Annotated in this window: 61 protein-coding genes (1 of these 61 cut by a window edge); 41 read left to right on the top strand and 20 right to left on the bottom strand. The window is 44.7% G+C overall.

All coding sequences use genetic code 11. The features are described 5' to 3' along the window. Both HGO97_RS13395 and HGO97_RS13390 read right to left on the bottom strand, forming a co-directional pair. Positions 1-644 carry the 5' portion of an FUSC family protein gene (locus HGO97_RS13395; RefSeq protein ID WP_216242532.1) on the bottom strand. 415 nt of this gene lie to the left of the window's left edge, so the window shows 644 of its 1,059 coding nt (coding positions 1-644); the start codon lies at positions 642-644; its stop codon lies off the left edge, out of view. 12 nt (positions 645-656) lie between these two features. Then, positions 657-1,106, bottom strand: coding sequence for a MarR family winged helix-turn-helix transcriptional regulator (locus tag HGO97_RS13390; protein WP_216242530.1), 450 nt, complete (start codon positions 1,104-1,106; stop codon positions 657-659). 387 nt (positions 1,107-1,493) lie between these two features. On the opposite strand from HGO97_RS13390, the gene HGO97_RS13385 reads away from it, so the two are divergent. The 33 genes from HGO97_RS13385 to HGO97_RS13225 all read left to right on the top strand — a co-directional run bounded on the left by HGO97_RS13385 (position 1,494) and on the right by HGO97_RS13225 (position 35,717). Beyond that, entirely contained in the window at positions 1,494-2,168 is a 675-nt protein-coding gene (locus HGO97_RS13385; protein WP_216242528.1) for a response regulator transcription factor, read from the top strand. Then, entirely contained in the window at positions 2,156-3,418 is a 1,263-nt protein-coding gene (locus tag HGO97_RS13380; protein WP_216242526.1) for a HAMP domain-containing sensor histidine kinase, read from the top strand. Before HGO97_RS13385 ends, HGO97_RS13380 begins: the two co-directional genes overlap by 13 nt. A 153-nt stretch (positions 3,419-3,571) precedes the next feature. Next, positions 3,572-4,450, top strand: coding sequence for an ABC transporter ATP-binding protein (locus HGO97_RS13375; RefSeq protein WP_216242524.1), 879 nt, complete (start codon positions 3,572-3,574; stop codon positions 4,448-4,450). Further along, positions 4,450-5,718, top strand: a complete 1,269-nt coding sequence (locus tag HGO97_RS13370; protein ID WP_216242522.1) for an ABC transporter permease — start codon at positions 4,450-4,452, stop codon at positions 5,716-5,718. Before HGO97_RS13375 ends, HGO97_RS13370 begins: the two co-directional genes overlap by 1 nt. Continuing rightward, a complete protein-coding gene (locus HGO97_RS13365) occupies positions 5,675-6,292 on the top strand; it encodes a hypothetical protein (protein ID WP_216242519.1) in 618 nt (205 codons plus the stop codon). The genes HGO97_RS13370 and HGO97_RS13365 overlap by 44 nt, the downstream gene beginning before the upstream one ends. Positions 6,293-6,409: 117 nt before the next feature. Next, positions 6,410-6,694, top strand: a complete 285-nt coding sequence (locus tag HGO97_RS13360; protein ID WP_216242518.1) for a YabP/YqfC family sporulation protein — start codon at positions 6,410-6,412, stop codon at positions 6,692-6,694. 13 nt (positions 6,695-6,707) lie between these two features. Next, complete coding sequence (locus HGO97_RS13355) at positions 6,708-8,012, top strand: sporulation protein YqfD (protein ID WP_216242516.1); 1,305 nt, start codon at positions 6,708-6,710, stop codon at positions 8,010-8,012. 103 nt (positions 8,013-8,115) lie between these two features. Beyond that, a complete protein-coding gene (locus HGO97_RS13350) occupies positions 8,116-9,126 on the top strand; it encodes a PhoH family protein (protein ID WP_246597439.1) in 1,011 nt (336 codons plus the stop codon). A gap of 193 nt (positions 9,127-9,319) precedes the next feature. After that, positions 9,320-9,817 carry an rRNA maturation RNase YbeY gene (ybeY, locus tag HGO97_RS13345; RefSeq protein ID WP_216242512.1) on the top strand — a complete coding sequence of 166 codons (498 nt, stop codon included), beginning with the start codon at positions 9,320-9,322 and terminating at the stop codon, positions 9,815-9,817. A 19-nt stretch (positions 9,818-9,836) separates the two neighbouring features. Then, entirely contained in the window at positions 9,837-11,513 is a 1,677-nt protein-coding gene (locus tag HGO97_RS13340) for a putative polysaccharide biosynthesis protein (protein ID WP_216242503.1), read from the top strand. Between the two features lie 77 nt (positions 11,514-11,590). Continuing rightward, entirely contained in the window at positions 11,591-11,953 is a 363-nt protein-coding gene (locus HGO97_RS13335) for a hypothetical protein (protein WP_216242496.1), read from the top strand. A 64-nt stretch (positions 11,954-12,017) separates the two neighbouring features. After that, a complete protein-coding gene (locus tag HGO97_RS13330; RefSeq protein WP_216242495.1) occupies positions 12,018-12,239 on the top strand; it encodes a DUF896 domain-containing protein in 222 nt (73 codons plus the stop codon). Beyond that, positions 12,217-12,789 carry a 5-formyltetrahydrofolate cyclo-ligase gene (locus HGO97_RS13325; protein ID WP_216242493.1) on the top strand — a complete coding sequence of 191 codons (573 nt, stop codon included), beginning with the start codon at positions 12,217-12,219 and terminating at the stop codon, positions 12,787-12,789. Before HGO97_RS13330 ends, HGO97_RS13325 begins: the two co-directional genes overlap by 23 nt. Further along, on the top strand, positions 12,783-12,965 hold the full coding sequence (locus HGO97_RS13320; RefSeq protein ID WP_216242491.1) for a DUF4250 domain-containing protein: 183 nt from the start codon (positions 12,783-12,785) through the stop codon (positions 12,963-12,965). Before HGO97_RS13325 ends, HGO97_RS13320 begins: the two co-directional genes overlap by 7 nt. Positions 12,966-13,028: 63 nt before the next feature. Continuing rightward, on the top strand, positions 13,029-14,486 hold the full coding sequence (gene miaB, locus HGO97_RS13315) for a tRNA (N6-isopentenyl adenosine(37)-C2)-methylthiotransferase MiaB (RefSeq protein ID WP_216242489.1): 1,458 nt from the start codon (positions 13,029-13,031) through the stop codon (positions 14,484-14,486). Between the two features lie 99 nt (positions 14,487-14,585). Next, positions 14,586-15,002, top strand: coding sequence for a putative ABC transporter permease (locus HGO97_RS13310; protein ID WP_216242487.1), 417 nt, complete (start codon positions 14,586-14,588; stop codon positions 15,000-15,002). Between the two features lie 133 nt (positions 15,003-15,135). Then, entirely contained in the window at positions 15,136-17,787 is a 2,652-nt protein-coding gene (mutS, locus tag HGO97_RS13305) for a DNA mismatch repair protein MutS (protein ID WP_330654256.1), read from the top strand. A gap of 92 nt (positions 17,788-17,879) precedes the next feature. Then, entirely contained in the window at positions 17,880-20,012 is a 2,133-nt protein-coding gene (mutL, locus tag HGO97_RS13300) for a DNA mismatch repair endonuclease MutL (RefSeq protein ID WP_216242485.1), read from the top strand. Positions 20,013-20,027: 15 nt separating this feature from the next. After that, positions 20,028-20,972, top strand: coding sequence for a tRNA (adenosine(37)-N6)-dimethylallyltransferase MiaA (gene miaA / locus HGO97_RS13295; RefSeq protein ID WP_216242483.1), 945 nt, complete (start codon positions 20,028-20,030; stop codon positions 20,970-20,972). Positions 20,973-21,012: 40 nt separating this feature from the next. Beyond that, the gene (locus HGO97_RS13290; protein ID WP_216242480.1) at positions 21,013-22,320 is read left to right on the top strand and encodes a methionine gamma-lyase family protein; all 1,308 of its coding nucleotides are present in this window, start codon (positions 21,013-21,015) and stop codon (positions 22,318-22,320) included. 17 nt (positions 22,321-22,337) lie between these two features. Beyond that, positions 22,338-23,558: a BaiN/RdsA family NAD(P)/FAD-dependent oxidoreductase gene (locus HGO97_RS13285; RefSeq protein WP_216242478.1), complete on the top strand. Its 1,221-nt coding sequence runs from the start codon at positions 22,338-22,340 to the stop codon at positions 23,556-23,558. Further along, complete coding sequence (locus HGO97_RS13280; protein WP_216242475.1) at positions 23,551-25,176, top strand: NAD(P)/FAD-dependent oxidoreductase; 1,626 nt, start codon at positions 23,551-23,553, stop codon at positions 25,174-25,176. Before HGO97_RS13285 ends, HGO97_RS13280 begins: the two co-directional genes overlap by 8 nt. A gap of 79 nt (positions 25,177-25,255) precedes the next feature. After that, the gene (gene radC / locus HGO97_RS13275; RefSeq protein WP_216242472.1) at positions 25,256-25,954 is read left to right on the top strand and encodes a RadC family protein; all 699 of its coding nucleotides are present in this window, start codon (positions 25,256-25,258) and stop codon (positions 25,952-25,954) included. 80 nt (positions 25,955-26,034) lie between these two features. Then, complete coding sequence (locus HGO97_RS13270) at positions 26,035-27,057, top strand: rod shape-determining protein (RefSeq protein ID WP_216242471.1); 1,023 nt, start codon at positions 26,035-26,037, stop codon at positions 27,055-27,057. A 1-nt stretch (position 27,058) separates the two neighbouring features. Further along, positions 27,059-27,925, top strand: a complete 867-nt coding sequence (mreC, locus tag HGO97_RS13265) for a rod shape-determining protein MreC (protein WP_216242469.1) — start codon at positions 27,059-27,061, stop codon at positions 27,923-27,925. Positions 27,926-27,956: 31 nt separating this feature from the next. Then, positions 27,957-28,490: a rod shape-determining protein MreD gene (mreD, locus tag HGO97_RS13260; protein WP_216242467.1), complete on the top strand. Its 534-nt coding sequence runs from the start codon at positions 27,957-27,959 to the stop codon at positions 28,488-28,490. After that, positions 28,483-31,338 (top strand): penicillin-binding transpeptidase domain-containing protein, encoded by a 2,856-nt coding sequence (locus HGO97_RS13255; protein WP_216242465.1) that lies wholly within the window; start codon positions 28,483-28,485, stop codon positions 31,336-31,338. The genes mreD and HGO97_RS13255 overlap by 8 nt, the downstream gene beginning before the upstream one ends. 39 nt (positions 31,339-31,377) lie before the next feature. Next, complete coding sequence (locus HGO97_RS13250; RefSeq protein WP_216242463.1) at positions 31,378-32,022, top strand: septum site-determining protein MinC; 645 nt, start codon at positions 31,378-31,380, stop codon at positions 32,020-32,022. Positions 32,023-32,056: 34 nt separating this feature from the next. Beyond that, a complete protein-coding gene (gene minD, locus HGO97_RS13245) occupies positions 32,057-32,848 on the top strand; it encodes a septum site-determining protein MinD (protein WP_216242461.1) in 792 nt (263 codons plus the stop codon). A gap of 12 nt (positions 32,849-32,860) precedes the next feature. Further along, entirely contained in the window at positions 32,861-33,070 is a 210-nt protein-coding gene (locus tag HGO97_RS13240) for a cell division topological specificity factor MinE (protein WP_216242459.1), read from the top strand. Next, positions 33,067-34,209, top strand: coding sequence for an FtsW/RodA/SpoVE family cell cycle protein (locus HGO97_RS13235; RefSeq protein ID WP_246597438.1), 1,143 nt, complete (start codon positions 33,067-33,069; stop codon positions 34,207-34,209). Before HGO97_RS13240 ends, HGO97_RS13235 begins: the two co-directional genes overlap by 4 nt. 14 nt (positions 34,210-34,223) lie before the next feature. Then, positions 34,224-34,619: a methylglyoxal synthase gene (locus HGO97_RS13230; RefSeq protein WP_216242458.1), complete on the top strand. Its 396-nt coding sequence runs from the start codon at positions 34,224-34,226 to the stop codon at positions 34,617-34,619. A gap of 42 nt (positions 34,620-34,661) precedes the next feature. Beyond that, positions 34,662-35,717: a D-alanyl-D-alanine carboxypeptidase family protein gene (locus HGO97_RS13225; protein WP_216242456.1), complete on the top strand. Its 1,056-nt coding sequence runs from the start codon at positions 34,662-34,664 to the stop codon at positions 35,715-35,717. A 263-nt stretch (positions 35,718-35,980) separates the two neighbouring features. Here the strand turns inward: HGO97_RS13225 and HGO97_RS13220 are convergent, their stop codons facing one another. After that, on the bottom strand, positions 35,981-36,184 hold the full coding sequence (locus HGO97_RS13220) for a DUF378 domain-containing protein (protein WP_216242454.1): 204 nt from the start codon (positions 36,182-36,184) through the stop codon (positions 35,981-35,983). Between the two features lie 139 nt (positions 36,185-36,323). Here HGO97_RS13220 and HGO97_RS13215 point away from each other — a divergent pair, with 139 nt between their 5' ends. From HGO97_RS13215 to HGO97_RS13185, 7 genes are all read left to right on the top strand, one after another. Then, entirely contained in the window at positions 36,324-37,706 is a 1,383-nt protein-coding gene (locus tag HGO97_RS13215) for an HlyD family efflux transporter periplasmic adaptor subunit (protein ID WP_216242452.1), read from the top strand. 74 nt (positions 37,707-37,780) lie between these two features. Beyond that, the gene (locus HGO97_RS13210; protein WP_216242450.1) at positions 37,781-38,473 is read left to right on the top strand and encodes a YggS family pyridoxal phosphate-dependent enzyme; all 693 of its coding nucleotides are present in this window, start codon (positions 37,781-37,783) and stop codon (positions 38,471-38,473) included. Positions 38,474-38,543: 70 nt separating this feature from the next. Next, positions 38,544-39,074 carry a cell division protein SepF gene (locus HGO97_RS13205; RefSeq protein WP_216242448.1) on the top strand — a complete coding sequence of 177 codons (531 nt, stop codon included), beginning with the start codon at positions 38,544-38,546 and terminating at the stop codon, positions 39,072-39,074. Between the two features lie 24 nt (positions 39,075-39,098). Beyond that, positions 39,099-39,902 (top strand): YlmH/Sll1252 family protein, encoded by an 804-nt coding sequence (locus HGO97_RS13200; RefSeq protein WP_216242446.1) that lies wholly within the window; start codon positions 39,099-39,101, stop codon positions 39,900-39,902. 60 nt (positions 39,903-39,962) lie between these two features. Continuing rightward, entirely contained in the window at positions 39,963-40,487 is a 525-nt protein-coding gene (gene lspA, locus HGO97_RS13195; protein ID WP_216242445.1) for a signal peptidase II, read from the top strand. A 1-nt stretch (position 40,488) separates the two neighbouring features. Then, on the top strand, positions 40,489-41,409 hold the full coding sequence (locus tag HGO97_RS13190) for an RluA family pseudouridine synthase (RefSeq protein ID WP_216242437.1): 921 nt from the start codon (positions 40,489-40,491) through the stop codon (positions 41,407-41,409). 148 nt (positions 41,410-41,557) lie between these two features. Beyond that, the gene (locus tag HGO97_RS13185; protein ID WP_216242435.1) at positions 41,558-42,205 is read left to right on the top strand and encodes a cytidylate kinase-like family protein; all 648 of its coding nucleotides are present in this window, start codon (positions 41,558-41,560) and stop codon (positions 42,203-42,205) included. 106 nt (positions 42,206-42,311) lie between these two features. On the opposite strand, the gene HGO97_RS13180 is transcribed toward HGO97_RS13185, so the two are convergent. The 3 genes from HGO97_RS13180 to HGO97_RS13170 form a co-directional block, all read right to left on the bottom strand. Continuing rightward, positions 42,312-43,046: a tRNA lysidine(34) synthetase gene (locus HGO97_RS13180; protein WP_216242433.1), complete on the bottom strand. Its 735-nt coding sequence runs from the start codon at positions 43,044-43,046 to the stop codon at positions 42,312-42,314. 106 nt (positions 43,047-43,152) lie between these two features. Beyond that, entirely contained in the window at positions 43,153-44,220 is a 1,068-nt protein-coding gene (locus tag HGO97_RS13175) for a tyrosine-type recombinase/integrase (RefSeq protein ID WP_216242432.1), read from the bottom strand. A gap of 345 nt (positions 44,221-44,565) precedes the next feature. Next, positions 44,566-44,961 (bottom strand): LysM peptidoglycan-binding domain-containing protein, encoded by a 396-nt coding sequence (locus HGO97_RS13170; RefSeq protein WP_216242430.1) that lies wholly within the window; start codon positions 44,959-44,961, stop codon positions 44,566-44,568. Between the two features lie 323 nt (positions 44,962-45,284). Here HGO97_RS13170 and lexA point away from each other — a divergent pair, with 323 nt between their 5' ends. Then, positions 45,285-45,899: a transcriptional repressor LexA gene (lexA, locus tag HGO97_RS13165; protein WP_216242428.1), complete on the top strand. Its 615-nt coding sequence runs from the start codon at positions 45,285-45,287 to the stop codon at positions 45,897-45,899. Between the two features lie 63 nt (positions 45,900-45,962). Here the strand turns inward: lexA and HGO97_RS13160 are convergent, their stop codons facing one another. From HGO97_RS13160 to HGO97_RS13095, 14 genes are all read right to left on the bottom strand, one after another. Beyond that, positions 45,963-48,983 carry a bifunctional diguanylate cyclase/phosphodiesterase gene (locus HGO97_RS13160; protein ID WP_216242419.1) on the bottom strand — a complete coding sequence of 1,007 codons (3,021 nt, stop codon included), beginning with the start codon at positions 48,981-48,983 and terminating at the stop codon, positions 45,963-45,965. Positions 48,984-49,021: 38 nt separating this feature from the next. Then, positions 49,022-50,497 carry an extracellular solute-binding protein gene (locus HGO97_RS13155; RefSeq protein WP_216242417.1) on the bottom strand — a complete coding sequence of 492 codons (1,476 nt, stop codon included), beginning with the start codon at positions 50,495-50,497 and terminating at the stop codon, positions 49,022-49,024. A 22-nt stretch (positions 50,498-50,519) separates the two neighbouring features. After that, the gene (rsfS, locus tag HGO97_RS13150; RefSeq protein ID WP_216242415.1) at positions 50,520-50,870 is read right to left on the bottom strand and encodes a ribosome silencing factor; all 351 of its coding nucleotides are present in this window, start codon (positions 50,868-50,870) and stop codon (positions 50,520-50,522) included. Positions 50,871-50,890: 20 nt separating this feature from the next. Next, on the bottom strand, positions 50,891-51,457 hold the full coding sequence (yqeK, locus tag HGO97_RS13145; protein ID WP_216242408.1) for a bis(5'-nucleosyl)-tetraphosphatase (symmetrical) YqeK: 567 nt from the start codon (positions 51,455-51,457) through the stop codon (positions 50,891-50,893). Positions 51,458-51,469: 12 nt separating this feature from the next. Further along, positions 51,470-52,072: a nicotinate-nucleotide adenylyltransferase gene (nadD, locus tag HGO97_RS13140; RefSeq protein WP_216242407.1), complete on the bottom strand. Its 603-nt coding sequence runs from the start codon at positions 52,070-52,072 to the stop codon at positions 51,470-51,472. 9 nt (positions 52,073-52,081) lie between these two features. After that, complete coding sequence (gene yhbY, locus HGO97_RS13135; protein WP_216242405.1) at positions 52,082-52,372, bottom strand: ribosome assembly RNA-binding protein YhbY; 291 nt, start codon at positions 52,370-52,372, stop codon at positions 52,082-52,084. A 14-nt stretch (positions 52,373-52,386) separates the two neighbouring features. Next, a complete protein-coding gene (gene obgE, locus HGO97_RS13130; protein WP_216242396.1) occupies positions 52,387-53,670 on the bottom strand; it encodes a GTPase ObgE in 1,284 nt (427 codons plus the stop codon). Positions 53,671-53,823: 153 nt separating this feature from the next. Then, positions 53,824-54,108 carry a 50S ribosomal protein L27 gene (gene rpmA / locus HGO97_RS13125; RefSeq protein ID WP_216242393.1) on the bottom strand — a complete coding sequence of 95 codons (285 nt, stop codon included), beginning with the start codon at positions 54,106-54,108 and terminating at the stop codon, positions 53,824-53,826. A 5-nt stretch (positions 54,109-54,113) separates the two neighbouring features. Further along, complete coding sequence (locus HGO97_RS13120; RefSeq protein ID WP_216242391.1) at positions 54,114-54,455, bottom strand: ribosomal-processing cysteine protease Prp; 342 nt, start codon at positions 54,453-54,455, stop codon at positions 54,114-54,116. 12 nt (positions 54,456-54,467) lie between these two features. Then, the gene (rplU, locus tag HGO97_RS13115; RefSeq protein WP_216242389.1) at positions 54,468-54,776 is read right to left on the bottom strand and encodes a 50S ribosomal protein L21; all 309 of its coding nucleotides are present in this window, start codon (positions 54,774-54,776) and stop codon (positions 54,468-54,470) included. Positions 54,777-54,881: 105 nt separating this feature from the next. After that, on the bottom strand, positions 54,882-55,667 hold the full coding sequence (locus HGO97_RS13110; protein WP_216242388.1) for an amidohydrolase family protein: 786 nt from the start codon (positions 55,665-55,667) through the stop codon (positions 54,882-54,884). A 20-nt stretch (positions 55,668-55,687) separates the two neighbouring features. Next, a complete protein-coding gene (locus HGO97_RS13105; RefSeq protein WP_216242386.1) occupies positions 55,688-56,101 on the bottom strand; it encodes a CBS domain-containing protein in 414 nt (137 codons plus the stop codon). Positions 56,102-56,124: 23 nt separating this feature from the next. Continuing rightward, positions 56,125-57,444 (bottom strand): aspartate kinase, encoded by a 1,320-nt coding sequence (locus tag HGO97_RS13100; protein ID WP_216242384.1) that lies wholly within the window; start codon positions 57,442-57,444, stop codon positions 56,125-56,127. 69 nt (positions 57,445-57,513) lie between these two features. After that, on the bottom strand, positions 57,514-57,651 hold the full coding sequence (locus tag HGO97_RS13095; protein ID WP_216242381.1) for a hypothetical protein: 138 nt from the start codon (positions 57,649-57,651) through the stop codon (positions 57,514-57,516). Positions 57,652-57,671 lie beyond the last annotated feature (20 nt).

The following is a 57,671-nucleotide window of genomic DNA, read 5'->3' as shown; positions in this document are numbered from 1 at the left end:
ATTGCAGATGCAGTGGCAAGGCTGATGCGCACCTGCCACTGCGTCCTGGAGGAGCTTAAATCCAGTTCCTCCAAAAGATGCTTCAGACCTCTTTTAAATTGCTGTTTCCTATGGCTTTTATAGAAGATAAGAGCACACAGGATAAATCCTGCTGCTAATGCATAAAGCCGCATAGTAAATGTTCTGCCCGACACGTCGTACCCATAGAGCAGCAGGTAACTTAGCACAAACGTAAAATGGTTCGACATGATGATATTGTGACAGCCCAGCGTGGTAATTGCAAAAATACAGACGATATGAATAAAAAATGCCCCGAACGGAGGCAGGAGATTAGCCGTCTTTGGCCCTGCTGCCAGAATCCCAAATAAAAGAAAAAGAGCCAGGATGCTGCTTTTCATTTGAATCCCAAAATCGGCCTGCCTTACGAGCAACAGTACAAGCAGCACTGCGACTCCCACAATACTATTGTCTGAACCAAATACCATACTATATCCCGTCACAAAAAGGAAGCAGAACGCAACCGTCAGAAGGACTTTGAAGAGGTACACAAGGCTCCATTTCCTTCGCTCCCTTAAATCGGCCGTACCTCGGATCAGATCTTTAGAGCCTTTTGCATTCAATTGTAATGCCTGATAAAATGTCATATAATCATCCTTTCAATCTTGTTTTGAGTCATTTTTTGTGTTTGCAAGAGCAATCAATCTCAGAAGTTCACTGCACTGGTCTTTTCCAAGTTTTTTCTCCAGTCTTTCCAGCGGTTCAATAAAATAATAATAAGTAGATTCCAGCGTTTCCCGGCCTTTGACAGTCAAATCCAGGCGGTAACTGCGCCTGTCACTTTCGGAAGCCTTTTTTTCGATCAAAGCTTTTTCCGTCAGGCCCTCAAGAAGTCTGCTGACAAGAGGCTTGCTGACTCCCATCTGTATGCTTAGCTCATAGGGACTTAAACTGCCGTGCCCCAGTTCTATTCGGAACAGAGCATCTACCTCCTGGGCGGTACAGAAAGCACCCTTTGGCGTTTTCTGTGTATATAGATTAGAAAACAAGCGAATCGATTCAATCATCTCCATATGCCTGATCCACTCTGGAATTTCTTTCTTTTCCATGAAAATCTCCCTTTCCTGTTAAAAAACGTTTAAAACGGATATTCGTTAATACGTCTCGCCATATCCTTATGTTTTGTACGTTCTGCTTAGATTCTGAAATATAGTTAACAATGTAAACTATATGACAATATAGCAGACTGCCCTCCTTTTTGTCAATACGCTTCTATAAAATTCACTTCTATAAAATTCCAGCTAGTCAGAGCAGATACCTTACATCCGCCTTTGCTATCCGTCTTTTTACTTGAAGATTTTCTGATCCGAATGTATCATGTGAGTGATGGGCAGCCCAATTAGTGTACTTTCTGACTGCCCTCTTGATTTGTAGTCTTTTTATAGAGAATTTCTTCGTATAATGGATATAATTTTGTAGAAGGATGGTTGAGAGATATGACGAAAAGAATATTAGCAGTCGATGATGAGCCCGGAATCCTACAGCTTTTGAAGGATTACTTTGAGATCCAGGGCTACGAGGTGATAGAAGCATCTAATGGAACGCAAGTTTTTGAAAAGCTGTCCCAGAAGCCAGATTTGATCTTATTGGATGTAAATCTTCCGGGCATCGATGGCTTTGAGGTATGCAAGATGATCCGCGACCATGTATCCTGTCCGATTCTCTTTCTGACAGCCAAAGTAGAAGAGGCGGACCGAATCCGTGGTTTCCATCTGGGTGGTGATGATTATATCTTAAAGCCATTCAGTATCGATGAATTAGGTGCAAGGGTAGAGGCACATCTTCGCCGCGAAGAACGCAAGAATGAGAAAAAGGCCGTGAAAATCCAAGGACCGCTGGCAATTCATTATGATGAACGCAGTGTCTACTATAATGGCAGGCCCATCAGTTTTACAAGGACAGAATTCAACATTGTGGAGCTTCTGTCCTCCAACAGCGGACAAGTATTCAGTAAGGATCAGGTATATGACCGGGTACGCGGATATGACGGCAGCGGTGACAGCAGCATTGTGACAGAACATATCCGGCGAATCCGGTTAAAGTTGTTTTCCTTTACAGAGAAACCATATATAGAAACAGTTTGGGGAGTGGGGTACAAATGGATTGGTTAGAAGAAAAAGTGTCTTGTATCGCAAAAAAAATCAGGAGTCTTTCCTTCCGCAGCGCTATAACCGCATATATTCTTGTCATTGCTTTGGCAGGTATCTTATTGTCTTATATGACAATTACCATCTGTTACCGATATCAAAGCATAATTTGGAATAGGTACAATGCGGAGGATTCCATGTGGCTCTTTTCTGCCGATCTGGAAAATTGGCCCTTCTGGGCAATAAGTTTTACTGGTTTTCAACGAGATGACCGTACAGTAATGATTATTTTAGATACAATACGTGTATGGTGTCCGTTTTTCTACGGGGTCGCAGGGTCAGTCCTCGCTTGTTTTCTGTTTTACAAGAAACGGCTTAAGGCACCTCTGGATATCTTAAAGAGAGGAACTGAGCAGGTAAGTCAGAATAACCTGGATTTTGATCTGACCTATGACAGTCAGGATGAGATGGGAGCGTTGTGCAATTCTTTCGAACGAATGAGGATGGAGCTGATTCATAATAATGAAGAAATGTGGAAATTAGTGGAGAACCAGAAGCAGCTAAATGCGGCATTTGCCCATGATTTAAGGACTCCGCTGACTGTTTTAAAGGGGTATTCTGATTTCCTGGCCCGTTACCTTCCACTGGGAAGGCTGAGTGAGGAGAAAATGCTGGACACACTGAACCTCATGTCAGAGCATTTAAGCCGCCTGGAACAATACAGTCGAACGATGAAGGGCATCCGAAGTCTGGATGAACTGCCCGTGCTAAGGGAACCGCTCATGGTCGGCAGTATTTGGGGAGAAATCAAGGAAGTCGTGTTTGCCTTGAACCAGATTGGAGATGTAGAAATTTTACTTGACAATGTCTCCATTGAAACAGCGGAAACGGAGGCCTATGCGGACCGGAATCTCATTTTAGAAGTCTTAGAAAACCTGCTATCCAACGCAATCCGGTTTGCAAAAAGCAGAATTGAGGTTTTTTTATCCTTGGAGAATTCAAGCCAAATGCTGTATCTCACTGTGCGTGACAACGGAGCTGGATTTACGGACTATGATCTGCAGAAAGCGGTGCTGCCATATTATAAAGAACATTCTTCTCAGGAGAAACAAAAGAAAACGGCCGTGGAAAAAGTTTCGGATAATCCGCACTTTGGAATCGGGCTCCATATCTGCCGCCAGCTCTGTTTGAAGCATGGGGGAGAATTGAGCATTGCGAACAGCATGGTGGGAGGGGCCATCGTGACCGCTTCATTTTCCTGTAAGAATGATTGAAGAGATTCTTAAGTTTTCATAGCGAAAATATAGAGATTTCTTCGGTATGATACTCTCATGAACAAGAAGAGGAACCCGATTTTCCGTAAAAATATCAGAAGAATCATAAGAACGGATTCAGAGTCCTTTTCAGGAAAGAGAGGTTGAATGAGAATGTCTGCAAAGATAAAGATTGAACATTTAAATCAATACTATGGAAAGAAACAGGCTTTAAAAGACGTCAATTTGACAATTCATCAAGGGATGTTCGGTCTCCTTGGACGAAATGGTGCAGGTAAGACCACACTGATGAAGGTACTGGCAACACTGCTGCCAAAATCAGAGGGAAAAATTACAATTTGCGGTGTCCCTTTAGAAAATTCCGCAAAAATCCGCAGAATGACGGGATACCTTCCACAGGATTTTTCCATGTATCCCAATATGACGGTGTACGAGGCCATGGACTATCTCGGAGTCCTTTCCGGTATGAGCAAGGCACTGAGAAAAAAGAGCATCCCGAAACTACTGGAAAAGGTCAATCTTTTGGATCATCAAAAAACAAAGGTCAAGGCACTTTCAGGAGGTATGAAGAGGCGGCTCGGTATCGCACAGGCCATTCTTCACAACCCAAGGATTCTGATTGTAGATGAGCCGACAGCCGGGCTCGACCCAGAAGAACGGGTGCGTTTTCGAAATCTGCTCTGTGAAATAGCAGAGGAACGGATTGTGATTCTCTCTACGCATATCGTCGGTGATATTGAGGCGACCTGTGAGCAGATCGCAGTGCTCAACGAGGGAGAATTTTTGTATCAGGGTACGGTTTCCGGCCTGATTGAGATGGCTGATGGAAAAGTATATACTGCCCAGATAAGTAAACAGGAGCTGCCGAGAATAAAAGAAAAATATATTGTGACCAGTATACTCGCACTGGGGAACAATGTCATGGTACGTTTCATTGCGGACCAAAAGCCTTTCGCCTCTGCAAAAATCTGTGAGGCCGGAGTGGAGGACGCTTATATGTATCTGATGAATGGAGAGGGGAGTGAGGTCTGATGTTTGCACAGTTAATCTTAAAAGAATGCAGACAGACTGCCAAAAGTATAATCTACTGGCTGATTGTCCTCATTCTGGTCATCTTTTTCAGCTCCCAGCTCGGAAATATGGATATTGCAAAGAAACCGAAGCCAGGTCTCGAAAGTTATGGACGGTACTACAGCAGCAATGAGCAGGATATTATGAAGGCTACACTCGGATATCTGGTGAGTGAATATACGAACGGGAAATATGTGACCTACCCGATCGGTTTCTATAAGATGGTTACCCCGGATAAGGAGGAGCAGAAACGAATCGGCGAAATCATTTCTGAGACAACAGGTCTGGACACAAAGGAAGAGATGGAAAAGGCTCTGAATGCAGAAACAGAAGATTCAGATGCAGAGGCTTCCGATAAGAAGAAAAATCATATCATCGTACTGGGCGGCGCCCCCATTGCCCCATCCAAAACCCTCACTTACGATAGATTTGGGGAATTGATGAGGGAAGTGGATCATCTTCTGGGTGGAGGTTCCCAATATAATAAGAAACATTTAAAGACCAATGCGGCCACTCCAAAGACCTATGAACAGGCTTTACAGGAATATGAAGATCTGATGGAAAAGGATCACCTCACAGGAGGATATGCTAGACTTTACAGCGACTATATGGGCATCATGCTTGGAATCCTCCCGGTATTTCTTGCAGTAACAAGAGGAATGAGGGACAGACGGTCCCAGATGCGGGAGCTGATTGCCTCCAGACGGGCTTCCTCTGCCTCCGTCATAGTAAGCCGATATATTTCTATGCTGATTATGCTGATGCTTCCAGTACTTTTGATTTCCTGCATCCCTCTGATGGAATGTATTCAGTATGCTGCATCCGGTTTCCATCTGGACTATCTGGCATTTGTAAAGTACAGCTTCGGCTGGCTGCTGCCAACGATCATGATAGCGACAGCGGTGGGAATGGTCCTGACGGAGCTTACGGATACGGCTCTTGGAGTTTTGGTCCAGCTTGCATGGTGGTTCCTTGCTATTTTTAGTTCTATGTCTTCTATGAGCGGTGGGATGTATGGCTTAGATTTGGTTCCAAGACACAATACAGAATATAATTATGCAGGCTTTCATGCCGGTTTCACTCAGTTAGCAGCAAACAGGGTCTTATATGCTGTCATTTCGGTGCTGCTTATTGCCGTCACTGTATGGATCTATTCATTAAAACGAAAAGGGAGGTTGGATATCCGTGGCAAATTATTGGGAAATAGGAAAAGAAAATCTCAGGCATAATCTGCTCATCCATGCCGGAATTGCCCTTTTACTGCTGTGCTTTTCCCCACTTGTGCTTGGGGTGAAGAACTTAGGGCTTTCGGAGACTGCTAAGGTGTTGGAAATATATGTCGCGCTCATCGGAATCGTCCTTATTACGCCGGTATTTCTGCCGGAGCAGAACCGGGACCTAAGGGACCTGATCCATTCGAAATATACAAAGGTTGCTTCTATCTATAGTATCCGCGTTATCGAATCTATTTTAGTACTCATGCTTTTTCTTGGAATCTATCTGTGGTTCCTTCACAGAAACGGCTGCGAGATGGATGCGGCTATGTATTTTGCAGGAACACTTGCGGAGATGCTTTTTTTAGGCGGATTAGGAATCATTTCCTACAGTTTGACAGATAACCTGGTGGCAGGATATATGATTCCAATCTTTTACTATATTACCGCGATCGGAGGAGGAAAAAAATTTCTGAAAAGCTTTTATCCGTTCTCCATGTCACAGGGAAGCTATTCTGAAAAGTACTGGCTACTGGCTGCTGGAATCGTGCTGATTATTCTGGGAATTAGAATCAGAAGCCGGAAATAGCGTTTCAGAAAGCACACTGAAACGACTATTGATTGCAAAACATAAATATTTCATAAGAATAGGACAATTGTGCCGCACATATACTTCAAATAAAGGGCGTATGTGTGGCATTTCTATATGAACAGAGACTTAGAAAATGGAAAATTCAAAGAAAAGCTGGCATCTGCTGCAAGTATGCCGAAGGATGTCGTCCTTGGTGCAGCAGTCGTTACGATCATTGGGGATCAGGAGGTCTGCATTGAAAATTACCGGGGCATCATCGAATACACGGATGTACTGATCCGCGTACAGACAAAGGGCTGCCAGCTTAGACTTATGGGAAAGAACCTTCAAATAGAATATTATACGAATGATGAGATGAAGATTACGGGCAGAATCTGTTCGCTAGAATATTGTAAGTGAGGTAGAAAAAGCTGTGATACAGTCAATCATCCGGTATGTACATGGATATGTGAAGATCCGTGTGGAAGGGTATTCCCCCGAGCGGTTTTTAAACCTGTGCAGCCATCATCAAATTTATATATGGGGACTTACTCCCTGCGGCAATGCATACGAGATGTACATGAGCTTAAAGGGATTCAAGAAGCTTCGACCGATCGTCAGGAAGACACATACCAGAATTCAGCTTGTAGAGCGCATGGGCCTTCCTTTTTTCCTACAGAAATACCGGAAAAGGAAACTGTTTTTTATCAGTTTTTTTCTTTGCCTGGGGCTCCTTTACTTTTATTCCAGCTTCATATGGGACATTCATTTTGAAGGAAACGAAAAATGGACCAACGAGACTTTGCTGGAATTTTTGGAGGAAAAGGAAGTTACACCTCATATGCCGAAAAGCAAGGTGGATTGTGCGTTGATCGTCAAGGAAATTCGAAAGGCGTATGATGATATCGTTTGGGTCTCCGCATCCATAGATGGGAGCCGCCTTCGTATCCAAATTAAAGAAAATGAGGATACCTTCCGTGAGGCAGATGCAGAGTCTGGAAATACCTCTGATGACAGCACAGCATCAAAGGATGGACAGGAAGAAGAGACACTAACGCCAAGAGATCTGGTCGCTGCAAAGGATGGTGTCATTACCAGTATTATCACTCGAACAGGCGTCCCTCAAGTCCATGTGGGAGATACCGTTAAAAAGGGGGATGTCCTCGTATCGGGCAGGATAGAAGTAAAAAATGATGCAGGGGAAGTCATTGATTATCAATATCAGGCCTCCGATGCTGATATCTTTGCGGATACACAATTGGTTTATACGGACACCATGAGCACGAAATACAAGAAAAAACATTATGAAAAATCAGAAAGAAGATTATATTATCTCAAAATCGGCAGTCGCCTGATTTCTGTCGGTACACTTAAGAATGATTATAAGGAGTGGGAACTACATACCAGTGAACACCAGTTAAAATTGGGTGAAAATTTTTACCTGCCAGTATCTTATGGAAGTAAGATTGTAAAATCATACATTTCTAAGGAAAAAAGCTATACCAAAAAAGAAATCCAGCAGCAATTAAGCCAGAATTTCCAGCTTTTTTCCAAAGGCTTAGAGGAACAAGGGATTCAAATCAAAGACAATCACGTGAACATTCAAATCGGTGAAAACTCGGCATCGGCAAAAGGCACCCTATATCTGAATGAAAGCATCGCAAAAGAGACGAAAACAGAAATAATGCAGATTGAGGACCAAGGACAGGAGAACACAGATCAGAAAGACACAGATTAACAGGAGAATGAGCAATAACCCTTCATCTCGGGCTTGAAAATGATGGATTTATTTACTATAATAAAATCTGGATTTTATGTCCGAAGAAAGAGAGGTATTTTGTTTGGAAGATAAATATTTGAGAATTGGTACTGTGGAGCAGATACAGTCTGTGTTTGGCCCCCAGGATAAGTTCATTCGTACAATAGAAGAAAAACTGCACGTTTCCATTACTGCACGTGAATCAGAGCTGCATATTATGGGCGCTGCCAAGAAAAATGTCGAGCTGACTGCGGATATTTTAGTCTCCATGTTCAATATCCACTCGAAAGGAGGGGAACTGAATGTTGAGACCATCCACCGCCTGATCGAAGAAGCAGCAGACGGGACTCTTTTGGATGTTTGTAATGCAATGGATGAATCTGTCATTACGACTCACAGAGGTACCCCCATCAGGTGCAGGACAGCAGGGCAGAAGGAGTATATTAAATCCCTGCGGAATGATACGATTACAGTCTGTATCGGACCTGCTGGTACCGGAAAGACATTTCTGGCAGTTGCGCAGGCGGTCAGAGAGCTGGAAAATAAGGAGATTGACCGTATTATCCTGTCCCGTCCGGCAATAGAAGCAGGATCTGAACGCCTTGGCTTCCTTCCGGGTGATCTAAATGATAAGATCGATCCTTATCTGCGTCCTTTATATGATGCTTTGAATGACATTTTAGGACCGGAGCGTGTTGCTTCCTACCGGGAGCGGGATATCATCGAGGTGGCAGCTCTTGGATATATGAGAGGCCGTACTCTGAACCGTTCCAGGCTGATTCTGGACGAGAGCCAGAATTCGAAGCTTGAAATGCTGAAAATGTGTCTGACGAGACTGGGAGAGGGTTCTAAAATGGCCCTTGTCGGAGATGTGACACAGTCCGACCTCAGTAAGTCTGATTCTGGACTGGAAAAATGCGCATCGATCATCAAATCGGTAGAAGGTGTGGGCATTGTACAGCTCGGGAATAAGGATGTCGTGAGAAGTAAGATCGTCCGGGATATCTTAAGGGCATTTGATGTGTCAGAATCCAAGGCCGCAGAGAAAAGGAATCCTGGGCGTGGAAAATCAAATATAAGAAAAAAGAAGTAATATTGCGCCGCCAATCGTCCCAAAACAGAGGTAAATGTAACTTTTATAGTTATTTTGCCTCTGCTTTTTATTCAGCCGTGCTTTACAAGGGAACTAAATGGGGTGTATAATATACTGGATTTGGCATGTGCTGATTTACGGTATGTCCTTGTAGATTGAACCGTAAGATAAATGGAAACAAGAGGAGAAAGTCATGAGTCTATACATGGAAGAGGAAGGGGCAGTAACACTGCCATTTGATACAGAAGAAACGGCCGAGCTGGTCATCGAGGCTGCATTAGAATATGAGGGATGCCCCTACGAGGCAGAGATCAACCTGCTTCTGACTACGGATGAAGCGATTCGGGAGATGAATCAGATGTTCCGTCAGATTGACAAGGCCACCGATGTGCTGTCATTTCCCATGCTGAACTATGAGAAGCCGGGAGATTTTTCAGATGTAGAGGAGCGCCCGGAAGAATGCTTTAACCCGGAATCCGGCGAGCTTATGCTGGGTGATATTGTGATTTCTAAAGATAAAGTCCTTTCCCAGGCAGAAGCCTACGGCCATTCTGAGCGGAGAGAATATGCTTTCCTGATTGCCCACAGTATGTTACACTTATTCGGTTATGACCATATGGAAGAAGACGAGCGTCTTGAGATGGAGCAGAAGCAGCGAGAGATTCTGGAAAAGATTCAAATATTAAGGTAACGGTGTAGACGGAGGATTTATGGCAGAGACACATAAGAATAGAAAAAAGAAAAAAGACGATTTTCTGATGCAGGGTGCCATACTGGCTTTCGCTGCCGTAATCACAAAGATCATCGGCGTAGCATATCGTATCCCACTTACTAATATATTGGGAGATGAAGGCAACGGATTTTACGGGTATGCTTTTGAGGTTTATTCCCTGGCACTGATCCTTTCTTCCTTCAGCTTTCCAATCGCCGTTTCCAAGCTGGTCTCCGCCAGGATGGCAATGCGGCAGAAGCGGAATGCCTTCCGGGTATTCCAGTGTGCGTTGATATTTTCCGTCGTTGTCGGTGCTGTGGTGGCTGTTGTGATATTCTTTGGGGCAGGACCAATCTCCACACATTTGATGGAATCACCTTTGAGCGTATACGCCTTGAAGGTTCTGGCACCCGGGCTCTTTATTGTATCTGTGATGGGTGTCCTTAGGGGCTATTTCCAGGGTTTGGGAACGATGGTACCCACAGCCGTCTCACAGGTCATCGAACAGATTGTCAATGCAGTCATCAGTCTGGTCGGTGCCAGCGTTCTTTTTAAGATTGGATTAAAAGCTGCAGAGAAAAAAGACGTCGACCTTTTAGGACCTGCCTATGGCGCAGCGGGCGGTACACTTGGAACAATCATAGGTGCCCTTGCCGGACTTTTTTTCCTGTTATTTGCCCTGTTTGCATTTCAGCGTGTAATCCGCAGACAGTTAAAGTCGGACAAGACGCGCAGACAGGAGAGCTACAGCCATATTTTGAAGATTTTGGTGCTGACGATCATTCCGGTTATCTTTAGTACCGCAATTTATAATATCAACCAACTGATCGACCTGACTCTTTTTAATAAGATCATGTCGGCTCAGGGATTTGCTGAAAAGCAATACATGGCGCTCCAGGGCATCTATACAGGAAAGTATAATACCCTGATCAATGTGCCAATGGCTATGGCAAATGGACTTGCAGCTTCAGTCATTCCCAGTCTGACGGCAGCGGTAACGGCCAATGACAAGAAGCTGGTTCACAGCAAGATCAACCAGACGATCCGTTTTACCATGCTGGTCGCGATTCCTTGCTTTGTCGGTTTCATTGTGCTCGCCTCCCCACTGATGGTCTTACTGTTCGGGGATTCGAGCAAAACACCTGCCATGCTGCTTGCAATTGGTGCAGTGACTGTCGTATTTTATTGCTGGTCCACCGTATCGAACTCCATCCTGCAGGGCTTGGATAAGATGTCGACGCCTGCTAAAAACGCGGGGATTTCACTTGTCATACATATTATCGCTCTTTTAATCATGCTGATTGTATTAAAGTGGAATATTTATGCACTGGTCGGAAGTAATATCGTATTCTCCGTGTGCATGTGCTTTTTGAACGCCAGGGCGATTCACAAGGCAAGCGGCTACAAGCAGGAGATGGACCGGACGTTTGTTAAGCCACTGATTTCTGCGGTCATCATGGGAATCTTTACTTATGCGTCCCATCTGCTTTTTAGTCTGGCTCTGCCGGGGCGTATCGCAACGCTTCTGTCCGTGCTGGTCGCTGTAGTCGTATATGCATTGTGCATCCTGAAATTGGGAACACTGACAGAACAGGACATCAAGGATCTGCCGCAGGGGTATAAAATATTAAGACTGTGCAGAAGGTTTAACCTCCTGCCGCATAAAGAAAGTTAAACGCAAAAAAATTGCGTGTCAATGTATTTTTTATGATAAAATGGCCAATACTGTATGAAAAAAGGAGTGGGATCCTTATGAAATTGAGATACCGTATTGGCTTTTTTGCGGGAATTTTTCTGATTGTATGCATGATCGGAATTGGATATCAACTGAGTTATAAATATGCCCTGGAGAGACAGCAGGCGAAGGCTGAGCTTCCCCAGCAGAGCACACAGAGCATCACGACTAAGGGAGAAGCGACTAAGAATGAGGGCTACTATCTGTGCGAACTCCATGGATATGTAGTGGTCTATCTTTATGATAAAAAGACGATCTTTGAGGTAACAGATATTCCTCTTACGGACCTTCCAGAAGAACTTCAGGGAGAAATCCAGGATGGAAAATATATTGAAACAGAAGATGCCCTGTATGGATTTTTAGAAAATTATTCGAGCTGATAAGTAGACGAATTCTATTAAATAGTGTAATATATGTATTGGTCTGCGAAAAGGAGATACAAATATGGACGAACAAAAGATTAAACGAATCAATGAATTATACAGAAAATCAAAAGCTGAAGGGCTGACAGAGGCCGAGAAGAAGGAACAGAAGGTACTCAGGCAGGAATACGTGGATTCCTTCAGACGTAACCTGCGCAGTCAGCTTGATCGGATTGATATTGAAGAGAAAGACGGAACAGTCATTAATCTGGGTGAAAAATTTGGAAACAAAAAAGGACATTAGAAGACAGGTACGCTCTGCCAGAGCAGGGCTTCCAGAAGGTAAGCGGATAGCATACAGTGCAAGTATCCAGCACAAGCTGCTTGAGCACCCCTTTTACCAGCAGGCAGATGAAATCTACTGCTATGTTTCTTTTGGGGACGAGGTTATTACGGCCCAGATTCTTGAGGAATCCTTTCGACAGGGGAAAAAGGTGGCTGTTCCCAAGATTCTCACAGAAGAAATGAAGGATTGCAGGAAGTATATGGAGTTTTTTTACATCCATAGCATGGAAGAATTAGAAGAAGGATATTATGGAATTTTAGAACCTGTGACCCGCGAAAAGGCGGTGGGGAGGAATGTGCTTGTGGTCATGCCGGGAGTCGCATTTGATTCCTCTTGCCACAGGATTGGATATGGGGGCGGCTTTTATGATGCCTATCTAAGAAGACACGCGGATTACAGGACCATAGCGCTCGCTTATTCTATCCAGTGTCTGGAACAGATTCCATGCATGGAACACGATATCTGCCCAGAGATCATTCTGACAGAAAAGGAGAGTTATACATGTTGAACGGACTGCCATGCGATCCGGTGATTCTGTTAAGTGTGGTCAACACAAAGCTGAGGGACTACTATAAGAATCTGGATGAGCTATGTGATGACATGGGGATTACAGGGACAGAATTAACTGAGAAGCTTAGAATGATTGATTATGAATACGATGAAGAACAGAATCAATTTGTATAGAAATGCGATTTTGCTGGGTTCTGTTTTAGGATTTCATTTTAAATTAGAAAAGGATTCTTACATATGAATACAATAGATTTTACAACGATAGACCTATCAAAGGAAGCGCCTGTCACGGAACCGGACAGGCAGTATTACTTTATCGCTAAGGCAAGAGAATATGTCCAAAAGCAATCCGAAGAATTAGGAAGGGCGCTGACTTTTTGCGTCACCACCTTCGGCTGCCAGATGAATGCCAGGGATTCCGAGAAGCTTTCCGGTATTCTGGAACAGATTGGATATGTAGAAGAGACAGATGAGGAGAAGGCTGACTTTGTCATTTACAATACCTGTACTGTACGTGAGAATGCGAATCAGAGGGTGTACGGCAGACTTGGACAGCTCAACCGCGTGAAAAAGCAGAATCCACACATGATGATCGGCCTATGCGGATGCATGATGCAGGAGCCAGAAGTCGTAGAGAAGTTGAAAAAAAGTTATCGTTTTGTGGACCTGATTTTCGGAACCCACAATATTTTTAAATTTGCAGAGCTAATTACAACCCGCATGGAATCTAAACGAATGGTCATTGATATCTGGAAGGATACGGATAAGATCGTGGAAGACCTGCCCAGCGAGCGGAAATATTCTTTCAAATCCGGCGTGAATATTATGTTCGGATGTAATAATTTCTGCAGTTACTGCATCGTCCCTTATGTCAGAGGACGGGAGCGCAGTAGAAATCCCGAAGATATCATCCGCGAGATCGAGAATCTGGTGGCGGACGGTGTTGTGGAAGTCATGCTCTTAGGACAGAATGTCAATTCCTATGGAAAGACATTAAAAGAGCCAATGAGTTTTGCACAGCTTTTACAGGAGATCGAGAAGATAGAGGGACTTAAGCGTATCCGCTTCATGACCTCACATCCGAAGGATCTCTCCGATGAATTAATTGAGGTGATGAGGACTTCTAAGAAGATCTGCAAGCATCTGCATTTGCCGATCCAGTCAGGCAGCACCCGGATTCTGGAGAAAATGAATCGCAGGTATACGAAGGAACATTATCTGGAGCTGGTAGATAAGATTCGCGCCGCAGTGCCGGATATCTCCCTGACGACAGATATTATTGTGGGATTCCCGGGAGAGACGGAAGAAGATTTTCTGGAGACGATGGATGTCGTAAAAAAGGTACGTTATGACAGTGCTTTTACCTTTATCTATTCCAAACGGACAGGAACACCTGCCGCTGTGATGGAGGACCAGATTCCAGAAGAGGTCGTAAAGGACAGGTTCGACCGTCTTTTGAAGGAAGTACAAAGTATTTCAAGTGAGGTATGCAGTGTATACACAGATACCATCCAGGAAGTCCTTGTCGAGACCGTCAACGACCATGATCCAAGCCTGATGACAGGCCGAATGAGCAATAACCTGCTGGTACATTTTCCAGGAGATAAGGAACTGATTGGAAAAATCGTTCCTGTGAAGCTGAAGGAATGTAAAGGATTTTATTATATTGGCGAGAGAGTGCCTGCAACCGAATAAATTTTTTCAGGAAAGCGGCATTAAGAAATAAATTCCACCTATATTTCAGTAAAAAACGTCCAAACTATATATAAGGATATATAGGAGGACGTTTTTTCTGTGAAGAGAGTGAGTGAATATTTGGTGCTTTTTGCACTTGGCGGGACAATTTATTATTCATTTGAAATGATTTTCCGGGGCTTTTCCCATTGGTCCATGTTTGTGTTAGGAGGCTTATGCTTCGTATTCTTCGCACAACAGGGGCTTTGGGTAAAATGGGAGGACCCTTTATGGATGCAACTGATCCGCTGTATGATCTTTGTGACGGCAGGTGAATTTATCACAGGAATCATCGTTAATAAATGGTTGAAATGGGGAGTCTGGGACTATTCAGACCAGCCATTCCAGCTATTTGGACAGATTTGTGCGCCGTTTACAATTATCTTTTCCGGCCTGTGCGTACTGGGAATCCTTTTAGCAGGATATCTGCTGTACTGGCTGTATGGTGAGGTAAAACCGCATTTTCATGTGCTGTAGCCGGACCTTTTTTGAGATGCCCTAAGCGGCATCTCCTTACTTGAGAAAAATTCTCTTTCACAACTTTTTAAAAAATGCTATACTGGGTAAGAAACAAACGCAGTAAAATTGGAAAGCGAAAGGAAGTAAAAACGTGGCAGAATTAACTCCCATGATGCAGAAGTATATGGAGACAAAGGCTTCATATCCAGACTGTATCTTATTTTATAGATTAGGCGACTTTTATGAAATGTTTTTCGAGGACGCCATTACCGCCTCAAGGGAACTAGAGATCACATTGACCGGCAAGAGCTGCGGTCTTGAGGAACGTGCTCCTATGTGTGGGATTCCCTATCACGCAGTGGACGGCTATCTGAATAAGCTGGTGGCTAAAGGCTATAAGGTGGCGATCTGTGAGCAGGTGGAGGACCCAAAGCTTGCGAAGGGACTTGTAAAGCGGGAAGTGACACGTATTGTCACACCTGGAACGAACCTGGCTCCACAGGCACTGGATGAGACAAAGAACAATTATCTGATGTGTATTGTATACATAGCGGACAGATACGGACTCTCCATCGCAGACATCACGACCGGGGACTATTTTGTGACGGAGCTGCCGGACAGCGCTAAGCTGATGGATGAGATTTATAAATTCATGCCCTCAGAGATCATCTGTAACGAATCCTTCTACATGAGTGGTATGGATCTGGAGGATTTAAGAAGCAGACTGGGAATTACGATCTATTCCCTGGACGCCTGGTATTTTGATGATGCCATCTGCAGGAAGAAGCTGCTGGAGCATTTCCATGTCTCCTCCTTCGTGGGATTAGGACTGGAAGATTATGACTGTGGAATCATCAGTGCCGGAGCACTCCTGCAATATCTGCTCGAGACACAGAAGAATTCTTTGTCACAGCTTACGCATATCACTCCTTACACCACGGCAAAATACATGATGCTGGACAGCTCCACAAGAAGGAATCTGGAATTGTGTGAGACTCTTAGAGAGAAGCAGAAGAGAGGCTCCCTGCTCTGGGTGCTGGACAAGACAAAGACGGCCATGGGGGCCCGAATGCTGCGCAAGTATCTGGAACAGCCTTTGATCGAGAAAGAGGAGATTCTAAAGAGACTGGATGCGGTAGAGGAGCTAAAGGACCTGGCGATTTCAAGAGAGGAGATTCGGGAATATCTGACCCCGGTCTATGACCTGGAACGCCTCATCACGAGGATTACATATGGTTCTGCCAACCCAAGAGACCTGACAGCTTTTAAGACCTCACTGGAAATGCTGCCGTCCCTTCATTATATTTTAGAGGAGATGGAATCCTCTCTATTGTGCGGTATCCGGGAAGATCTGGATACACTGGAGGATCTCTGTACACTCATCAAGGATTCTATCATTGATGACCCGCCGCTTGCTATGAAGGAAGGCGGAATCATTCGGGATGGATACCATGAGGAAGTGGATAAGCTAAGAAGCGCCAAGTCCGACGGAAAAGACTGGCTTGCCCGGTTAGAGGAGGAAGAACGGGAAAAGACAGGAATCAAGAATTTGAAGATCAAATACAACAAGGTGTTCGGTTACTATCTGGAAGTGACCAATTCCTATAAAGATATGGTTCCTGATTATTATACGAGAAAACAGACGCTCGCCAATGCAGAGCGTTACATCACCCCGGAGCTCAAAGAGCTGGAGGATACCATCTTAGGTGCAGAGGACAAGCTGTATGCCCTGGAATATGAGCTTTACAGCACGGTCCGCGACACGATCGCCGGTGAGGTGGAACGAATTCAGAGGACGGCCAAGGCGGTCGCGGCTCTGGATGTATTCGCATCCCTGGCCTTAGTTGCAGAACGGAACAACTATGTCCGTCCAAAAATCAACGAGAAGGGTATCATTGATATCAAGGACGGCCGTCATCCGGTGGTAGAAAAGATGATTCCGAACGATATGTTCATCTCCAATGATACTTATCTGGATGATAAAAAGCAGCGAATTTCCATTATCACCGGCCCGAACATGGCCGGAAAGTCCACTTACATGAGGCAGGCTGCCCTGATCGTACTTATGGCACAGCTTGGTTCTTTTGTGCCTGCATCCAGTGCGAATATCGGACTGGTGGACCGGATCTTCACCCGGGTGGGCGCATCCGATGACCTCGCCTCCGGGCAGAGTACGTTCATGGTAGAGATGACGGAGGTCGCCAATATCCTGCGTAATGCGACAAGCAAGAGCCTTCTGATCCTGGATGAGATTGGACGGGGAACCAGTACCTTTGATGGACTTTCCATTGCATGGGCTGTAGTCGAATATATTTCGGATACGAAATTATTGGGAGCCAAGACCCTATTTGCCACGCATTACCATGAACTGACCGAGCTGGAAGGCAAGATAGAGAACGTCAATAATTATTGCATTGCCGTCAAGGAAAAGGGCGACGATATCGTCTTCCTGCGTAAGATCGTGAAAGGCGGTGCGGATAAGAGTTATGGAATCCAGGTAGCCAAGCTTGCGGGAGTTCCCGATATTGTAATCGACCGGGCCAAGGAAATCGTGGAAGAATTAAGCGACGAGGATATTACCAACAGGGTAAGTGAGATTGCTGTAAAAGAACACGATGCAAGGAAAAAGCCAAAGGCGAAAAAATATGATGAGGTGGATATTGCCCAGATGTCCTTATTTGATACCGTCAAGGACGGAGATGTCCTGGAAGAATTGAAGAATATCGATGTGGGCAATCTGACCCCGATCGACGCATTGAATACGATCTACAGATTACAAAACAAATTGAAAAACCGCTGGTAAGCAAAGGGGTCTGACCCTTCTGAAAAAATGGGGATTTCCCCTTTGACAGGAGGGGCAGACCCTTGGGCGTGAATGGATAAAGGAGAGGACTTATGCCGCATATTCAGGTATTAGATCAAATTACAATTGATAAAATCGCCGCCGGGGAAGTGATTGAGCGTCCGGCTTCTATCGTAAAGGAATTGGTGGAAAATGCAATCGACGCGAAAGCGACCACAGTTGTCGTAGAAATCCAGGAGGGCGGTATCTCATTCATCCGCATCACAGACAATGGAAGCGGAATCGTAAGGGAGGACGTACAGAATGCATTCTTAAGGCATTCCACAAGTAAAATACGCAGTGTGGAAGACTTGACCCATGTCTCTTCCCTTGGTTTTAGAGGGGAGGCTCTCTCTAGTATCGCTGCCGTGACAAAGGTAGAGTTAATTACCAAGACACGTGAGGAGACCTTTGGTACACGTTATGTGATTGAAGGCGGCCAGGAGCTGTCCCTGGAGGATACCGGGGCCCCGGATGGAACTACATTTCTGATCCGGCAGCTTTTCTATAATGTACCTGCCAGAAGAAAGTTCTTAAAAACGGCCATGACGGAGGCGGGGCACATCCAGGACCTTTTGATGCGTCTGGCGCTTTCTCACCCGGAGGTATCTATTCAGTTCATCAACAATGGACAGGAGAAGCTAAGAACAGCCGGGAACGGAAAGCTAAGGGATGTGATATACAGCATTTATGGAAGAGAAGTCGCTGCGAATCTGATCGAGATGGATTATGAAAAGGGAGGCCTGCATATGACAGGATTCCTCGGCAAGCCGCTGGTCAGCCGCGGGAACCGGAATTTTGAGAACTTCTTTGTGAATGGCAGATATGTAAAAAGCAGTATGATATCGAAGGCAATCGAGGATGCATACCGGGACTTTGTCATGCAGCATAAATTCCCGTTTGTAGTGCTGCATTTTGGAATCAATGGGGAGGATATCGATGTAAATGTCCATCCGACCAAAATGGAGCTGCGTTTTCAGAAACAGCAGGAGGTCTATAATACGGTATATGAAGGTGTGCACAGAACCCTTTTGGAGCCGGAACTGATTCCTGTCGTGGATGTGCCTCAGCCACGTCGTGCCGAGCCGGCTAAGGAAGAGAGCCCTTTTTTGTTAAAGCCAAAAGCAAGGACACAGACCGCAACAAATACCAACGTGAAAGCCGATATTTTGCAGCAGGTGGATATCCGCCCCGATACTACATCTGCAGCAGAAATACAAAAAAACGTGTCACAGCCTGCAAGGACAGTTGGGGAGATTTTCAGGACCGTTCCAGAGGAGCCGGTAGAAAAAAACGAGGACTATTTTTTGAAAAAAATGCGGGAACGGGTTCTTTCTTACCATAATAAGGTCGCAGAAACAGAAAAAATATCTGCCAAAAAGCAACCAATGCCGAATATGGTACGGGAAACCGGCAATTATCATATAGAAGAAAAGAAAACGCCTGCTAAAGCTGACAAAGATGACGAGGGCCTTGGAGGTAAGACAGAGGATTCTTCTGATCATTTGAATGAATCTGCAGAAAAATCATCAGATGTTCTAGATACCCTGGGCAAGGCAGAGCAGATGGATCTGTTTGAGGAGAAGCTCCTGCGACGTGAGACGAAGGCCGAATACAAGCTGATCGGCCAGGTGTTTGATACTTACTGGCTTGTGCAATTTCATGATAATCTCTATATCATAGACCAGCATGCTGCCCATGAAAGGGTCTTATACGAACGCACCCTGCGGGAGATGAAGAATCGGGAATACACCTCCCAGTATTTAAGCCCGCCCATCATTCTGAGCTTGACAATGCAGGAGGCAGAGCTTTTGAACGAACATATGGACCGTTTTGAGCGGATCGGATTTGAAATCGAGCCATTCGGCGGGGACGAATATGCAGTGCGCGCAGTACCGGACAATCTGTTCTCCATTGCGAAAAAGGAGCTTCTGATGGAAATGTTGGACAGCCTGTCCGTAGGTGTCTCCGGGAATATGACACCAGAACTGATCGACGAGAAGGTAGCCTCCATGTCCTGTAAGGCAGCCGTAAAGGGGAATAACAAGCTGTCCGCAATGGAGGTCGATACGCTAATCGGAGAACTATTAGAATTGGAAAATCCATACCATTGCCCGCACGGCCGTCCGACGATCATTGCTATGACGAAACGGGAGCTGGAAAAGAAGTTTAAACGAATTGTATGATAAGGAAGAGTGAACATGAAGAAACCATTGATTATTCTGACTGGGCCGACCGCCGTCGGGAAGACAAAAGCATCGATCGGACTTGCCAAGGCAATCGGCGGAGAAATTATTTCGGCCGATTCCATGCAGGTCTACAAATACATGGATATCGGTTCCGCCAAAATCCGTCCAGAAGAGATGGAGGGGATTTATCATCACCTCGTAGATGTCTTAGAGCCGGACGAGGAATTCCATGTCGTCCGTTTTCAGCAGATGGCAAAAGAGGCGCTACAGGGCATCTATAACAGGGGAAAGATCCCCATTGTTGTAGGTGGGACCGGCTTCTATATTCAGGCGCTCCTCTATGATATTGATTTTACTAAAAATGATAGTGATACAGCCTACCGCCGCTCTTTAGAAGCCCTTGCGAAAGAAAAAGGGGACGCTTTTCTGCACGATATGCTGCAAAAGATCGATGAAAAGGCGGCACAGGATATCCATGAAAACAATCGAAAACGAGTCATCCGTGCCCTGGAATTTTATCATCAGACAGGAAAAAAGATTTCTGAGCATAATGAGGAGGAACGGCAGAAGGAATCTGCCTATCAGTCCGCTTATTTTGTGCTCAACGATGAGAGGGCCCATTTGTATGACAGGATAGACCTCCGTGTGGACCAGATGATGACAGAAGGACTCGTGAAAGAAGTCAAAATGTTGAAAGAGCGTGGTTATAGCAGAGACATGGTTTCCATGCAGGGACTTGGATATAAAGAAATCCTGGCTTATCTGGAAGGTGAGATGAGCTTGGAGGAAGCGGTCTATGTCATCAAACGGGATACCAGGCATTTTGCAAAGCGTCAGATTACATGGTTCAAGCGGGAACGGGATGTAATCTGGCTGAACAAACAGGATTTTAGATATGACGAAGAAAAAATCCTTGAGCAGATGTTGAAAGAATTAAAGATCAGACAGGTTATATAAAAACGACCTAAAAAACAATAGAAAAAATGAGGATAAGAACATGAATTTTGAAATGAACCAGATCTATGCAAAATTAGGAATCAGCCAGGAGGTCCTCGCATTCGGACAGAGGATAGAAGAGGAATTAATGCCGCGTTTCCAGAAATTCGATGAGACAGCGGAATACAACCAGTTAAAGGTCCTTCACGCAATGCAGGAGAATCGTGTCAGTGAAGGCTGTTTTCAGTATGCCAGTGGCTATGGCTATAATGATATGGGAAGAGATACCTTGGAGGCAGTCTACGCAAGTGCATTCCATACTGAAGCGGCACTGGTACGTCCCCAGATCACCTGTGGGACCCATGCACTGGCGCTGGCACTGTCAGCTAATTTAAGACCCGGAGACGAACTGCTTTCTCCAGTGGGCAAACCCTATGACACCCTGGAAGAAGTCATCGGAATTCGTAAATCCAAGGGGTCCCTGGCAGAGTACGGTATTACATACCGACAGGTGGAGTTAAAAGAGGATGGATATTTTGATTATCCTGCAATTAAGGAAGCTATCAATGAGAAGACAAAGCTGGTCACGATCCAGCGTTCGAAAGGATATCAGACACGCCCAAGCTACTCCGTAGAGAAAATCGGAGAACTGATTCGATTTGTTAAGAGCATCAAACCGGACGTCATCTGTATGGTCGACAACTGCTATGGGGAATTTGTGGAGACCATCGAGCCAAGCGATGTAGGGGCAGACATGATTGTCGGTTCCCTGATCAAGAACCCGGGCGGCGGCCTTGCACCAATCGGCGGCTACGTAGCCGGAAGAGAAGATTTAATTGAGAACTGTGCTTACCGTCTGACATCACCTGGATTAGGAAAAGAGGTCGGTGCATCTCTGGGTGTCATGCAGGCATTCTACCAGGGCTTCTTCCTGGCACCGACGGTCGTATGTAGTGCGGTAAAGGGGGCTGTTTTTGCAGCTAATATCTATGAGAAGCTGGGATTTGGAGTCATTCCGAACAAAACTGAGAGCCGCCACGATATCATTCAGGCTGTAGAGCTGGGAACACCAGAGGGTGTGATCGCTTTCTGTAAAGGAATTCAGTCCGCTGCCCCGGTAGACAGTTATGTCAGCCCGGAGCCTTGGGCAATGCCGGGCTATGACAGTGATGTCATCATGGCGGCAGGAGCATTTGTACAGGGCTCTTCCATCGAATTAAGTGCTGACGGACCAATCAAGCCTCCTTATGCAGTCTATTTCCAGGGAGGACTGACCTGGCCTCATGCCAAGCTTGGAATCCTGAAATCCTTACAGAACTTGGTGGATGCAGGACTGGTATCAAAAGATGCACTTATAAAGGCGGATTAAGAAAGGGGATATCACTTATGACGAGAATCGCAGTAATCGGAGGCGGTGCATCCGGTCTGATGGCGGCTGTCACAGCGGCAGAGAACGGAGCAGAAGTTCTGCTTTTGGAACATAAGGACCGGGTGGGGAAGAAGCTTCTCTCCACCGGGAACGGAAGATGTAATTTTACGAACCTAAAGCAGGAGCCAGTTTGTTACCATTCCGAAAATCTGCTGTTTCCCTGGCAGATCATCGAAAAATTTAATGCACAGCAGACCATTGCCTTTTTTCTTAAGCTGGGCATCTATTCTAAGAACCGCAATGGATATTTGTATCCTCATTCTGATCAGGCGTCCGCTGTACTGGATGTTCTGCGAATGGAAGCAATACGGCTTCATGTCGACATTCAGACAGAGGTCCACTGCCGGGAGATTCAGCCTGTAAAAAAAGGATTTAAAATCTGCACGGACCAAGGAGCGTTCTCCGCTGATAAGGTCATCCTTGCAGCAGGCTCAAAGGCTGCCCCTGCATCTGGTTCAGACGGGTCTGGGTATACACTTGCGAAGAAGCTGGGGCACCGTCTGATTCCGGTACTGCCGTCCCTTGTACAGCTTTGCTGCAAGGAGAATTTCTATAAGGGTATCGCAGGGGTCCGGGCCAACGGAAGGGTCTCCATCTATGTCGATGGAGAATGTCAAGCGGCAGACACGGGCGAAATCCAGTTGACCAACTATGGAATCTCTGGAATCCCTGTTTTCCAGGTCAGCCGTTATGCCTCAATCGGGCTGTATGAAAAGAAAGAAGTAACGGCCGTTCTTAATTTTATGCCGGACTTTTCGAGAGAACAATTCATAACATTCTTAAAAAACAGGATTTCTTCCAGACCTCAGAAGACGATGGAAGAATTCTTGGTCGGTCTGTTTCATAAAAAGCTGTCTGACCTCTGGTTAAAGCTTGCAAAGATAGAGCGCAGCAAGAAGGCTGGAGATTGTACCGAAGCGGAAATCACAAGGCTTTCTGCACTCATTCAGGGCTTTAGGACAGAGGTGACAGACACCAAATCCTTTGAACAGGCCCAAGTGTGCAGAGGCGGTGTGGACACAAAGGAAGTGCACGCAGAGACGTTGGAATCGCTTTATGTGCCGGGCTTGTACTTTGCAGGGGAAATCCTGGACGTGGATGGTATCTGCGGAGGATACAACCTGCAGTGGGCATGGTCCAGTGGGTATGTTGCAGGAAAGGAGGCCTCCCATGCTTAGGATCAATCAGTTAAAACTGCGTCCCGGCCACAGCCAGAAAGATTTAGAGGAGAAAATATTGAGGTTTCTCCATATCCCGGAGGATGCCCTGCTGGATTACCAGATTTTCAAACAATCTATAGATGCCAGAAAGAAGCCGGATATCTTTTTTTCCTATACCATCGATGTAAAAGTAAAGCAGGAGAGCAGCGTGCTTCGTAAGATGAAAAAACAGGTCCAGAAGATTACCCGTACCCCGTATCAGCTTCCAGCTTCCGGGGATCAGACCTTATCTTTTAGACCTGTCATCGTCGGCAGCGGCCCTGCTGGTCTGTTCTGCGCCTATCTGCTTGCCCAGGCTGGATTTTGTCCACTGGTCCTGGAACGCGGTGCAGACGTAACGCAGCGGCTTTTAGATGTAGAAGCATTTTGGGAGAACGGGCGTCTAAATCCCTCCTCGAACGTCCAATTTGGGGAAGGCGGTGCAGGCACCTTCTCGGATGGGAAATTAAATACTTTAGTGAAGGATGCGCAGGGAAGGAATCGTTATGTCCTGGAGACCTTCGTGAAATTTGGGGCGCCGGAATCAATTTTATATGAACAGAAACCCCATATAGGCACGGATATCCTGATTCATGTCGTAAAAAGGATGCGGCAGCAAATCGAAGAGCTGGGGGGAGAATTTCGTTTCCACAGCCAGTTGACAGATCTGCTGTTACAGACAAAGCATCCAGAGGGTCCTTTCAGCGTCAGGGGAATCCAGATCAACGGCTGCGAGGAGGAGGCCGCGGAAGTGGTCATCCTGGCCATCGGCCACAGTGCCCGCGATACCTTTCAGATGTTATATGAGAAGCAAATCTCCATGCAGGCAAAAGCCTTTGCAGTGGGAGTCCGCATCGAACATCCACAGGCAATGATTCAGGCCTGCCAGTATGGGGAAGGAGCACCAAAGGAGCTGCCGACTGCTTCCTATAAGTTGACCGCCCAGCTTGAAAATGGACGCGGTGCCTATACCTTCTGCATGTGTCCGGGCGGCTATGTCGTCAATGCGTCCTCTGAGGAGGGGCGTTTGGCAGTAAATGGGATGAGCTACCACGGCCGTGATGGAGTGAACGCCAACAGTGCAGTGATCGTCACAGTCACTCCTGAAGATTATGGAAGCTCACATCCTCTTGCTGGAGTCGAATTTCAGCGTATGCTGGAGGAGCGTGCTTTTGCACAGGGACAGGGAAAGGTTCCCGTTCAGTGCTTTCAGGATTTCTGTGAAAATAGAGTGTCTGAACAGTTCGGCGAAGTACTCCCTCAAATCAAAGGAGCCTGCACGATGGGCAATGTACGCGCCATTTTCCCGGAAATATTAGGAGCCTCTCTGGAAGAGGGCATCCGTCTGATGGATCACAAAATTCATGGGTTCGCCAGGGCAGATGCAGTGCTTTCCGGGGTCGAAAGCCGTACCTCATCTCCTATAAAGATAGAACGAAATGAAGAATTTGAAAGTAATTTGGGCGGAATCTACCCTTGTGGGGAAGGGGCTGGATATGCCGGTGGAATCACCTCCGCCGCCATGGATGGGATGAAAACGGCGGAAGCCATCATCCGCAGATATGCGCCTTTCCACAAAGTCTTCACAAAAATTTAAGAATGCAGACCTATACATGAATTTTAATTTATGCTAAAATAAATCATTGTATTGCAACATCCGCAGTCAGGTATGATGTATGAAAGAAAACAATACGATGAAAGAAATGGTGGAAGAAGAGCGGCCATATGAGAAGTGCATGAGGTTTGGGGCGAGTAATTTAACGGATAGTGAATTACTGGCTGTTTTGCTGCGTACAGGTACCAGAGGAGAGAATTCCCTCAGACTTGCAGATAAGCTTTTGCATCCTGCATTTTCAACAGAGGGTATCTTGAATATCCATCAGTGGACACTGGAGCAGTTGATGCAAATCAAGGGCATCGGAAAGGTGAAAGCAGTCCAGATTCTATGCCTGTCGGAACTTGCCAAGAGGCTCTCAAAGGCCAGTGCACTGGCAGGACTTGATTTTTCTACGCCGTCTTCTATCGCACAATATTATATGGAAGACATGAGGCATAGCAGACAGGAGTCTATGAAGCTTCTTCTGCTGGATACAAAGTCAAGATTGATCTCAGATACAGATATTTCCAAAGGAACAATCAATTCGGCGATTCTTTCGCCAAGGGAACTGTTCGTAGAGGCCCTCAAGAAGAATGCTGTCTCCATTGTCCTGCTCCACAACCATCCAAGTGGTGACCCAAAGCCGAGCAGAGCAGATGTCCTGACGACCAAAAGGGTATATGAGGCAGGGATTCTGATCGGGATTGAATTGTTGGATCATATCATTATCGGGGATAATTGCTATTACAGTATGAGGGAACAAGAGCTTTTATCATAGATGCAGGTATTTTAAATTTTGATAAAGGAATAGGCGGATGAAAAAATCTGCCTGATATGAAATAAGGGGAAGTGTAACATATGGCCAGGAATGTATATGGACTAGATCTGGGGACTTATGAGATAAAAATATTTGATAAGAAGAAAGATAAAATTTGGAAAGCAAAGAATGTTATTGCCATGAAGGATAAGAAGTATATCTTTTCTACTGGCAATGAGGCATATGAGATGTATGAGAAGGCACCCGATAATATTCAGGTCGTCTTCCCAATGAAGAATGGTGTCATTGCACATTTTGATGATATGCAGTATCTGTTGCAGACCTTGCTGGATACGGACAGACAGTTTTCCAGGGGAGCAGAATATGTAATTGCCGTACCGACAGATGTGACGGAGGTGGAGAAGAAGGCCTTCTATGACCTGGTGTTCCATTCCAGTGCCAAGGCAAAATCAGTGCGAATCGTAGAACGGGGCATCGCAGAGGCCGTAGGCATGGGAATTGACATTTGGAATGAGAAGGGAATCTTCATCGCCAATTTCGGCGGTGAGACGACAGAGCTTTCTGTACTCGCATCAGGCGGTATGGTATTGAACAGGCTGATTAAGATTGGCGGTGTCCATTTTGATTCCGCCATTGCCAATCTGGTCCGGCATAATCTGGATTTCCTGATCGGACGGCTGACAGCAGAGACGCTGCGAAAGGAATTTGGTGTGTTCGAGGAGGCGGGCGATGCTTCCCTTCAAGTCGCAGGCCGGAACCTGCTCACGGGAGTGCCGCAGCAAGAGTCTATTCCCATCGGAATCGTAAGGGCGGCTATGAAGGAACCACTGGCAGAGTGCGTGCGTTCCATCAAGTCTCTCTTAGACCGTACACCGCCAGATGTCCGAAGGGGCATTGATGAGAAAGGAATTTATCTGACCGGAGGACTCGCGAACCTAAGGGGACTTTCTACATACCTTGAGGAGAGCACCGGCTTAAAGGTAACCATGATTCAAAATCCAGAATTATGTGCGGTTTCAGGATTAAAAAAGATGATTTTGAATAAAGAGTATAAGAAGTTAACATATTCTATGTTAGATGAAGATTATAGGTGGCTGAGATAATATGAAAAAGAAAAATCAAACCTCTTCAAAAAGTAAATACTATCTGGCAGGGCTGTGTCTGTTCTGTATTCTTTTGATGGTACTGTCATTCTTCTATGATAAGGCAGGCGCTCCATTCAAAGGAATCGCGAGCGTGACCATCATCCCGATGCAGAAAGGGATCAATCAGATCGGCACCTGGCTTGGCGACATTAGTGATAATTTTGATACACTGCAGGAGGTCCGAAAGGAAAAGGATGCCCTCCAGGACAAAGTAGATGCTTTGATTACGGAGAATAACAACTTACAGGAAGAGAAGTATGAATTGGAGCGTCTTCAGGCGCTGTATAAGCTTGACCAGAACTATGCAGATTATGAAAAGACAGGAGCCCACGTAATCGCGAAGGATTCCGGGAACTGGTTCAGCACCTTTACGATTGATAAAGGAAGTAAGGACGGCATCAAAAAGAATATGAATGTCATGGCAGGCAGCGGCCTGGTGGGTATTGTGACAAAGGTCGGCCCCACCTGGGCAACAGTGCGTTCTGTGATTGATGATTCCAGTAATGTCAGTGCCATGGTCCTGTCCACCTCTGACAGATGTATGGTCAGAGGTGATCTCTCCCTGATCAACGATGGGAAGATTCGATTTGAGCAGATGGAGAACAATGAGAATAAGGTCCAGGTAGGCGATCAGATCGTGACCTCCCATATCAGTGATAAGTATCTCCAGGGAATCCTCATCGGTTATGTTAGCGAGATTACTGTTGATTCCAATAACCTGACCCGTTCAGGATATATCACTCCGGTGGTAGACTTTAAGAACCTACAGGAGGTATTGGTCATTACGAAGACCAAGGCGGATCTGACAGGTACAGAGAAAGAATAAAGAGTCGGCAAAGAAAGGAGGAATCTGACCGATGAAAAAGATGAAAGCGAAAAGAATCGGTGTGACAGCAGTCATTGTAATCGTCTGCTATCTGCTCCAGTGCACCTTGTTCTCACACTTGACACTGGCATCCATCAAGCCGAATCTGATAATCATCGTAACGGCGGCTTTTGGATTCATGAGAGGACCGAAAGAAGGAATGCTGGTCGGGTTTTTCTCCGGCTTGATGATTGATATCCAATTCGGCAATATCCTGGGGTTCTATGCCCTGATCTATTTGCTGCTCGGTTTTATCAACAGTCTGTTCGAGCAGGTATATTACGACGAAGACATCAAACTGCCGCTGGTCCTGATCGCGGCCAGTGAATTCCTGTACGGGCTGGTCATCTATCTGCTGATGTTCATGTTGCGCAGTGAATTTGATTTTATTTATTATTTGAGCCACAATATCATTCCCGAGCTGATCTACACGATTGTAGTCGCTCTCGGGGTGTATCCATTAATTTTATTTATAAACCACAAGTTAGAAGCAGAAGAAAAAAGGAGTGCAAGTAAATTTGTTTGAGCGTATAAAAGATACTGTATTTCGAATTGTTAAATCACGTCTGTTTGTGTTGATCCTTGCATTCTGTGCTCTGTTTGCAATTCTGGTGAACCGCGTGTTCTATCTGCAGATCGTGAAGGGGCAGTATTATATGGACAACTATAAACTGCAGATTTTAAAGACAAGGGAGATTCCCGGCACCAGAGGGAATATCTATGACCGTAATGGGAATCTTCTTGCATATAATGAACTGGCTTATTCTGTCACCATTGAGGATAATATCACCGGGGAGGATCGAAACGAGATTTTGAATGGAATCCTGGAGAAGATCATCTCAATCGTAGAATCGAATGGGGACTCTGTGATCAGCGACTTTGGCGTCGTATTAGATTCCGCTGGAAATTATGAGTTCTCCCAGACCAATGAGACCTTGAAGCTGCGTTTTATCGCCGACGTCTACGGACTCAAGACCATTGATGAGCTGACGGAAAAGCAGAGAAATGCCTCCGCTGCAGATATCATGAAGTATCTGTGTACAGACGAGGTCTATGGATATGACCTGGATATGAAGAAGATGGACAAGGCCTACCTTTTAAAAATGGTCAACCTAAGATATGCCATCAACCTGAATAGTTTCCAGAAGTTCATTCCGACCACGCTTGCCACAGATGTTAGTGATGAGACAGTGGCTGCCATCATGGAGAACCTGGATGAACTGGACGGCGTGGATATTGCGGAAGATTCCATGCGCCGTTATACAGACAGCAAATATTTTGCTTCCATTATCGGATATACAGGAAAGATTTCTCAGGAAGAATACAATGCCCTGGATAAGGACCAGAAAAAGAAGTATTCCCAGACCGATATTGTCGGTAAGGCAGGATTGGAACAGACCATGGATGAAGTTCTTCAGGGAACTAAAGGAAAGAAGCAGTTCTATGTAGATAGTGTCGGTAAAGTGACGGATAAAGTCAGCAGTAAGGACCCGGAGGCCGGCAATGACGTATACCTGACGATTGATAAAGACCTGCAGGAGCAGACCTATCAGCTTCTGGAGGAAAAGCTTGCCGGAATCGTACTGTCCAAGCTGCGCAATGTCATGAACTATGATCCGAGCCAAACCAGCGATTCAAGCCAGATCATCATTCCAGTCGACGATGCCTACAATGCTTTCATTGCCAATGAGATCATCGATGAAAGCCATTTTGGGGCAGACGACGCCAAGACAGTAGAAAAACAAGTATACCAGAAGTTCACAGAAAGAAAGTCCTCTGCGATCACAGAGATCATCAACGAAATGAACAATAGTGGTGCCAAGGCCTACAAGGACCTTTCCGATGAGATGAAGGCATATATGGATTATATTTCCATCGATGTCCTTCAGAAGGCTGTCGGAATCCTCATACCCGATAAGATCGACACCAATGATGAGGTTTACAAGCAGTGGACAACGGATGAGACGATCAGTTTGAATAAATATCTGAATTATGCGATTTCTAAGAACTGGATTGATACTTCCAAGCTGTCCGATTATATTTCCGATGAGAAATATTCGGATTCCGCCGAAATTTACCAGGGAATTTTAACATTTTTACAAAATTATTTGGATTCAGATGTTAATTTCGACAAACTTCTCTACAAATATCTTATAAAATCAGGTAGTATCAGTGGAGGACAGATCTGTGCCATTGTGTATGAGCAGGGAGTCCTGCCGATGGACGAGGCTGCCTATAAAGGACTGGCAAATGGAAGCGTAGATTCCTACGGCTGGCTTTATCAAAAGATCCAGAGCCTGCAGATCACACCGGGACAGCTAGCCCTGGAGCCTTGTACAGGTTCTGCCGTAGTCAGTGATCCGAACACCGGAGAAGTTCTGGCGTGCGTATCCTATCCGGGATATGATAATAACCGGCTGGCGAATACGATGGATTCCAAGTACTATAATCAGCTTGTGACCGGGCTTTCCCGTCCATTCTACAATAATGCGACGCAGGAGAGAACAGCTCCCGGATCTACCTATAAGATGATATCTGCCGTGGCAGGACTGACAGAGGGCGTGATCTCTCCAGACAGCTATATTAGCTGCGGTGGAGAATTCGATAAGGTTACACCGAGCCCAAGGTGCTGGATCTATCCAGGCGGGCATGGTCCGCTGGAGGTAACAGGAGCCCTTATGCACTCCTGTAACGTCTTCTTCTATGAAGTGGGGTATGACCTGGGACTGGATAAAGACGGAGACTACGACAGCGACCAGGGTGTGGAAAAGCTCGCAAAATATGCAAAGGAATTCGGCCTCGGTGAAAAGTCCGGGATTGAAATTCCAGAATCCGAACCCCGGATTTCCGATGAATATGCCGTACAGAGTGCAATTGGACAGGGCACGAATAACTTTACGGTCAGCCAGCTCAATCGATACGTTGCAACTGTTGCAAACAAAGGAACTGTATATAATCTGTCTCTGTTAGATAAGACGACGGATGTCAATGGCAAGATCATTAAGAAGTATGAACCTGTTGTTGCTAATGAAATCACAGATGTCAGCAGCACTACTTGGAATCTGGTGCATCAGGGTATGATTGCTATGATTCAGGATACTCCTAGTTTTTCAGGACTTGGAATCGAGATGGCTGGTAAGACAGGTACCGCACAGCAGAGCGCCCTTCATCCAGACCACGGTTTGTTCGTCGGCTTCGCACCGGCAGATAAACCTGAGATTGCAATCGCAGTACGTATTGCAAATGGTTACAGTTCATCCTACGCTGCAGAAATCGGCAGAGATATTGTAAGGGCAAACTTTAAGCTCGCTGATAAGAAAGAGCTGATCACAGGTTCTGCCGCACAGCTTGGTACAGCCATTGCAGGCGATTAATCCTGCATGTTGATATACTTAAAAAGGATGTGAATATACATGGACAGGCTGGTAACAATTAAAAGCAACCGCTATGGAATCGAAGTTCACCTGAATCCAGAGGTATCCTTTGATACCTTACTGGAGAGTGTCGCCTCCAAATTCAAAGATTCTGCAAAGTTCTTTGAGGGGGCGAAAATGGCAGTTACGTTCTTAGACCGTAAAATGTCAGATCAGGAGGAACAGACGGTTCTGGACGTGATTGCAGAAATCACGGGCATTGACATCGTATGTGTCATTGACCGTGATGAGACCAATGAAATGACATACAAAAGCATTGTGGAAAACACGCTCACAAATATCCAAAAAAGGGAAGGGCAGTTCTACAGAGGAACTCTAAGCAAAAGACAAGTACTTGAATCCGATTCGAGCATCATCATATTAGGAGATGTAGAGCTGGGAGCGAAGGTCATCGCAAAAGGGAATGTTGTCATCGTTGGTTCCCTGTCCGGCAGTGTTCATGCAGGGGCATCAGGAAACAGGGAGGCATTTGTCGTTGCTCTTTCCATGCAGCCTAAGCAGCTTCGAATCGGTGATATTGAGGCAAAGCGGCAGGTCATCTATCAAGAAAGCCTAAGCATCAGAGGGCCGAAGATTGCCGTGGTCGACGGACGCCGGATCTACGTAGATCCACTTGTAGACTAATCTTGGGAATAAAAGCTGTAGGAGGAAGAAAAACATGGGAGAAGTTATTGTCATTACATCAGGAAAAGGCGGAGTCGGAAAGACGACTACGACAGCAAATATAGGAATCGGCTTGTCGCAGATGGAGAAGAAGGTCATTGTCATTGATACGGACTTAGGCCTTCGAAACCTGGATGTGGTCATGGGGCTTGAAAACAGGATCATCTATAATCTGGTTGATGTGATAGAAGGAAGCTGTCGTTTAAAACAGGCCCTGATCAAGGACAAGCGTTTTCCAGAATTATATCTGCTTCCGTCTGCGCAGACGAAGGACAAGACAGCCGTCTCTCCAGAACAGATGCGCAAACTGATTGCAGACTTAAAGGACGAATTTGATTACATACTTCTGGACTGTCCGGCTGGAATCGAACAGGGATTTGAGAATGCTGTGGCAGGCGCTGACCGTGCCATTGTCGTGACAACTCCAGAGGTATCCGCGATCCGGGATGCAGACCGGATCATTGGTCTTCTTGAGTCACATGGAATTAAAAGGAATGACCTTATTATCAACCGCCTCAGAGTGGATATGGTCAAACGGGGCGATATGATGTCCGTGGAGGACGTGACAGAGATACTTGCAATCAATCTGCTCGGTGTCATCCCGGATGATGAACAGGTCGTCATTGCAACGAATCAGGGCGAACCAATCGTTGGGGCAGGATGTATGTCCGGTCAGGCATACTTAAATGTATGCAGAAGAATCCTGGGAGATGACATCCCGATTACAGATTTCAGCAAGCCGGAAGGATTTTTTGCAAAAGTTTCCAGCCTATTTAAAAAGAACTAGGAGGGAAATTATATGAGTGTACCATCTGTTCACGTTGCAAAAGAAAGACTTCGGACTCTGCTTATGGCAGACAGGATGCAGTGTACACCCGAAACGGCGGAAAAATTTTCTTCAGATATCTACCATACGGTTTCCAAATATCTGGAGGTAAAGCCGGAAGATTTTAACATTAAGATAACACGTTCAGATATACATATAAAGATTACAGGAGAAAACTATTGAAACTTCAATTGAAACCCTATTTGCAGAAACTCAAACAAAGATATCATTTAAAAGATTACAAGTTCACCCTCGTTGCACTTGTGACAGCAATCTCCATCATTGGGATTTTTGTAGTGGGAAGCGCGCAGGCAGCCGTACAGGGAAAGCAGATTGCCGGAGTGGTCATGGGAACATGTGCGATGGTCGTCATTTCCCTGATCGATTATAAATGGGTATTGAACTGGTACTGGCCTTTGTACGGCCTGAATATCGTCCTGCTCCTGGCAGTGCGTTTTTTTGGTGAAAAGGTAAATGGTGCTACCAGATGGCTGAATTTAGGTTTTGTCCAATTTCAGCCTTCTGACTTAACGAAGATTATATTGATCCTGTTCTTTGCAAGGTTTTTTATGGACAGGGAACAGCAGGTGAACACGAAAAAGACGATCATACAGGCAGTGGCCCTATTGCTGCCGTCCCTGATCCTGATATATAAACAGCCGAACCTGTCCAATACGATTTGTATCGCAGTCTTATTCTGCATCATTCTATATCTGGCCGGACTGAGCTACAAATTTATCGGGACGGTCCTGGCCATTGCCATACCGACCGCGGCACTGTTCTTGAGCATTGTGGTACAGCCGAACCAGCCATTCTTAAAGCAGTATCAGCAGAACCGTATCCTGGCATGGCTGGAGCCGGAGAAATATGCCACGGATGAGGCCTATCAGCAGATCAACTCGGTCATGGCTATCGGCTCGGGGCAGTTAACGGGAAAGGGCTATAATAACAATACAACGACCTCTGTAAAGAACGGAAACTTCATTTCCGAACCGCAGACAGACTTTATTTTTGCAATTATTGGGGAAGAATTGGGATTTGTGGGTTGTTGTGTGGTCATAATTTTGTTATTATTAATTGTAATAGAATGTATTCTAATTGGGGTAAAGGCAAAGGACACTGCGGGGCGCCTCATATGCGGCGGAGTCGCCACACTGATCGGAGTTCAGACGTTCATCAACATCAGTGTGGCTACACAGATTTTCCCGAATACAGGGATTTCCCTGCCATTTGTAAGTGCAGGAGTCACATCCATTATCTGCTTCTACATGGGAATTGGCTTTGTGCTCAATGTCGGTTTGCAGCCTAATAAATATCAGTAGAGGAGACATAAGATATGAACATCGGATTAGTGGCACATGATGCCAAAAAGAAATTAATGCAGAACTTCTGCATCGCTTACAGGGGGATTCTAAGCAAACATCACTTATTCGCAACGGAGACTACAGGGGTATTGGTCGAGAGCGTAACGAACCTGAATATACACAAGTATCTTGCCGGACATCTGGGTGGGAATCAGCAGATTGGTTCCCAAATTGAGCATAATGACATGGATCTGTTGATTTTTTTCCGCGATCCGCTGACTCCACGTTCTCATGAACCGAATGTCAATGATATTGTAAAGCTATGTGATATCTATAATATTCCAATGGCTACCAATATAGCAACTGCAGAAGCACTGATTTTAGCATTAGACAGAGGAGATTTGGACTGGCGTGAGATGTATAAGTAATAAAACCAATGCTTTGGCCCGGAACGAAAGGAGCGCTGTCCTATGAGTGAACAGTTGAACCGTAACCGGTCCAGAGCAAGAAGGAGAAGACATAAAAGACGCAGGAATAGAAGCAGAGGACCACTCGTTGCGGGAATTCTGATTGGAATCCTTGTTCTGGGGGCTGTTGGATTCCTTTTATCCGGCAGGCTATTTCGCCCCGCCTATGACCAGGCGGCAATCTATGAGAACACGCATTATGCACAGGGAATCTATAAGGGAGAGCTCTTTGCTGCAAATCTGTGTGTGACAGATCAAGATAAGGCCATGGATGGTTTTAGCGATGACACCTCGCTCCATGCGGCCGGTCTTTTTGACCTGAACAAAAAAGAGGTATTGTATGCTTATCACCTCCATGACCGTCTGTTCCCAGCCAGTACGACCAAGATCATGACAGCATATTTGACCTTAAAGTATGGGAATCTGGATGATGTGGTGACAGTCAGCGCCAATGCGACAGATTTTTCATGGGATGAACAGGTCTGTAATCTAAAGACTGGGGATCAGGTGACACTTTATGACCTGCTATGCGGGCTGGTTCTGCATTCGGGGAATGACTGCGCTGTAGCGATAGCAGAACATATTTCCGGAAGCGTGGAGGCTTTCGCAGACCTGATGAACCAGGAGGCAGAAGCGCTGGGAGCAACGAATACTCATTTTGTGAATCCTCATGGGCTTCACGAGGAGGACCATTATACAACGGCATATGATCTGTACCTGATGTTCAATGCGTGTGTGGCTGACCAGCGTTTTTTGGATATCATAGCGATGGATTCCTATACAGGGACATTGACTGGGGATGATGGTACCGTACGTACAGAACAATGGCTGCCATCCAATTATTATTCTCTTGGAGAAGCAGATGCACCTGCAGGAGTCAATATTTTCGGTGGTAAGACAGGTACAACGGATGAGGCCGGTTCCTGTGTCATACTATATTCACAGGATATGGAGAATAACCCTTATATTTCAGTTGTTATGGGCGCAGATGATAAGACCATTCTATATGACGATATGACCCAGCTTCTTGCAGCTGGTATTACAGGCGGATTAAAATAAAGATTTAGGCCCGCCTAAATTTCGCATCGAAGCGCGGCCTCTTGCGGCCATCTTCCTTTTGCGCGAAGTGAGCACCCCCCGGAGGGTTTTTATTATATAGAATAGTTCTTCGAACTTTCCTATATATAAAAGAAAAGCAGAAACTTACATTGTAACCACTTTGATGGGTGTAAGTTCCTGCTTTTCTTTTATTCTTACTTCATAGTACTTTCTGCTGGTGCCTTCTGCACGAAAAGCATTTTTCTTTTCATGTATTTGTGCTTTTACTCGGAATCATTGTTGATTCTGCCATACAGGCTGATCAGATAGAGGCCGCAAAGACCGACTAACGTATAAATTATTCTGGAAAGCCAGCTTAAATTTCCAAAGAGAAAGGCTACTAAATCGAATCGAAAAATACCAACCAGAAGCCAGTTGACTGCTCCAATGATCACAAGTGTTAAAGCAGTATTATCAAACCACTTCATTTTATTTCCTCCTTTTCAATATCAATGCTTTTATTATTGCCACAAAAACTGGAAATATACATTTAAAAATGGTATACTGATAAAGTTATCAAAGAATCAAATATTTTTTGCAGGAATAAAGTACAGGAGGAATATAGATTTGGCATCACGGAAGAATAATTCCATCAGTATCAGCAAGTATAAAAGAAAGCGGGAAATGAACGTCGGTATTTTTATATTTGCGATTGTTTTTATTTATCTGATTGTAACAATCATCATGTATGCCTCGTCGAAAAAGATTTCTGTGTATGAAGTACGTGAAGGAAGTATCCTGAAAGACAATTCCTATACAGGACTTGCCATACGCGAGGAGACTGTGATAAATGCCGAGAAGACCGGATATATCAATTATTTTCAGAACGAAAGAAGTAAAGTAAGAGCAGGGATGAATATTTACGCCGTCACATCTGGCAAACTGTCCTATAACAGTGATGTACAGACCGAAGGTGTATCTTTAAGTACGGAAGAGATGAATTCCCTGGCAGTTAAGACCCAGAATTTTAATGAGAACTTTAATCCACAGAAGTTTTCATCCGTCTATGCACTTAAGAATGATATCTCAAATACGCTGCTTGATGCGTCCAATCAGACCAAGACAGCCCAGATGGATGCAGTGATTGCACAAAATGGCAGCAAGGCTGATATATATACAGCCGAAAGAGATGGCCTCTTTGTTCTGGATTTTGACGGATATGAAGTTCTGGATGCAGATACGTTTGACAAAGCTGATTTTGACCAGAGCAAGTATAAGAGGACAAGCCGTGAGGATAATGTACAGGTAAAAAAAGGAGATCCTGCCTATAAGCTGGTCACCAGTGAGAATTGGTCTGTTATTGTCCCTCTTGATAAGGAGATGGCATCCGAACTTTCCGAAGTCACCTATATCAAGACCCGCCTCAATAAAGAGAGTGAAGCAATCTGGGCGGAGTTCTCTATTCTGAAAAAGGACGGAGATTTCTACGGGAAGCTGGATTATGATAATTCTATGATCCGCTATGCGGATGAACGTTTTCTGAATGTAGAGCTGATCATGGAGGATGAAAGCGGACTGAAGATTCCCAAAAGCGCTGTCGTTGAGAAAGATTTTTATGTCGTACCTCAGGAATACATCACGACTGGGGGCAACAGCTCCAGTTCAGGTGTTATGATACAGGATGGAAGCGGAGAACCCGATTTCACAGCCGTAGATATTTATGGGACTACTGAAGATGGAAAGGTCTATCTAAGAGCAGAAGATTTAGAGAAGGGCAGTGTCCTGGTGAGGACCGATTCTTCAGAGACCTGCCAGCTTTCAGATACAAAGGTGTGTAAGGGCGTCTATAATATCAACAAAGGATATGCCGTATTCAAGATGGTAAATATACTATGCGAGAGTGATGAGTATTATATCGTCAAGGAAGGCGATACCTACGGTCTTTACAATTATGATCATATTGTTCAGGATGGAAATTCCGTGGACGAAGAGGAGGTCGTATTCCAATAGACCAACCGGATCTTAATGATCCATGAATCGCATGAAATCATATCATATTAAATGAAAGCAAGGAGTGGAGCATCATGTTAGAAGAGCAGCTAAGAGAAGTAGAAAAAAAGATACAGTCCGCATGTGATAGGGCTGGACGAAACCGCAGTGAAGTAACACTGATTGCGGTCAGCAAGACAAAACCCATACCAGTATTACAGGAGGCCTATGATTTAGGGGTCCGGGTATTTGGGGAAAATAAGGTCCAGGAACTCACTGAGAAATATGAAGCACTGCCGGACGACATTCAATGGCATATGATCGGGCATCTGCAGACGAACAAGGTCAAATATATCATCGATAAAGCGGATCTGATTCATTCTGTGGATTCTTTAAAGCTCGCGGAAACGATTGAAAAGGAAGCCGCGAAAAAGGGATTGACTGTCCGCATTCTGGTGGAGGTCAATGTTGCAGAAGAGGAGAGTAAGTTTGGGCTAAAAATCGCGGAAGTAATTCCTTTTATTGAAAAAATAGCTGCATTTCCTCATATACGTGTATGCGGGCTCATGACAATCGCACCTTTTGTTGAAAATCCCGAGGAAAACCGCCCAATTTTCGCAAATTTACATAAATTATCTGTTGACATTGAGAAGAAAAACATTGATAATGTTAATGTGAGTATACTTTCAATGGGGATGACCAATGATTACGAAGTCGCAATCGAAGAAGGCGCGACTATGGTCCGTGTTGGGACCGGAATCTTTGGTGCCAGGAATTATGTTGTTTAGGCATATAACTGGAACAGAAAGGGCTTTAAAAATAAATTATGCGCAAAAGGCATAAGATAGGAGTGTAAACATGGGTGTGTTTGATAAATTTTTGGACATCATGAAATTAAATGACGATGAGTATGATGATGATTTCTACGATGATGAATTTGATGATGACGATTTTGATGAAAAGCCTCGCCGTTCTCTGTTCGGTAAGAAGAGCAAAGATGATTACGACGATTTTGATATCCAGGACGATGATAAGAAGCTTGCACCGGCAGGCAATAAGGTGACACCGATGCGTCAGCCGGCATCCAGAAGAAATGCCAATATGGAAGTCTGTGTAGTAAAGCCGGCTTCTGTCGATGATTCCAGGGAGATCACAGAGACACTGTTAGCGGGACGTACTGTGATCCTGAATCTGGAGGGGATGGATTTGGAGATTGCACAGCGTATCATCGATTTTATCTCAGGTGCTACTTTTGCAATCAGCGGTAATCTGCAGAAGATTTCCAACTATATATTCCTTGTGACACCGACAAATGTAGATATTTCCGGTGATCTTCAGGATCTGCTCGGTGGCTCCATGGAATCAGCGAACGTAAGAGGCAGATATTAGTCAGGTACGGTAGGACATTTTTATATGTTAAAAGAAGAACAGCTATTGGAAAAGCGGCTGAGCGAGCTGTCCAGAACGGCATATCACCGCGATATTATTACATATTCGGATTTCCTGAATCTGAATGAATTGAATATTTTACATTCCCTGCCGAAAGAACAACTGTATACCAGATATGTTACTTTCGGCGGCTATGATTTAGCAGAGCGTCAGATGGCAGCCTTTCTACCTGATGCTCTTTATTTGCGTGGGATGCAGGAAGAGGGCGCAGATATGCATGGAAGCTTCATACAGGGATTATCCTTTCCCTTCCATGCACTCTCCATTGAACCACTGCATGATAAATATGCAGAAGAACTGAATCACCGGGATTATCTGGGTGCAATCTTAAATCTTGGAATTGACCGCTCCAAACTGGGGGATATTATAGTGGATGGAAAGCAGGCCGTTGTTTTCATCCATTCTTCCCTGAATGCTTTTTTGACAGAAGAGCTGACCAGGGTGCGGCATACAAGCGTACTTTTAAGGGAAATCAGCCTGGAGGATTACCATTATTCCCCGCGTTACGAGGAAATCAAAGGTACAGTGGCATCTGTCCGGCTTGACAGCCTGCTGTCACTTGCTTTTTCCTCCTCCCGCACGAAGCTGACTGGACTGATCGAAGGAGCCAAGGTCTTCGTCAACGGGCGCCTCATGACTACGAACAGTTATCAGGTAAAGGAAGGCGATGTCATATCCGTCAGGGGCATGGGAAAATTCCGCTACCAGGGAACCTTATCCCGGACAAAGAAGAACCGGATTTTTGTGGTCATTCATAAATATGTCTGATCCGCAGAATCATCTCAGCAATGAGGTGTACCATCTATCAATATCATAAAGGGACAAACTATGAACAATAAAAGTACAAAATCTATTAAAAGCTATCTGCTTGCTGTTGGTGCCTGTATTCTGCTTGTAATACTGGACCAGTTGACCAAGTGGCTTGCTGTAACTCATTTAAAGGACCAGGCTGCATTTGTGATCTGGAAGGGTGTATTTAAACTGGAGTACCTTGAGAACCGCGGTGCCGCATTCGGAATCATGCAGAATAAGCAGTTTTTATTTGCCATTGGAGCTGTTGTGATCGTCGCTCTGATTGGATATGCCTACGGAAAGATGCCGCATACAAGCAGATATTACCTACTGCGAATCTGTGCCGTACTCATTTCGGCAGGGGCATTTGGAAATCTTATAGACAGGGTACGGCTGAATTATGTCGTAGACTTTTTTTATTTTGAACTCATCGATTTTCCGATTTTTAATGTAGCTGACTGCTATGTGGTCGTAGCATGCATTATGTTTGCACTTTCCATCCTTTTCTATTATAAAGAAGAGGAACTGAAATGCTTTTCTATCGGGAAAGGATCAAAATAAGATGGAAGAATTGTATTTTACAGCGGAAATCTCGGGAGTACGCATCGATAAGTTCCTCTCAGATGCTATGCCGGACGTTTCCCGCTCCTATATACAGAAGTTATTGAAGGACGCGTATATTACGGTAAATAAAAAACAGATTAAGTCAAATTATAAGATCACTGCCAACGATGAGATTCAAGTCATCCTGCCAGAACCGGAGGTCCCCGATATTCAACCGGAGGATATCCCTCTTGACATCCTGTATGAGGACCAGGATATCCTGATCGTCAACAAACCAAAGGGAATGGTCGTTCATCCGGCTCCCGGACATTACAGCGGCACTCTTGTGAACGCGGTGATGTTCCATTGCAAAGATAACCTATCAGGTATCAACGGAGTATCCAGGCCCGGTATAGTACACCGGATTGATATGGATACTACCGGCTCTCTGATTATCTGTAAAAATGATCGTGCACATCAGGCACTGGCCGAGCAGCTTAAGGACCATCACATCACCCGCAGATATCATGCCATCGTACATGGGAATCTGAAAGAGGATTCTGGAACTGTCAATGCGCCGATCGGACGTCATCCCGTGGACCGCAAAAAGATGAGTACCCATGCCCCTCATGGGCGGAATGCCGTGACTCATTATCAGGTATTGGAGCGGTTCGGGAATTACACTTATGTGGAGTGCGAGCTGGAGACCGGACGGACCCATCAGATCAGAGTCCATATGGCCAGTATTGGCCACCCCATCCTGGGAGATCTGGTCTATGGACCGGCAAAGTGTCCTTTTAAACTCCAGGGCCAGACTCTTCATGCGAAAATACTTGGAATCACCCATCCCACGACAGGCGAATATATGGAGTTTGATGCTCCTCTGCCAGAATATTTTGTTGATCTCCTGGAAAAGCTGCGCGCTCAATCCAGAATGTAAGACAAGCAGAATCACGCAGAGATAACTGTACAATTTGCACAAAAAATATAATTTTTATTGTAATGTTGTATTTCATCTTGTATAATACACATATAAGTTATCCGACAAGGTTAACAATGCCTGGTTGACGTAAAGGAGAGTGACTGAAATGAAAACAAACACAATAATTACAATCGGCAGACAATTCGGCAGCGCAGGACGTGAAATCGGACGTAAGGTGGCAGAAGACTTTGGGATTAAGCTGTATGACAAAGAGATGCTTGCAAGGGCTGCAAAAGAAAGCGGGATCTGTGAAGAGATTTTCGAGACACATGATGAGAAGCCAACGAATAGTTTTCTGTATTCACTGGTAATGGATACTTATTCTATGGGATATCCGGGTAACACATATTCTGATATGCCGATCAATCATAAAGTATTCCTCGCACAATTTGATGCAATTAAGAAGATTGCAGATGAAGGGCCATGTATACTGGTCGGACGCTGTGCAGATTATGCATTGGAGACTTATGAGAATGTTGTCAGCATATTCATTCATGCTGATCTGGATACGCGTATCCGCCGTATTGCACGGATCTATGACCTTACGGATGCCAAGGCAAAGGACATGATCATCAAGACAGATAAGAAGCGTGCAAGCTATTATAACTATTACACGAATAAAAAGTGGTCTGATTCCGAGAGCTACGAGTTATGCCTGAATAGTTCAGCACTTGGAATTGAGGGAACTGCAAAGGCCATTGAACAGTATATCGAGTTAAAAGAAGGACTCGGTACAGGACGTCAAAAATTGTAAGAAAAATTATATAACCCCCCGGAAGTAAATCCTTTACGTGTGTTTACTTCCGGGGGTTATTGTGTAAAATGATGAATGACTGCGCCTCCCTGTTAAATGGCCTGTATTATCTAACATGTGGAATACGCTGCGGCCACCCCTTGATGTCTCCATTCAGGATAGCATGGAACATTCTTTCCCTTGTACCCGGGTGCTCCTGATTTAACTGCTTTAGGAGTTCCTTTGCATACTGACGCTTCGTATAACCATCGACAGGACATTTACTTTTCACGACTGGAAGATCATACTTATTCTTGAAACCAATTACATCCATTTCGTCGATGAACATAATCGGACGAATTACGGTCAGATCCATACGATCCAGATATGTCTTGGGCGAGAAAGAATGGAATCTTCCTTCGAATATCAAGGATAAAAGCATGGTCTCAATGATATCATCCTTATGGTGGGCATATGCCACCTTATTACAGCCCATTTCCTTTACTGCTTCATTCAGTGCACCTTTTCTCATCTTGGCACACAGGGAGCAGGGATTGGATTCCTTACGTACATGAAAGAGGATATTGTATATATCTGATTTCACAATCTTATATGGAATCTCCATCTCGGTACACAGAGCCTGTATTGGGCTCAAATCGAAGTCTTCAAATCCCAGGTCTACTGTTATGGCACTCAGTTCAAAATGCTTCGGATAAAAGCGCTTTAGTCCATGGAGAGCATAAAGGAGCGTCAGGCTGTCCTTACCTCCTGAAATTCCCACTGCAATATGATCGCCTTCCTGGATCATCGCATATTCATCAACAGCTTTTCTTGTAAAGCTTAATAATCTCTGTAACTGCATCTGTATCCTTCCCTTTCTTTGGTATTTCAGACTTTTTTATTATAGAGTGTCCGAGCAGGAAATACAAGAAAATTTTATGCATGTTTTTGGGGATTCTTTGTTGAATTTAAGGTTCCCTAAGCTTCACGGCCCCGGCCGCTTGTCTGCGCCGGTTCTCATCAATAGCTGCATAGTGCTTCTTAGTTGTATTCACGTCCTTGTGTCCTAAAACATCCGCCACAAGATAAATATCGCCCGTTTCCTTGTACAAAGCAGTGCCATAGGTACTTCGAAGCTTATGCGGCGTAATCTTCTTATTTGGCGTAATCTGGCGCGCATACTTCTTCACCATATTCTCGACCGCCTGCACCCCGATCCTGCGGCGCTGCGTGGACAAAAACAGGGCATTCTCATGCCCCGGCAGTGGAGCAGTAGTCTTCCTGGTTGTATACAGATACATCTTGAGGGCATTCTCAACTTCCTCCCCAAAGTATACAACCATCTCATTGCCGCCTTTGCGGGTCACCTTAACACCATTATTCTTAAAATCAACATCCTGTATATCAAGTCCTACACATTCAGAAACTCGAATCCCAGTTCCTAATAGTAAAGTAATAATCGCCAAATCCCGGTTCTTTGTCTTTTCATAATAGACTTTACGCTGGCCGGTCAGATCATCACCGCCATGTTCGATGTAGTCCAGTAGGGAGGCAACTTCATCGGTATCCAGGCGGATGATCGCCTTATCATGGAGCTTCGGCATATCTACAAGCAGAGTGGGATTCTTCTCGATTACCTGGCGCTTAAAATAATAGGCGTAGAAGCTTCTCAAGGCCGACATCTTACGTGCAAGGCCTTTCTCTGTATTCGTAATCTGCTTATCCTCAGGTCCCTTATAGACTTTAAGATACTCCTGATATTCCTCAATATCGACCGGTTCGATGCGTTCTAAGTCCTTCACAGTGAACTGATCCATGGTATAAGCCCTGTAGACCGGATTATTCTCCATTAAGAAATGGAAGAAAATACGGATATCATATGCATAAGAAATACGCGTCTTAGCTGATGTCTTAGGTTCAATCGCCCTAAAATAATCCTTAGCGAACGGCGGCAGGGTCTTTAGAATCTCCCTGAGCCTTAATGTGTAATCTATATATTTCTGTTCATGGTATGATTTGATATTCTGATCTGACACTTTGGGACCTCCTTACTTTATAATCATCAACAATGAACCCTAAGATTCAAAGTGATACAATCCCTTGTAGTTGAGCGGTTCAACGCTTATATAATATCATATGAGGTGTTTTTTGTCTATATCTTTTGGAAAAATTAGTATTTGTCGTATAGATTGATTTATGTAATAAGGTGGAGCCAATCATTCGGGATTCCCCCTTCCGACTGGCTCCTGGGTGAGTTTATATATCAATACATAGGGATGTATATTGATACCTTAATCTATAAATAACTATAATAAGTAATCTCTCTATAGGTAATCTATCTAAGCACTTCAAACAAAAATATTAACTTCAAACAAATAACATTACTTTTTGAACTTAGTATCGTTATATGCAACAATCAAATTCTGTCCGGCCTCAATATTATCTGTATCAAGTGAATTGATCTCTTTTAAAGCCTGTACATACTCTGATACAGATTCATAATCCTCGGTGATATATACCTTTGCAATATCCCATAATGTATCTCCTGGTTGAATCTCAATACTGGTATAATATTTAAAACGTGCGGGACTCTCTGTGTTACCTGCATGTGCAGAACTTAAGATATTGCCAAATAAAGCACATGCTCCAAAAACAAGAAAAACGGTAATTATACATAGAATAAGCAGTCTTTTTATTCTATTCTCACACTCTCTGCTCCTGTTTACTGATACAGCTTCAATTGCTGCGCCCCTGACACGGTTCCCCTGACCATTCATATGACGTTCCCCCTTGACTCATCTTGTGTACTCTTTTCCCTGAATCGAACATCTGTTCCTTATGATTTATATTATATGACACGAACAAATGTTTGTCAATAGATATTATTAAAAATTCCGAACGTATTTTCGTAACAAGTGTTTGCTTTTTAGTTTTACCTATGGTACTATAATGTATAGATTCGTCTGGTATATTAAAAGACTGGTTATCAATGATACCAGATATAAGATGTCGAGGAGACAGTATATTGTATGGCAACGGGGAATGATGATATAACAGTCCATATAATATGGCTTTTTAACAGTATGAGGAGGTTCATTACATGTCACAGGGAAAGATCAGTAAAAAGCAGTTGGAGATATTAGAATACATAAAGGCACAGATACTTGAGCGGGGATTTCCACCTGCTGTACGTGAGATTTGTGAAGCGGTGAATCTTAAGTCCACATCTTCTGTTCATTCTCATCTTGAGACACTTGAGAAGAACGGATATATCCGGCGTGATCCCACGAAGCCAAGAGCGATCGAGATTCTGGACGATACATTTAATTTAACGAGGCGTGAGGTCGTGAATGTACCTTTGATTGGCCGAGTTGCCGCGGGTGAACCACTTCTGGCTCAGGAGAATATCGAGAACTACTTTCCGATTCCAATGGAATTCATGCCGAATAAGCAGACGTTCATGCTGGCTGTTAAGGGCGAAAGCATGATCAATGCAGGAATCCTGGACGGCGATATGGTGCTTGTGGAACAGGCACAAACCGCGTCCAACGGGGATATGGTAGTTGCACTCATCGAGGACGGTGCCACTGTTAAGAGATTTTATAAGGAAGAAGGAGTTTATCGTCTTCAACCGGAGAATGACTTTATGGATCCAATTATTGTAAAGGATGTGACGATCCTAGGAAAAGTGATTGGAGTTTTCCGTTTTTTCTAAATGAACAATATGAAATAGAACGGCTGCCAGCCAGGATTCATTCCTGAACTGACAGCCATTTTTTTATTCTGCATCTCTATCTATCTCTTCATGCATTGTCATCTTCTCATTCAATTCTTTGATATGATCCACTGTAAACTTATTAATCAGCGGAGGCATACCATCAGGACGTGCAAGATAATATCCCTGTAAGTAATCTACGCCTAATTCGATGACTTTATTCAGCTCCTGCTCTGTCTCAATGCCCTCGGCGATTACCTTAATATTTCGTTCTTTCGCATAGGAAATCGTATTTTCTACAATCTTCTGCTTATCGATATTGATATGGATGCCAAAGATAATGGACCGGTCAATCTTAATATACTTAGGAGCCAGTTCCAGCAATACACGTTCCCCATTATAACCACTGCCGTAATCATCCAGCGCAAAATCTGAATTCCAGCGGTTCACGACTACCCGTTTTACATCCATAGCCTCCTGATTGGCCTGTGAGTCTTCTGTAATCTCTAATACAAAATGATCCAGATATCCTTTGCATTCAGACTCGATCAACTCCAGTGTCTGATTGCTGAGACGGTAATCGGCAAGGGAATTGATGAACACTTTACATTCCGGTGAAATCCTCCGGTTACGAACATGCTGTATAAAGGTCTTCGTAGCGATCTTCCATGTCAGCTCTTCTATTTTATCAAGCTTATGCTCTTCCCTTGCAAGGGACAGGATATCTGCCGGACTTCTGAGGGTCGGCATCGTACCGCGCATCAGTGCCTCATACGCAAAAATTTTCCCTGTGTGAGCATCAACAATCGGCTGGAAGAAATATTCGACCTCTTCCCGTTCGATCAGCTCTGTCAGCTCACGACGATTCTGCGAGATATATTCCTCACTATGGTATGCCCCAAGATCAAAATTCCCGATTTCCCCTTTTGTGGAATGCTTAATCTGATACATGGCAAAATCAGAATACTGCAGAAGTTGTTCATAATGCCTGGAATCCCGCGGATACCAGGAGATTCCTCCCGACATTCTGAGGCTGGCACGCTGCATAGGGGGCAGAATGATATACTCCTTTGCAATCCCCTTTCTGAACTTAGTCAACAGCTTCGTGATTTCTGTTTCAGACTCATATCCATAGAAGAACAGATAAAATTCGTCTCCAGAAATTCGAGCGATGACAGTCTCCTGCGGTGTATATTTCCGAAAACTGTCCGCTGCAGCCTGAATATATTTATCACCATAATCATGTCCAAACTTATCGTTGATCTGCTTTAGATTATCCAAATCGATCATAACAAGGGCAGCCTTTTTCAGATAGTCCTCTCCTTTTGCAAAAAGCTGATGCATCAGACGCTGGAATGCCCTGCGATTCTTCAATCCCGTTAAAAGATCATGGTCACGTTCGTGCTCCAAAAGCTGCTTTTCCTGAATCGTCCTTGTAATGTCCTCTGCCACACCCACAATTCTCTGCCCATCTAATTCAGAATAACTCAGTCGTATATAAGTATCCCGGTCTTCATAGGCAATCTTATAGAGCGCATATCCATCACTCTCTTCCACCTTATAGGCATCAAATGATTCCATCTGCTTCTGGAATGAATGAATATCCAACATCTTCGTTGTAATCGATTCTTCCCCAAATATCCTAAAAAATTCATCGGTAATAAATAAGGTCTCATGTTTAAAATCTAACTCGAATCCTGCTATGCGCACACTGGCCTTATTTAAGATCTGGGTGAACTTGGTCGCAGAATCAATCACATCACTGCTCAATTTTTCAATGGAACGCTCCATTTGGTCAATTTCCAGAATGTTCGTCCTTGGAAGATGAATCTTCTTCCGTGTGTTCAGCCTCTGCATATTTTTTGAAACGGCATAGATCGGCCTGGAAATCATGAAGCTCACAATGATGCTGCCCCCGATTCCGATACTAATCGTAAATAAGATTGCCAGTGCTATATAATGCAGGATTTTTCTGGAGAACTCTGTGATATCCCTCTCTTTAACTACCCCTGCAAGACCCCACCGGTCCGATTCAAACGGCCCGTTAGAATCGTATAGCTGCAGATAATCCGTATCTATAAACATGTGTCTGCTGTCAAGATCGAGGTATTGGTAACCATCATTGGACGTTTCAAGCTGTAGCTTACTGCCCTGGGGAATGGCCTTTTCGTCCGAAGAAAAGGCAGTCTCATACGTTCCTTTCTCCTCGTCCTTAATCACGAGCAAATATACGGCATTTTTCCCACTCATCAGTTCATCACTAGGAAGCATGGAAGAAAGGTATTCTAAGGTAATTTCCATACCAAGTACCCCATAGACCTTCCCCTGGGAGGTCACTAACGGGACAGAATAGGAAATCATTTTTTTATCATCATCTGTTAAAGTATGGGGCTTCCCCCAATATCCCACCTCTGTCAGCGACTTTGCATCCGTGTTTAACAGTCCTTGCTCGTACGGATTCAGAAGGATATTCCGTGTTTCAGGGTTCTCTTTCTGAAATTCGAACTGCGGCTTCCACATACTGTCAGTTGCAATATCCAGACTATGTACAAGGTCTACTGATCCTCTTTCAATTAATAAATCACTGTTGCGGATCGATGGGCTGGTATCTGGATCCAAATCTCTGAAATAGACTCCTGGCTTTGCAAAATTCTCCTGATTCCGAAGGGTGTCCGGGTCATCTGTATTGAAAATAACAAATGCACCTGTCACTTTGTTGGAGCGGATCATTTCTATCAGATACTTTGAAATTTCCGAAACAAGAGGATAACACTCCTGAGAACTACTTCCGATCTTATCCAGGTCAATCGTGCCTTCTGTCTCTAACTCTTCCGCCCGTGCGTTTATCAATTGTGCAGTGTAGGAAACATTGGACCAATTGTTGAGCATCTCATTCTTTAAATAGCTGCTCCTGTTCTTCACTTTTCCCTGAACAATCCCCCGTGCATTCTGATTCAATTCCTGAATCGTGCCGCCATAGATAAAGGTTCCCGACAAAAGAATTACTTCCATTAAAGTAAGGAGGATCATGGGAATTAGTATTCTCTTTAAGATCGGCTGTGCCTTCTTCGTCTTCATACGCATTCTCATCTCCTCCTTCCTTTTTCCATATTCACTTATACTTACTCACCATCGACGAGTGTTTTCAAAGAAGCCAGTGTCTCCTCATACCAGGATTCAAAGTTTTCGTCTGTGTCAAACTGACTGACTGCTTCTTCCCTGGAACTTCCATTTTTCATTAGCTCCACGATTGCGTTCCTGTCAGCCGACGCCTTATCGGAAAGGGAATATTCCAGAATATTACGGGCGTCTGTGCCATTCTTGAAAGCTCGAGTCGTATATAATGTGTTATCTGCAATCTGATCCATAGAAGCATCCAGCACCTGTATCACACTATTATCCGTGCTTTCAATATTCTTGTTAATCATATCCTTCTTGTTAGCATCCTTTTTCACCGGAAGATAGCCAGATGTCACCGCAAATTCAATATTCCTGTCCGTATCGGTAAACCATTTTAAGAATTCCACCGAAGCCTCGATCTCCACGGGATTCTCTTTCTTCATGACGACCATTCCCGCGCCCTGTTGAACTGCATAGTTCTCCCCATCTTTAAACTTCGGGCACTCAAAGGCCTGCATTTCAATCGGATAGGTATGTTCATCATCCAGGGTCACCTGTTTTGGGAAAAAGGTCGCTCCTGCGGAGGAACCCACAAAGGCCAGTATATTTCCCGTCTTGATATCATCACTCCTGAACTTTCCAGAGGATGCAAAATAACCGTTTATGAAAGGTACATAATAATTGTCCCAAAGCTTTCGTACGACTTCTTTGTTAAAATCCAGCCGGGGTGTGCCATCCTTCACAGAAAAGATTTCTGTTCCAAGCTCCCTTGCACCAATAATAAAATAATTTGCCATGGCATCCCTTCCGAAGAAGGCTTTCCCATCATCCGGCGTATCGGTCAGACTATCCGTCCATTCATAATATTGACGGGAGATATCTGTGATTCCCTCAATCGTAGAAAGATCATCCAGGGACACTTTACAAGCACTGGAAAACTTATCCCAGTCCGTCTGATTCAACATGAATACCTCGGTCGCTTTTGCAACAGGGAAAATCTTGAGACTGTCCTCTGATGCAAACCGTCCTTCATCCACATAGCTGTCCATATACTCACTGATCTCTTCGTCCGTCATATAATCCTTTAAATCCACAGCCATTCCTTTTTCATCCACAGCAAACGCTGTATCTGCATAGGCCGCAAAAATATTCGGAATCTCCTTTGCTCCGACCTTACCGTCAATCGATGCAAGAACACTTTCCTCCAGATCGCCGACATTGCCGAGTCCCGAGGCCTTCACCTTGATTCCAAGCTCCTTACCAGTGCTTTCATTGAATTCTGTCACGAGTTCATTAAAAGCGTCCTGCTGTGCTCCATTATAATAATGCCACACCTCAATCGTCACTGGACTCTTTGGATCCAATTGGCTTTCCTTCGATTTTGATGAAGCATCTTTTTCCTGTGAAGAACAGCCTGCCGTGAGCACAAGTGCTGCGGCCACAAACAGACTCACGCCTGTTCTAACTATGCGTTTCATAAACACATCTCCTGTCTGTATTTTATAGTGTTGCGATATCTACATCCTTACCGTCACGCCAAATTCTTTCTAAATCATAAAAAAGTCTGTTTTCTTTATCAAAAATATGCACAATTATATCATTGAAATCAAGCAGTACCCAGCTTCCTGTTCCATGTCCTTCGCGCTGCTTTAAGTGGAATCCTGCCTTGCCAAGGCTCTCCTCTACATTGTCGACCAGAGCATTCACCTGGCTGTCGCTGTTACCGTTAGCAATGATAAAATAATCTGCCAGCACGGATACTCCCGAGATATCAATGATCTTAATATCTTCACCTTTCTTCTCATCCAATGCCTTGAATGCAATCTTAGCCATCTCCTTTGCCTGTTCCATAACTGCTCCTTTCTATTCCATTACTTTTTACTATAAAATTCATACGTCTTTACTGTCATAGGGTCTATATCCCTGCCCGCATTCTCAAGATATGAGATGGTGGAAGCCGCACTAAGTGCGACTGCCTCATCTAAATCTGAAAATGCTGCTCTTCTGACCAGTGTAAGCCCCTCGATTTCCTGACGTCCCGGCTCAATATAGTCCGCAATATAAACAATCTTTTCCAGCAGGGTCATACCCGGCCTTCCTGTTGTATGATAAGTGATCGCATCTAAAATCTCTCTGTCATGAATATGATATTCATGTTCTGCCAGATATGCTCCTAAACGTGCATGCACTAAAGCCGGCATCTTTCGCTCCGATTCGCTAAGCCCGATCTGATACTCATTGCAGAGCTGAATCTGTTCTCTGCCTGAGCAGAACTTAGCGCAATCGTGGAGCAGCCCGGCAAGAAGAGACTTCTTTACATCTCCATCATAGCGCATCGCCAGAGAAGAGGCCGTATACATGACACCAAGCGTATGTTCATAACGCTCACTTTTCAATTTTTTCTCTAATTTTCTACGTATCCCTGTGATATCTGTCATCCTGATCCTTCCTTATCTATATAAGTGATGTTCTTTTATATAGTCTGCCACCGCATCCGGCACCATATAATGTACCGTCAGGCCCTTTGCCGCCCGTTCACGAATCGTAGTGGAAGAAATCTCCAACAGAGGAGCACGCAGAAGCTCGATATCCGCGCCATACTTCTCCTTTAGATACGCAATCTGTTTCTGCATATCAGCGATGTCTTTATCATCCCGCATTGCAGCCAGTATCGTGCATGTCGGGAAAATCTCCTTAAAATATCTCCACTGCTCAATTGAAAACAGGGAATCTGCACCCAGGATAAAATAAAATTCACACCCCGGATACAGCTCATGAAATTCCAGCATCGTCTGATACGTATAGGAATGAACCCCTTCCTTTGCTTCATGAAGCGAAATCTTAAAATGAGGTGCCCCCTGGATTGCCGCCTCCACCATTGCTACCCGATGGGAAAGGCTGGTATCCATCTCCTCCGTATCTTTATGAGGAGGATTCCCGTTGGGCAAAAACCATATTTCATCCAGTTCAAACTGTTCGAAGGCAAATTCACCTAAAAGCAGGTGTCCGATATGAATCGGGTCGAATGTGCCCCCCATGATACCTATCTTCATAACATCCCCCTATGGAAGGACAATTTTCTTCTTATCGTCCTTTCCTTCTTTATATAATACGATCTTCTTGCCGATCACCTGTACGACCTGGGAACGTGTCCTCTCGGCCACCATCTCCGCCAGCTCTCTCGGATCATCACCGCAGTTCTGAAGAACACTGATCTTAATCAGTTCTCTTGCATCCAATGCCTCTGCAATTGCCTTTGTCAGCCCCGGTGTCATACTGGATTTTCCAATCTGGAAAATCGGGTCCATTGTCATAGCAAGACTCTTTAAATATGCTCTCTGTTTTGTTGTCATCTTTCATTTATCTCCTATTTATAATAATCAAACTGTAAACCATACATCTTGACAGTATCGCCTTCTTCGATACCTGCCTGTTCTAATTCCTCCAGGATTCCCGTATCCTTTAAGAACTTCTGGAAGAAAGCAAAGCCCTTCTCTGAATCCAGGTTGGTGTATCCGAGCATCTTCTCGATCTTCGGCCCTTCCACCACGTAAAGATCTCCTTCCTTCTCTACGGTGTAAGGAAGATCCTCATAAATCAGCTCGTCCTCAGGGAAATACTCCTGCTCAAAGACAATCGGCTCTGAATCCAGATGTTCAAGCTGTTCGCTGACATAATAAAGCAGCTCATTGATTCCCTGTCCTGAAACACCAGAAATGGAAAATACCTTGATTCCCTTTGGCTCAAACTCTGCCTTAAGTCTCTCCACCGGATCTTCATCCTGACTATAGATCAGGTCCGTCTTATTAGCAGCAATGACCTGCGGCCTCTTGGCGATCTCTGAATTATAAGCCTTAAGCTCCGCGTTGATCTTGTAGATATCCTCCACCGGATCACGTCCCTCGGAACCAGCCGCATCGACCACATGAATCATCATCTTTGTACGTTCTATATGGCGTAAGAACTCATGTCCCAATCCAACTCCCTCTGAAGCTCCTTCAATCAATCCCGGGATGTCAGCCATGACGAATCCCTTTGCCCCCTCCAGGTCCACGACTCCGAGATTCGGATTCAATGTGGTGAAATGATAATTGGCAATCTTCGGATCTGCATTCGTCACCCTTGAGAGCAGTGTAGACTTCCCGACATTTGGAAAACCAATCAGCCCCACATCTGCGATCACTTTCAGCTCCAGTGTCACCTCCAGCTCCATCGCAGGCTGTCCTGGCTGTGCATACTTCGGTACCTGCATCGTGGAGGTCGCGAAATGCTGATTCCCAAGGCCGCCTTTACCGCCTTTTAATACAATCTGGCGTTGATTGTCACCAGACATATCTGCAATGACCTTACCGGTCTTTGCTTCCTTAATGACAGTTCCCTCTGGCACTCTTAGAACCAGGTCACTGCCATCTTTTCCATGGCAGCGTCTCTTGCCGCCCTCCTCGCCATCTGAGGCCGCATATTTTCTCTTGTGTCTGTAATCGACCAGTGTATTCAGGCCTTTATCCACCTCAAAAATCAGGTCTCCGCCTCTGCCGCCGTCTCCGCCATCCGGCCCGCCGTTGGGAACATACAGTTCTCTTCGAAAGCTGCAGTGCCCGTCTCCGCCTTTGCCGGACCTAATCATTATCTTAGCTCTGTCTGCAAACATAATATCTATATCCTTTTCTTTCTTTTACTTTATTTTCCAGTTTTCAGAATCTTTCTTATTATATCATAACATGTCCATTTTTACTATGAATAATTCCCATAAGATAAAACAAGCCTCAGACTGTTAGGTCTGAGGCCGTATGTGCATATACGCTTATTCAGCTACCGGATAGATAGAAACCTGTTTCTTATCTCTTCCTTTTCTCTCGTATCTAACAACACCGTCTACTAAAGCAAACAGTGTATCATCACCGCCGCGTCCTACGTTCACGCCTGGATGAATTCTTGTTCCACGCTGTCTGTAAAGGATGTTACCAGCTTTTACAAACTGTCCGTCAGCTCTCTTAGCGCCTAATCTCTTAGACTCAGAGTCACGTCCGTTCTTAGTAGAACCAACACCTTTTTTATGAGCGAAATACTGAAGGTTCAATTTCATCATGGTTATTACACCTCCTCGAAGATAATATCAATATATGGTTCGTAGTCGCCGTCGTCCTCTATCTCCTCTAGACCAAGGATCATAGTCTTCAACAGCAGTTCGGCATCATGTGTAGGTTGATTGACAAACCGAAACTGAATCAATCCCTGTGCATCTTCCGTATCATCCGTCACGACAGATGTCTCATCGTCCGTATAACGTTCGATGGCGTTGATCGTGTTGATAATCAATGCGGAGGCTGCTGCACAAACAATGTCCATGCCTGCATCTGCATATTCAGCATGTCCCTGTGCATCAAAACCTACATATTCATGCTTCTCGGTTTTATAAATGGTTACCTGAATCATCTCGTCACCGGATTAAGCATTGATCTTGTCAATCTTAACTGCAGTATACTGCTGTCTGTGACCATTCTTCTTATGGTATCCAGTTTTTCTCTTATACTTGTAAACGACAACCTTTTTACCTTTGCCGTCGCCAATTACAGAAGCTGTAACTGTTGCACCTTCTACTGTTGGGTTCCCAACAACAAGTTTGTCGTTGTTCACTGCAAGTACCTGGTCAAATGTATAAGTCTCTCCAGCTTCTACCCCAAGTTTTTCTACTTTAATGATATCGCCTTCGGCTACTTTGTACTGTTTACCACCTGTTGCTATAATTGCGTACATATGGCACCTCCTATTATCATTACTCGCCAATTACGGTGCCCGCCTGACGGCAGGACTTCAAAACCTCATTGTGCGGCATACCGTTGTAGTATAGCACACGGATTTTTATAAAGTCAATAGTTTTCTTGCATTTTCGTCAAGAATTTTACGCTTTTCATCTTCGTTAAATGGGAGGCGGCCAAAATGCTCTGCCGACTCTGCCTGACCGGACCACGGAGAGTCCGTTGCGAACAGGATTTTCTCGACTCCATGTCCACGGGTAATACGAACGAACTGAGCATCGTCGATCTTCCCGAATACTACCGCCGTGTCCAGGTAAACATCCCTGCCCACCAGATAGCGCTCCACATCGTCCCAGCAATAGAATCCGCCCATATGTGCAATAATCAATTTCTCCGGCCTCACTTCGTCAATGACCTCTGCGGACATCTGCGGAGTCGCATAAATGCAGTCAGGATATCCCGGGTCAAAACCGCCGTGGACCGATATGATAAATCCGAGTTCTGATGCGTAGGAGATGATCCGTTTATAGCGGATATCGTTGAAGAAGGTCTCCTGGTAGGCCGGATGCAGTTTAATCCCGCGAAAGCCCATATTCTTTAGTTCTTTTAATTCCCGCTTATAGTCCCCGCTCTCCGGGTGGATTCCTCCAAAAGAGAGAATCTCCCCTTCCAGAAATTGTGCCGCAAACCGGTTGATACTTTCGAATTGCCCGGGATTCGTCACCACTGGAAGCGCTATCGATACATCTACGCCGGAATTCCTGGCAGACTCCCTTAAACCTTCTGCTGTTCCATTTGTAAAAGGAACCGTCTTACATCTGGCGCTCAAAAAATCCAATGTCTTTCCTGCAATTTTGTCAGGAAAGATATGTGTATGAAAATCAATCATGTCCTTAAAGCCTCTTTTTATTATTTGTCACAGTCATTCAGCTTATCATAGCAGTATTCAATGATACTGCGGCGTGTAATGATTCCGATAAATTTATTCTGATCATCCACCACCGGAACAAAGTTCTGGTTCATCGCCTTTTTTACAAGGTCCTCCATATCCGCGTCAGCAGCAACAACGTCGAATTTCGCTTTGCGCGGGAAATCACGGATAAAGATATTCTCTGCTCCTTTGAGATTCAAGTCTTTATAATCTTTGATTCCCCAGAGCAAATCTCCCTCTGTGATTGTTCCGACAAACTCGCCCTCCCTATTCAGCATCGGGATAGACGCATATTTGTGATATTCCATGGTCTCCAGGACCTGACGCAGTGTACAGTCATCATATATGTAAGCTACCTCAATCTTCGGTTTTAAGAAGAACAAAATGTTCATAATCAGTTAAATACCTTCCTCTTTTATATTTGTGTCAAAACAAAAATCTCGTATAATGCGCGGATCGCATTCTTAAAATCATCATGTCTGACGCCGACAATGATATTGAGCTCGCTTGAGCCCTGGTCGATCATCTTGACATTGATATGGGCATGTGCCAGTGCCGAAAAGATTCTTCCAGCTGTTCCGCGGGTCGCCCTCATGCCGCGTCCTACAATAGCGATTAGTGCCAGATCAGACTCCAGTTCGATGTGGTCTGGATCGACCGCCTTATGGATTCCTGCGAGGACCTGTTGTTCCTTTTCCTCGAACTCGTCTTTATGGACAAAAATCGTCATCGTATCAATCCCGGACGGCATATGCTCGATAGAGACCTCATTCTCCTCGAATACCTGCAATACCTTACGGCAAAAGCCAATCTCAGAGTTCATCATGGCTTTCTCCACTGTAATAGAAGCAAACCCATCCGTCCCAGCGATTCCGGTGATCGTATATTTCGGCTGTCTGCAGGTGCCTTCTACGATCAATGTTCCTTTATCCTGTGGTGCGTTCGTATTGCGGATATTGATCGGGATTCCTGCTTTTCTGACCGGGAAAATAGCATCCTCATGAAGCACACTTGCCCCCATATAGGAAAGCTCCCGCAGCTCTCTGTATGTAATCGTCTCGATGGACTTCGGATTCTTTACGATACGCGGGTCTGCAATCAGGAACCCAGAAACATCTGTCCAGTTCTCGTATAAGTCAGCAGACACTGCCAGTGCCACCAGGGATCCTGTCACATCAGAGCCGCCTCTTGAGAATGTCACAACGCTCCCATTTTCTTTTGCACCATAAAACCCGGGGATTACTGCGTATTCCTCTTTCTCAAGCCGCTCTGCAAGAAGCTTGTTGGTCAGTTCATCATTGAATGATCCATCCTCATTGAAGCGGATCACCTCGGCAGCATCTACGAATGTGAAGCCTAAATATGCTGCCATGATCTTACCGTTTAAATATTCACCTCTTGATGCTGCATAATCTCTGCCGGCCTTTTTACCGAAATTCTCCCGGATCACTTCAAAATCTTTATCCAGGGAAAGAGTCAGATCTAATCCTTTGATGATTTCTTTATATCTGTCATGGATATCAGAAAGCAGATCTGTAAAATTCTTTTCTTTGATTGCTGCACCGTAACAGCTATAAAGCATGTCCGTCACTTTCGTATCATTAGAAAACCGCTTTCCCGGTGCGGACGGCACTACATATCTTCTGGATGCGTCAGAGCGTATGATTTCCCCGACCTTTTTGAACTGTTCAGCACTTGCCAAAGAACTTCCGCCAAATTTTACTACTTTTTTCATTCCTCTTTCCTCCAATATTCCTAATAAAGGGGAATCCCTTTTTTGTTTTTATGCGTTCTCGGTACATTATTATACCTCACTGGCAACTGCTTGTAAATCTCTTATTCTTGATTTTTTTGCACTTTTCGACAAGAAATCCTGCATTTTTAATAGGATATTTTTCTTATCAATATGCATTTCTGCAAATTTGCTATCTTCTGTCTGCATAAAAACCAGGAAGTACCGGA

Source organism: Faecalicatena faecalis, from assembly GCF_012524165.2.
Classification (GTDB): domain Bacteria; phylum Bacillota; class Clostridia; order Lachnospirales; family Lachnospiraceae; genus Faecalicatena_A; species Faecalicatena_A faecalis.
The sequence above is the reverse complement of the archived record's forward strand: the minus strand, read 5'-3'. Positions and strand labels throughout refer to the sequence as shown.

Coding starts and splice junctions, on each gene's coding strand:
- HGO97_RS13390 (WP_216242530.1), bottom strand. CDS start 1,106: ATGGAAAAGAAAGAAATTCCAGAGTGGATCAGGCATATGGAGATGATT.
- HGO97_RS13385 (WP_216242528.1), top strand. CDS start 1,494: ATGACGAAAAGAATATTAGCAGTCGATGATGAGCCCGGAATCCTACAG.
- HGO97_RS13380 (WP_216242526.1), top strand. CDS start 2,156: ATGGATTGGTTAGAAGAAAAAGTGTCTTGTATCGCAAAAAAAATCAGG.
- HGO97_RS13375 (WP_216242524.1), top strand. CDS start 3,572: ATGTCTGCAAAGATAAAGATTGAACATTTAAATCAATACTATGGAAAG.
- HGO97_RS13370 (WP_216242522.1), top strand. CDS start 4,450: ATGTTTGCACAGTTAATCTTAAAAGAATGCAGACAGACTGCCAAAAGT.
- HGO97_RS13360 (WP_216242518.1), top strand. CDS start 6,410: ATGAACAGAGACTTAGAAAATGGAAAATTCAAAGAAAAGCTGGCATCT.
- ybeY (WP_216242512.1), top strand. CDS start 9,320: ATGAGTCTATACATGGAAGAGGAAGGGGCAGTAACACTGCCATTTGAT.
- HGO97_RS13340 (WP_216242503.1), top strand. CDS start 9,837: ATGGCAGAGACACATAAGAATAGAAAAAAGAAAAAAGACGATTTTCTG.
- HGO97_RS13335 (WP_216242496.1), top strand. CDS start 11,591: ATGAAATTGAGATACCGTATTGGCTTTTTTGCGGGAATTTTTCTGATT.
- HGO97_RS13330 (WP_216242495.1), top strand. CDS start 12,018: ATGGACGAACAAAAGATTAAACGAATCAATGAATTATACAGAAAATCA.
- HGO97_RS13320 (WP_216242491.1), top strand. CDS start 12,783: ATGTTGAACGGACTGCCATGCGATCCGGTGATTCTGTTAAGTGTGGTC.
- miaB (WP_216242489.1), top strand. CDS start 13,029: ATGAATACAATAGATTTTACAACGATAGACCTATCAAAGGAAGCGCCT.
- mutL (WP_216242485.1), top strand. CDS start 17,880: ATGCCGCATATTCAGGTATTAGATCAAATTACAATTGATAAAATCGCC.
- miaA (WP_216242483.1), top strand. CDS start 20,028: ATGAAGAAACCATTGATTATTCTGACTGGGCCGACCGCCGTCGGGAAG.
- HGO97_RS13290 (WP_216242480.1), top strand. CDS start 21,013: ATGAATTTTGAAATGAACCAGATCTATGCAAAATTAGGAATCAGCCAG.
- HGO97_RS13285 (WP_216242478.1), top strand. CDS start 22,338: ATGACGAGAATCGCAGTAATCGGAGGCGGTGCATCCGGTCTGATGGCG.
- HGO97_RS13280 (WP_216242475.1), top strand. CDS start 23,551: ATGCTTAGGATCAATCAGTTAAAACTGCGTCCCGGCCACAGCCAGAAA.
- radC (WP_216242472.1), top strand. CDS start 25,256: ATGAAAGAAAACAATACGATGAAAGAAATGGTGGAAGAAGAGCGGCCA.
- HGO97_RS13270 (WP_216242471.1), top strand. CDS start 26,035: ATGGCCAGGAATGTATATGGACTAGATCTGGGGACTTATGAGATAAAA.
- mreC (WP_216242469.1), top strand. CDS start 27,059: ATGAAAAAGAAAAATCAAACCTCTTCAAAAAGTAAATACTATCTGGCA.
- mreD (WP_216242467.1), top strand. CDS start 27,957: ATGAAAAAGATGAAAGCGAAAAGAATCGGTGTGACAGCAGTCATTGTA.
- HGO97_RS13250 (WP_216242463.1), top strand. CDS start 31,378: ATGGACAGGCTGGTAACAATTAAAAGCAACCGCTATGGAATCGAAGTT.
- minD (WP_216242461.1), top strand. CDS start 32,057: ATGGGAGAAGTTATTGTCATTACATCAGGAAAAGGCGGAGTCGGAAAG.
- HGO97_RS13240 (WP_216242459.1), top strand. CDS start 32,861: ATGAGTGTACCATCTGTTCACGTTGCAAAAGAAAGACTTCGGACTCTG.
- HGO97_RS13230 (WP_216242458.1), top strand. CDS start 34,224: ATGAACATCGGATTAGTGGCACATGATGCCAAAAAGAAATTAATGCAG.
- HGO97_RS13225 (WP_216242456.1), top strand. CDS start 34,662: ATGAGTGAACAGTTGAACCGTAACCGGTCCAGAGCAAGAAGGAGAAGA.
- HGO97_RS13220 (WP_216242454.1), bottom strand. CDS start 36,184: ATGAAGTGGTTTGATAATACTGCTTTAACACTTGTGATCATTGGAGCA.
- HGO97_RS13210 (WP_216242450.1), top strand. CDS start 37,781: ATGTTAGAAGAGCAGCTAAGAGAAGTAGAAAAAAAGATACAGTCCGCA.
- HGO97_RS13205 (WP_216242448.1), top strand. CDS start 38,544: ATGGGTGTGTTTGATAAATTTTTGGACATCATGAAATTAAATGACGAT.
- HGO97_RS13200 (WP_216242446.1), top strand. CDS start 39,099: ATGTTAAAAGAAGAACAGCTATTGGAAAAGCGGCTGAGCGAGCTGTCC.
- lspA (WP_216242445.1), top strand. CDS start 39,963: ATGAACAATAAAAGTACAAAATCTATTAAAAGCTATCTGCTTGCTGTT.
- HGO97_RS13190 (WP_216242437.1), top strand. CDS start 40,489: ATGGAAGAATTGTATTTTACAGCGGAAATCTCGGGAGTACGCATCGAT.
- HGO97_RS13185 (WP_216242435.1), top strand. CDS start 41,558: ATGAAAACAAACACAATAATTACAATCGGCAGACAATTCGGCAGCGCA.
- HGO97_RS13180 (WP_216242433.1), bottom strand. CDS start 43,046: ATGCAGTTACAGAGATTATTAAGCTTTACAAGAAAAGCTGTTGATGAA.
- HGO97_RS13170 (WP_216242430.1), bottom strand. CDS start 44,961: ATGAATGGTCAGGGGAACCGTGTCAGGGGCGCAGCAATTGAAGCTGTA.
- lexA (WP_216242428.1), top strand. CDS start 45,285: ATGTCACAGGGAAAGATCAGTAAAAAGCAGTTGGAGATATTAGAATAC.
- HGO97_RS13160 (WP_216242419.1), bottom strand. CDS start 48,983: ATGCGTATGAAGACGAAGAAGGCACAGCCGATCTTAAAGAGAATACTA.
- HGO97_RS13155 (WP_216242417.1), bottom strand. CDS start 50,497: ATGAAACGCATAGTTAGAACAGGCGTGAGTCTGTTTGTGGCCGCAGCA.
- rsfS (WP_216242415.1), bottom strand. CDS start 50,870: ATGGAACAGGCAAAGGAGATGGCTAAGATTGCATTCAAGGCATTGGAT.
- yqeK (WP_216242408.1), bottom strand. CDS start 51,457: ATGACAGATATCACAGGGATACGTAGAAAATTAGAGAAAAAATTGAAA.
- nadD (WP_216242407.1), bottom strand. CDS start 52,072: ATGAAGATAGGTATCATGGGGGGCACATTCGACCCGATTCATATCGGA.
- yhbY (WP_216242405.1), bottom strand. CDS start 52,372: ATGACAACAAAACAGAGAGCATATTTAAAGAGTCTTGCTATGACAATG.
- obgE (WP_216242396.1), bottom strand. CDS start 53,670: ATGTTTGCAGACAGAGCTAAGATAATGATTAGGTCCGGCAAAGGCGGA.
- rpmA (WP_216242393.1), bottom strand. CDS start 54,108: ATGATGAAATTGAACCTTCAGTATTTCGCTCATAAAAAAGGTGTTGGT.
- HGO97_RS13120 (WP_216242391.1), bottom strand. CDS start 54,455: ATGATTCAGGTAACCATTTATAAAACCGAGAAGCATGAATATGTAGGT.
- rplU (WP_216242389.1), bottom strand. CDS start 54,776: ATGTACGCAATTATAGCAACAGGTGGTAAACAGTACAAAGTAGCCGAA.
- HGO97_RS13110 (WP_216242388.1), bottom strand. CDS start 55,667: ATGATTGATTTTCATACACATATCTTTCCTGACAAAATTGCAGGAAAG.
- HGO97_RS13105 (WP_216242386.1), bottom strand. CDS start 56,101: ATGAACATTTTGTTCTTCTTAAAACCGAAGATTGAGGTAGCTTACATA.
- HGO97_RS13100 (WP_216242384.1), bottom strand. CDS start 57,444: ATGAAAAAAGTAGTAAAATTTGGCGGAAGTTCTTTGGCAAGTGCTGAA.
- HGO97_RS13095 (WP_216242381.1), bottom strand. CDS start 57,651: ATGCAGACAGAAGATAGCAAATTTGCAGAAATGCATATTGATAAGAAA.